This is a genomic window from Motilimonas pumila (genome assembly GCF_003596335.1).
GTDB lineage: Bacteria > Pseudomonadota > Gammaproteobacteria > Enterobacterales > CBDFNC01 > Motilimonas > Motilimonas pumila.
In genome coordinates this window covers 173,015-230,685 of sequence record NZ_QZCH01000002.1, presented here as the reverse complement: position 1 = coordinate 230,685, position 57,671 = coordinate 173,015, and the positions used below count along the sequence as shown (strand labels likewise).

At 44.1% G+C, this 57,671-nt stretch carries 55 protein-coding genes and 7 tRNA genes (1 of these 62 cut by a window edge); 29 read left to right on the top strand and 33 right to left on the bottom strand.

The genetic code is table 11. The features are described from left to right. Positions 1-282 carry the 5' end (the start) of a ribonuclease PH gene (gene rph, locus D1Z90_RS03740; protein WP_119909395.1) on the bottom strand. 435 nt of this gene lie to the left of the window's left edge, so 282 of the gene's 717 nt are visible here — the first part of the coding sequence; its start codon is at positions 280-282; the stop codon falls past the left edge of the window. 200 nt (positions 283-482) lie between these two features. On the opposite strand from rph, the gene D1Z90_RS03735 reads away from it, so the two are divergent. Beyond that, on the top strand, positions 483-1,346 hold the full coding sequence (locus D1Z90_RS03735; protein WP_119909394.1) for a YicC/YloC family endoribonuclease: 864 nt from the start codon (positions 483-485) through the stop codon (positions 1,344-1,346). Positions 1,347-1,547: 201 nt separating this feature from the next. Next, entirely contained in the window at positions 1,548-2,768 is a 1,221-nt protein-coding gene (locus tag D1Z90_RS03730) for a tyrosine-type recombinase/integrase (RefSeq protein WP_119909393.1), read from the top strand. On the opposite strand, the gene D1Z90_RS03725 is transcribed toward D1Z90_RS03730, so the two are convergent. From D1Z90_RS03725 to D1Z90_RS03685, 9 genes are all read right to left on the bottom strand, one after another. After that, positions 2,761-3,621 (bottom strand): HNH endonuclease, encoded by an 861-nt coding sequence (locus tag D1Z90_RS03725; RefSeq protein ID WP_119909392.1) that lies wholly within the window; start codon positions 3,619-3,621, stop codon positions 2,761-2,763. The two genes, D1Z90_RS03730 and D1Z90_RS03725, sit on opposite strands and share 8 nt — an antisense overlap. A 1-nt stretch (position 3,622) precedes the next feature. Continuing rightward, on the bottom strand, positions 3,623-5,167 hold the full coding sequence (locus tag D1Z90_RS03720) for an AAA family ATPase (protein ID WP_119909391.1): 1,545 nt from the start codon (positions 5,165-5,167) through the stop codon (positions 3,623-3,625). A gap of 10 nt (positions 5,168-5,177) precedes the next feature. Then, positions 5,178-8,393 (bottom strand): type I restriction endonuclease subunit R, encoded by a 3,216-nt coding sequence (locus D1Z90_RS03715; protein WP_119909390.1) that lies wholly within the window; start codon positions 8,391-8,393, stop codon positions 5,178-5,180. A gap of 94 nt (positions 8,394-8,487) precedes the next feature. Continuing rightward, on the bottom strand, positions 8,488-9,759 hold the full coding sequence (locus D1Z90_RS03710) for a restriction endonuclease subunit S (RefSeq protein ID WP_119909389.1): 1,272 nt from the start codon (positions 9,757-9,759) through the stop codon (positions 8,488-8,490). Then, positions 9,756-11,816: an HsdM family class I SAM-dependent methyltransferase gene (locus D1Z90_RS03705; protein WP_119909388.1), complete on the bottom strand. Its 2,061-nt coding sequence runs from the start codon at positions 11,814-11,816 to the stop codon at positions 9,756-9,758. The genes D1Z90_RS03710 and D1Z90_RS03705 overlap by 4 nt, the downstream gene beginning before the upstream one ends. Positions 11,817-11,859: 43 nt before the next feature. After that, positions 11,860-12,789 carry a restriction endonuclease gene (locus tag D1Z90_RS03700; RefSeq protein WP_119909387.1) on the bottom strand — a complete coding sequence of 310 codons (930 nt, stop codon included), beginning with the start codon at positions 12,787-12,789 and terminating at the stop codon, positions 11,860-11,862. Then, positions 12,786-13,280, bottom strand: a complete 495-nt coding sequence (locus D1Z90_RS03695; RefSeq protein WP_119909386.1) for a PIN domain-containing protein — start codon at positions 13,278-13,280, stop codon at positions 12,786-12,788. The genes D1Z90_RS03700 and D1Z90_RS03695 overlap by 4 nt, the downstream gene beginning before the upstream one ends. Beyond that, positions 13,261-14,334 carry a helix-turn-helix domain-containing protein gene (locus D1Z90_RS03690; protein WP_119909385.1) on the bottom strand — a complete coding sequence of 358 codons (1,074 nt, stop codon included), beginning with the start codon at positions 14,332-14,334 and terminating at the stop codon, positions 13,261-13,263. The genes D1Z90_RS03695 and D1Z90_RS03690 overlap by 20 nt, the downstream gene beginning before the upstream one ends. An 81-nt stretch (positions 14,335-14,415) precedes the next feature. Continuing rightward, complete coding sequence (locus D1Z90_RS03685) at positions 14,416-14,604, bottom strand: AlpA family phage regulatory protein (protein WP_119909384.1); 189 nt, start codon at positions 14,602-14,604, stop codon at positions 14,416-14,418. Positions 14,605-14,786: 182 nt separating this feature from the next. On the opposite strand from D1Z90_RS03685, the gene radC reads away from it, so the two are divergent. The 4 genes from radC (at position 14,787) to D1Z90_RS03665 (ending at position 17,243) form a co-directional block, all read left to right on the top strand. Continuing rightward, positions 14,787-15,278 carry a RadC family protein gene (radC, locus tag D1Z90_RS03680; protein ID WP_119909383.1) on the top strand — a complete coding sequence of 164 codons (492 nt, stop codon included), beginning with the start codon at positions 14,787-14,789 and terminating at the stop codon, positions 15,276-15,278. A gap of 38 nt (positions 15,279-15,316) precedes the next feature. Beyond that, on the top strand, positions 15,317-15,775 hold the full coding sequence (locus D1Z90_RS03675; protein WP_119909518.1) for a DUF2787 domain-containing protein: 459 nt from the start codon (positions 15,317-15,319) through the stop codon (positions 15,773-15,775). 188 nt (positions 15,776-15,963) lie between these two features. Next, positions 15,964-16,524, top strand: coding sequence for a tyrosine-type recombinase/integrase (locus tag D1Z90_RS03670; protein ID WP_119909382.1), 561 nt, complete (start codon positions 15,964-15,966; stop codon positions 16,522-16,524). Positions 16,525-16,541: 17 nt separating this feature from the next. Next, complete coding sequence (locus D1Z90_RS03665) at positions 16,542-17,243, top strand: lecithin retinol acyltransferase family protein (RefSeq protein ID WP_119909381.1); 702 nt, start codon at positions 16,542-16,544, stop codon at positions 17,241-17,243. 33 nt (positions 17,244-17,276) lie between these two features. On the opposite strand, the gene D1Z90_RS03660 is transcribed toward D1Z90_RS03665, so the two are convergent. Next, positions 17,277-17,933, bottom strand: coding sequence for an inovirus Gp2 family protein (locus D1Z90_RS03660; RefSeq protein ID WP_119909380.1), 657 nt, complete (start codon positions 17,931-17,933; stop codon positions 17,277-17,279). A gap of 462 nt (positions 17,934-18,395) precedes the next feature. Between D1Z90_RS03660 and D1Z90_RS03655 the strand changes: the two genes are divergently transcribed. Further along, complete coding sequence (locus tag D1Z90_RS03655; protein WP_119909379.1) at positions 18,396-19,421, top strand: hypothetical protein; 1,026 nt, start codon at positions 18,396-18,398, stop codon at positions 19,419-19,421. A 91-nt stretch (positions 19,422-19,512) separates the two neighbouring features. On the opposite strand, the gene D1Z90_RS03650 is transcribed toward D1Z90_RS03655, so the two are convergent. From D1Z90_RS03650 to D1Z90_RS03625, 6 genes are all read right to left on the bottom strand, one after another. Next, entirely contained in the window at positions 19,513-19,719 is a 207-nt protein-coding gene (locus D1Z90_RS03650) for a helix-turn-helix transcriptional regulator (RefSeq protein WP_232525193.1), read from the bottom strand. A 78-nt stretch (positions 19,720-19,797) separates the two neighbouring features. After that, complete coding sequence (locus tag D1Z90_RS03645) at positions 19,798-20,220, bottom strand: helix-turn-helix domain-containing protein (protein WP_119909377.1); 423 nt, start codon at positions 20,218-20,220, stop codon at positions 19,798-19,800. Positions 20,221-20,240: 20 nt separating this feature from the next. Next, positions 20,241-21,245 carry an SEC-C domain-containing protein gene (locus D1Z90_RS03640; protein ID WP_119909376.1) on the bottom strand — a complete coding sequence of 335 codons (1,005 nt, stop codon included), beginning with the start codon at positions 21,243-21,245 and terminating at the stop codon, positions 20,241-20,243. A 73-nt stretch (positions 21,246-21,318) separates the two neighbouring features. Further along, positions 21,319-22,650, bottom strand: coding sequence for a type II toxin-antitoxin system HipA family toxin (locus tag D1Z90_RS03635; protein WP_119909375.1), 1,332 nt, complete (start codon positions 22,648-22,650; stop codon positions 21,319-21,321). Then, on the bottom strand, positions 22,640-22,930 hold the full coding sequence (locus D1Z90_RS03630; protein ID WP_119909374.1) for a helix-turn-helix domain-containing protein: 291 nt from the start codon (positions 22,928-22,930) through the stop codon (positions 22,640-22,642). The genes D1Z90_RS03635 and D1Z90_RS03630 overlap by 11 nt, the downstream gene beginning before the upstream one ends. Positions 22,931-23,277: 347 nt before the next feature. Continuing rightward, entirely contained in the window at positions 23,278-24,570 is a 1,293-nt protein-coding gene (locus tag D1Z90_RS03625; protein WP_119909373.1) for a cation:proton antiporter, read from the bottom strand. A gap of 228 nt (positions 24,571-24,798) precedes the next feature. On the opposite strand from D1Z90_RS03625, the gene D1Z90_RS03620 reads away from it, so the two are divergent. From D1Z90_RS03620 to D1Z90_RS03610, 4 genes are all read left to right on the top strand, one after another. Beyond that, entirely contained in the window at positions 24,799-26,193 is a 1,395-nt protein-coding gene (locus D1Z90_RS03620; protein WP_119909372.1) for an MATE family efflux transporter, read from the top strand. Continuing rightward, positions 26,190-26,357: a hypothetical protein gene (locus D1Z90_RS21245; RefSeq protein WP_158587048.1), complete on the top strand. Its 168-nt coding sequence runs from the start codon at positions 26,190-26,192 to the stop codon at positions 26,355-26,357. Before D1Z90_RS03620 ends, D1Z90_RS21245 begins: the two co-directional genes overlap by 4 nt. Positions 26,358-26,505: 148 nt before the next feature. Next, the gene (locus tag D1Z90_RS03615; RefSeq protein ID WP_119909371.1) at positions 26,506-27,945 is read left to right on the top strand and encodes a M48 family metalloprotease; all 1,440 of its coding nucleotides are present in this window, start codon (positions 26,506-26,508) and stop codon (positions 27,943-27,945) included. A 231-nt stretch (positions 27,946-28,176) separates the two neighbouring features. Beyond that, on the top strand, positions 28,177-28,842 hold the full coding sequence (locus D1Z90_RS03610) for an RT0821/Lpp0805 family surface protein (protein WP_119909370.1): 666 nt from the start codon (positions 28,177-28,179) through the stop codon (positions 28,840-28,842). Here D1Z90_RS03610 and D1Z90_RS03605 read toward each other — a convergent pair. After that, positions 28,835-29,197 (bottom strand): diacylglycerol kinase, encoded by a 363-nt coding sequence (locus tag D1Z90_RS03605; protein WP_438941735.1) that lies wholly within the window; start codon positions 29,195-29,197, stop codon positions 28,835-28,837. The genes D1Z90_RS03610 and D1Z90_RS03605 overlap by 8 nt on opposite strands. 117 nt (positions 29,198-29,314) lie before the next feature. Between D1Z90_RS03605 and plsB the strand changes: the two genes are divergently transcribed. After that, positions 29,315-31,711: a glycerol-3-phosphate 1-O-acyltransferase PlsB gene (gene plsB, locus D1Z90_RS03600; protein WP_119909369.1), complete on the top strand. Its 2,397-nt coding sequence runs from the start codon at positions 29,315-29,317 to the stop codon at positions 31,709-31,711. Here the strand turns inward: plsB and ubiA are convergent. Continuing rightward, positions 31,687-32,553, bottom strand: coding sequence for a 4-hydroxybenzoate octaprenyltransferase (gene ubiA, locus D1Z90_RS03595; RefSeq protein WP_119909368.1), 867 nt, complete (start codon positions 32,551-32,553; stop codon positions 31,687-31,689). The genes plsB and ubiA overlap by 25 nt on opposite strands. Before the next feature lie 8 nt (positions 32,554-32,561). Next, entirely contained in the window at positions 32,562-33,152 is a 591-nt protein-coding gene (locus D1Z90_RS03590) for a chorismate--pyruvate lyase family protein (protein WP_158587047.1), read from the bottom strand. A gap of 189 nt (positions 33,153-33,341) precedes the next feature. On the opposite strand from D1Z90_RS03590, the gene D1Z90_RS03585 reads away from it, so the two are divergent. Further along, positions 33,342-33,743 (top strand): flagellar basal body-associated protein FliL, encoded by a 402-nt coding sequence (locus tag D1Z90_RS03585; RefSeq protein WP_119909366.1) that lies wholly within the window; start codon positions 33,342-33,344, stop codon positions 33,741-33,743. A gap of 85 nt (positions 33,744-33,828) precedes the next feature. On the opposite strand, the gene typA is transcribed toward D1Z90_RS03585, so the two are convergent. Continuing rightward, positions 33,829-35,646, bottom strand: coding sequence for a translational GTPase TypA (gene typA, locus D1Z90_RS03580; RefSeq protein ID WP_198419042.1), 1,818 nt, complete (start codon positions 35,644-35,646; stop codon positions 33,829-33,831). Between the two features lie 457 nt (positions 35,647-36,103). Here typA and glnA point away from each other — a divergent pair, with 457 nt between their 5' ends. The 4 genes from glnA to glnG all read left to right on the top strand — a co-directional run bounded on the left by glnA (position 36,104) and on the right by glnG (position 40,732). Then, positions 36,104-37,513 (top strand): glutamate--ammonia ligase, encoded by a 1,410-nt coding sequence (gene glnA, locus D1Z90_RS03575; protein WP_119909516.1) that lies wholly within the window; start codon positions 36,104-36,106, stop codon positions 37,511-37,513. A gap of 137 nt (positions 37,514-37,650) precedes the next feature. Beyond that, entirely contained in the window at positions 37,651-38,175 is a 525-nt protein-coding gene (locus D1Z90_RS03570) for a DUF4124 domain-containing protein (RefSeq protein WP_119909364.1), read from the top strand. Between the two features lie 92 nt (positions 38,176-38,267). Then, the gene (glnL, locus tag D1Z90_RS03565; RefSeq protein ID WP_119909363.1) at positions 38,268-39,320 is read left to right on the top strand and encodes a nitrogen regulation protein NR(II); all 1,053 of its coding nucleotides are present in this window, start codon (positions 38,268-38,270) and stop codon (positions 39,318-39,320) included. A gap of 5 nt (positions 39,321-39,325) precedes the next feature. After that, complete coding sequence (gene glnG / locus D1Z90_RS03560; RefSeq protein WP_119909362.1) at positions 39,326-40,732, top strand: nitrogen regulation protein NR(I); 1,407 nt, start codon at positions 39,326-39,328, stop codon at positions 40,730-40,732. A gap of 32 nt (positions 40,733-40,764) precedes the next feature. Here the strand turns inward: glnG and D1Z90_RS03555 are convergent, their stop codons facing one another. The 3 genes from D1Z90_RS03555 to D1Z90_RS03545 form a co-directional block, all read right to left on the bottom strand. After that, positions 40,765-41,637 (bottom strand): hypothetical protein, encoded by an 873-nt coding sequence (locus D1Z90_RS03555; protein ID WP_119909361.1) that lies wholly within the window; start codon positions 41,635-41,637, stop codon positions 40,765-40,767. 94 nt (positions 41,638-41,731) lie between these two features. Next, positions 41,732-42,754 carry a LacI family DNA-binding transcriptional regulator gene (locus D1Z90_RS03550; protein ID WP_119909360.1) on the bottom strand — a complete coding sequence of 341 codons (1,023 nt, stop codon included), beginning with the start codon at positions 42,752-42,754 and terminating at the stop codon, positions 41,732-41,734. 68 nt (positions 42,755-42,822) lie between these two features. Continuing rightward, positions 42,823-44,007: an HDOD domain-containing protein gene (locus tag D1Z90_RS03545; protein WP_119909359.1), complete on the bottom strand. Its 1,185-nt coding sequence runs from the start codon at positions 44,005-44,007 to the stop codon at positions 42,823-42,825. Between the two features lie 161 nt (positions 44,008-44,168). On the opposite strand from D1Z90_RS03545, the gene D1Z90_RS03540 reads away from it, so the two are divergent. The 11 genes from D1Z90_RS03540 to asd all read left to right on the top strand — a co-directional run bounded on the left by D1Z90_RS03540 (position 44,169) and on the right by asd (position 49,695). Continuing rightward, positions 44,169-46,142: an alpha/beta hydrolase family protein gene (locus D1Z90_RS03540; protein WP_119909358.1), complete on the top strand. Its 1,974-nt coding sequence runs from the start codon at positions 44,169-44,171 to the stop codon at positions 46,140-46,142. A gap of 332 nt (positions 46,143-46,474) precedes the next feature. After that, complete coding sequence (locus tag D1Z90_RS03535) at positions 46,475-46,822, top strand: hypothetical protein (RefSeq protein WP_119909357.1); 348 nt, start codon at positions 46,475-46,477, stop codon at positions 46,820-46,822. A gap of 169 nt (positions 46,823-46,991) precedes the next feature. Further along, the gene (locus D1Z90_RS03530; protein ID WP_119909356.1) at positions 46,992-47,345 is read left to right on the top strand and encodes a hypothetical protein; all 354 of its coding nucleotides are present in this window, start codon (positions 46,992-46,994) and stop codon (positions 47,343-47,345) included. 263 nt (positions 47,346-47,608) lie between these two features. After that, positions 47,609-47,685 (top strand) — tRNA-Pro (locus D1Z90_RS03525). A gap of 4 nt (positions 47,686-47,689) precedes the next feature. Further along, positions 47,690-47,765 (top strand) — tRNA-Asn (locus D1Z90_RS03520). 44 nt (positions 47,766-47,809) lie between these two features. Then, positions 47,810-47,894: transfer RNA gene (locus D1Z90_RS03515), tRNA-Leu, on the top strand. 19 nt (positions 47,895-47,913) lie between these two features. Continuing rightward, positions 47,914-48,004 (top strand) — tRNA-Ser (locus D1Z90_RS03510). A 61-nt stretch (positions 48,005-48,065) separates the two neighbouring features. Next, positions 48,066-48,140 (top strand) — tRNA-Gln (locus D1Z90_RS03505). 40 nt (positions 48,141-48,180) lie between these two features. Next, a tRNA-Tyr gene (locus tag D1Z90_RS03500) sits at positions 48,181-48,264 on the top strand. A 19-nt stretch (positions 48,265-48,283) separates the two neighbouring features. Beyond that, positions 48,284-48,376, top strand: a tRNA-Ser gene (locus D1Z90_RS03495). 206 nt (positions 48,377-48,582) lie between these two features. Continuing rightward, on the top strand, positions 48,583-49,695 hold the full coding sequence (asd, locus tag D1Z90_RS03490) for an aspartate-semialdehyde dehydrogenase (protein WP_119909355.1): 1,113 nt from the start codon (positions 48,583-48,585) through the stop codon (positions 49,693-49,695). A gap of 43 nt (positions 49,696-49,738) precedes the next feature. Here the strand turns inward: asd and D1Z90_RS03485 are convergent, their stop codons facing one another. Both D1Z90_RS03485 and D1Z90_RS03480 read right to left on the bottom strand, forming a co-directional pair. Then, the gene (locus D1Z90_RS03485) at positions 49,739-50,419 is read right to left on the bottom strand and encodes a hypothetical protein (protein ID WP_119909354.1); all 681 of its coding nucleotides are present in this window, start codon (positions 50,417-50,419) and stop codon (positions 49,739-49,741) included. A 127-nt stretch (positions 50,420-50,546) separates the two neighbouring features. Then, positions 50,547-51,803, bottom strand: a complete 1,257-nt coding sequence (locus tag D1Z90_RS03480) for a dicarboxylate/amino acid:cation symporter (RefSeq protein WP_119909515.1) — start codon at positions 51,801-51,803, stop codon at positions 50,547-50,549. A gap of 242 nt (positions 51,804-52,045) precedes the next feature. On the opposite strand from D1Z90_RS03480, the gene D1Z90_RS03475 reads away from it, so the two are divergent. Further along, the gene (locus D1Z90_RS03475; protein WP_232525192.1) at positions 52,046-52,558 is read left to right on the top strand and encodes a hypothetical protein; all 513 of its coding nucleotides are present in this window, start codon (positions 52,046-52,048) and stop codon (positions 52,556-52,558) included. A gap of 27 nt (positions 52,559-52,585) precedes the next feature. On the opposite strand, the gene D1Z90_RS03470 is transcribed toward D1Z90_RS03475, so the two are convergent. The 7 genes from D1Z90_RS03470 to pykF form a co-directional block, all read right to left on the bottom strand. Further along, positions 52,586-53,005 carry an HIT domain-containing protein gene (locus tag D1Z90_RS03470; protein WP_119909353.1) on the bottom strand — a complete coding sequence of 140 codons (420 nt, stop codon included), beginning with the start codon at positions 53,003-53,005 and terminating at the stop codon, positions 52,586-52,588. Between the two features lie 7 nt (positions 53,006-53,012). Further along, entirely contained in the window at positions 53,013-53,621 is a 609-nt protein-coding gene (locus D1Z90_RS03465; RefSeq protein WP_119909352.1) for a PilZ domain-containing protein, read from the bottom strand. Positions 53,622-53,768: 147 nt separating this feature from the next. After that, the gene (locus D1Z90_RS03460) at positions 53,769-54,005 is read right to left on the bottom strand and encodes a hypothetical protein (RefSeq protein WP_119909351.1); all 237 of its coding nucleotides are present in this window, start codon (positions 54,003-54,005) and stop codon (positions 53,769-53,771) included. After that, positions 54,002-54,391 (bottom strand): hypothetical protein, encoded by a 390-nt coding sequence (locus D1Z90_RS03455; RefSeq protein ID WP_232525191.1) that lies wholly within the window; start codon positions 54,389-54,391, stop codon positions 54,002-54,004. Before D1Z90_RS03455 ends, D1Z90_RS03460 begins: the two co-directional genes overlap by 4 nt. A 37-nt stretch (positions 54,392-54,428) precedes the next feature. Then, a complete protein-coding gene (locus D1Z90_RS03450) occupies positions 54,429-54,914 on the bottom strand; it encodes an ATP-dependent zinc protease family protein (RefSeq protein WP_158587046.1) in 486 nt (161 codons plus the stop codon). 126 nt (positions 54,915-55,040) lie between these two features. Beyond that, entirely contained in the window at positions 55,041-55,778 is a 738-nt protein-coding gene (locus D1Z90_RS03445) for a pyridoxine 5'-phosphate synthase (protein WP_119909349.1), read from the bottom strand. 125 nt (positions 55,779-55,903) lie between these two features. After that, positions 55,904-57,316, bottom strand: a complete 1,413-nt coding sequence (gene pykF / locus D1Z90_RS03440) for a pyruvate kinase PykF (RefSeq protein ID WP_119909348.1) — start codon at positions 57,314-57,316, stop codon at positions 55,904-55,906. Between the last annotated feature and the right edge of the window lie 355 nt (positions 57,317-57,671).

Here is a 57,671-nt window from a genome sequence, read left to right as displayed (position 1 = left end):
AATCAAACGTGAGATTTCCATAGTACGGCCACTTTGTTTACCACGGGCCGCTTCACGGTTGTTACGGGTGTGAGTTGCGCGCGGCAACATGCCGTATTCGGCGGTGATCCAACCTTTGCCTTGGCCTTTAAGGAAGCGAGGCACAGACTCGTCAACGCTCGCCGTACACAATACTTTAGTATTTCCAAACTCCACTAATACCGAGCCTTCAGCATGTAGGGTGTATTGACGAGTGATTTTAACGGGACGAACCTGTTGGGGCGTTCTGCCATTTGGACGCATAAATAGATACCTGATAGTGGAGTAAAAACTGCGTCATATTATAAGCACAAAGCCAGCGCGATCCAGCTTTAACCCTGTTTATCGCATTTTAAGGCAACAAGCCCATTTAATTTCATAGCGTTAGGAATATTGATCACAATGCTTTGCGTTAGTGGGGTTTACTTTTATAATTCTGCCACTGACATTAACAAGAGATGCTTATGATCCACAGTATGACAGCTTACGCCCGCAAACAATTTAAGGGCGACTGGGGCAGCGCGGTATGGGAAATCCGCTCGGTAAACCAAAGATACCTTGAAACTTACATTCGAGCCCCCGAGCAATTTCGTGGATTAGAGCCCGTCATTCGCGACAAACTACGTAAACGACTGCAACGCGGTAAGCTGGAAGTGAACTTGCGCTTTGAAGCGGGTCAAAACAACAACGCCGAGCTGCAAATTAACCAAGCCCTTGCCAAGCAACTGATTGACCACGCGCAATGGGTCATGGAAGAAGGCGGCCGCGGCCAACTTAACCCCGTTGACGTATTACGTTGGCCGGGTGTGATGGAAACCCCAGAGCAAGACGTTGACGCCATCTCAAAACAGTTGCTTGCCGGATTAGACGAAACCCTAACCGACTTTATTGACGCTCGCGCCAGCGAGGGCAGTAACTTGAAAGTATTTATTGAGCAGCGCCTTGATGGCATTTCAGAGCAAGCAGCATTTGTACGCAGTAAAATGCCTGAAGTGATGACCTGGCAGCGCGAGCGCTTAAACAACCGCTTAGAAGAAGCCAAAGTAGAGCTTGACCCGACTCGCCTTGAGCAAGAAATCGTAATGCTGGCACAAAAAGTGGACGTAGCTGAAGAGCTAGATCGCCTTGACTCGCACATTTCAGAAAGCCGTAACATTCTGAAAAAAGGCGGCGCAGTGGGCCGACGCCTCGACTTTATGATGCAAGAGTTTAACCGCGAAGCCAATACCCTTGCCTCTAAATCCATTAACGCAGAAATCACCAACGCCGCAGTGGAATGCAAGGTATTGATTGAGCAAATGCGCGAGCAGATCCAGAATATTGAATAGTAGTCACTATTGTATTTTATTGCATTCAAACAACTAAAATACAACAATTTACCTTGAATGTTTTTCCACCATCGTATTCTTTAATATACCATTAACCACCACCAAGTGGTGGTTAATGTGGTGGGTATGATAGACTTACCACAAAGATAAGTGGTGGGTAAAAAATTCTCACCGAGATCATGCACGAGTTAGAGGTGGGTTATGGGTAAGTTGAATACTAATAAAGTAAAAGCGCTCATTAAGGCTGGTGGCGATAAAACACAACGCCACGCTGATGGTGAGGGCTTGTACCTTGTGGTTCCCGCGTCCGGCACCGCTAGCTGGATGCTACGCTTTACCTCTAATAAGAAGCGCCGTGAAATGACACTGGGAAAGGTTAAAGACCTCTCTTTAGCTAACGCCCGTCTCGAAGCTGCCACTAAGATGAAGCAAGTCCGGGAAGGCTTTGATCCCCTCTTACAACGTAAACGCGCAGAACAAGAAAGCATCAAGACCGTTAACGACCTTTTTGAAGATTGGTACCCAACCTTAGTTAAGCGCCTTAAACACCCGAATATCCCCAAACGTGTTTACACCAAAGATATCGCCCCACATATCGGTGAAATACCACTCGATAAAATTACCGCTCGTGATATTCGCACCGCCATCACAGCGATCAATGATTCCGGCCGACCGACCATCGCCAATGACGCTCTAGGCCACTGTAAGCAGCTTTTTAATCACGGGATGAAGTTGGACCTTCTACAAGGCAACCCCGCCTCTGCGTTCACTGTTAGGGACGCTGGTGGCATAGAACAAAGCAAAGACCGTGCGTTAAGCGAGGAAGAGCTAACTGTATTTTTCCGTGTTGCCAGAGAGAATATCACCAGCTTTGGCCCTGATAACTATCTGGCCTGTGCATTATTGGTGTGTTTAGGCACACGCAAATCCGAGTTGTGTGAAGCGAAATGGGAAGAATTTAGTCTTGAGGAAGGCTTATGGCACTTGCCAAAGGAGCGTAGTAAAACCAATGTCGGCTTCACTATTCCATTAGCACCAGAAGTTTTAAAGTGGCTTGATGAGTTAAAATTAAGAGGCTTTGGTTCCGACTATGTATTCCCTAATCGACGAGCCAGTAAACGCCCTCATATGGGCCCTGATACACTCAACAGAGCAATTACAAAGCTATTTGGTCATGAAGCAGGTAAGAAGAAACAACCGCCTAATTTGATGGGCGACATGCCACCCTTCACCGTGCATGACCTACGCCGTACTTGCCGTACACTACTGGCAAAACAAGGCACTCCCGGCCATGTGGCCGAGAGATGCTTGAATCACAAGTTAAAGGGTGTAGAAGGGATATATGACCAGTATGATTATTTGGAAGAGCGGAGAGAGGCTTTAAATTTGCTAGCTATCAGTATTTTAAGATTAATTACTTAAATCCACCACTGCAATACCAAGCGCTAGCAGCTAATGCTTGATACATCGCTGTTTTCCAACTGTTTGTATGTTGTAGCGATGCACCTGCATATTTTTTCCGTAGAGCTTGCTCTACACCTGCTTGCTGACTTATTTGAAAATCTATATCTAACTCACCTCGTAAGTTAGATATTTCATCTCCTGCTTGAATACTAAAACGATTAGCGAGCTTAAAGTCATCAAAATGACTATTTACTCTAGCTTGATCGGAAGCATTCCAATGACCTGGTGCTTGAACAAAGTAGCTGATTGTTGCAGGACTTGAATGGATAACTTCAGCAAATAACCATTGGTCATTTATAAAGTGGCCTTGATCAAAATAAGGATGTAAGCACTGTTCATTCTTCGATGTTGCTATTCCTGCACTTTTACCTTTATTACAATCGGCACAACTAGGAACTAGATTTTTAGGAAGTATTGATAGTAGTGGAAACTTGGCTTTAGGCAAATAGTGATCTAGCGTTGTAACTTGTCCAAAACCGCAAAATGGACAAATTCGCAAGGGAGCCTGCATCATTATTTGATCATAATACTGCCTAGCTGGCTTTTTAGCGGGGACTAGGTGATATGTATAAAGCCCTTTAAGTTCTTTTTTTGTTACCTGACCGACAACATTATCTGTATCTGCTCCAAAAAAAGGTTGAATTTGAAAGAGGTCAGCAGTTACTGCTTTTGTATCAAAGTCCTGGGCTGCGTTGTTCAATTGCGTGGTGATAGCATTGATACGCTGCGTAAGAGTTGCACAGCTAATGCTATTAACACAAGTATTTAGTACATCAGCATAAGTACATTGTGGCGACACAAGTGCTCGCATATTAACCGGCCTCTCTATTTGCAATTAATGCTCTTAAAATTGCTTGACCTTCGTAACCTAACTGTCCGCCATAAAGATTCATAATCTCATCGAAGCTTTTGCCATCATTCACTAATTCGGCTAACAGGGCATGAAATCCAGATTTAGTTACCTCCAAGCCAAAAACTTCACGAGTTAGCACACCCACATTTTCACCAAAAGTTTCATTTTCCGGCCTGAAAGATACTCCTTCATTTCTTGTTCTCTCTAACTTCCATACGCAGCTTTTAGGTACTTCTTGTAATATTACTGGGGAGTGGGTGGCTATAATGGCAACAGCATTTCTATCTACAAGTAGGTTAGATAGCGCTCTTGTAAATGCTGAAAGTAATGGTGGGTGCAAGTGACTCTCGGGTTCATCAATCAACACAAGAGTTTTTTCTTCTATTGTTTCAATTAGTTTGGTTAAAGTAAGTAAAACAATAGTATGCCCTGAGCTCATCAGGCTAACCAATTTTAACGCTGATTTTTTTACTTCACTGGCTTTTTCTAAGCCACCTAACCGAGTGAGATCCATTTCAGCAAAATTAATGTCAGACTCTAGCGTTTTAATGGCTCGTAACCATCGTTGCTTCTTAGCTTTTAAAGAAAAACAAACAGCTAGACTGTTAACAAAGTCTGCTCTAATTGCTTCATCGCCTTTCAGCTCATTTGAATTGGGGTCACTATTTTTCTTTAACCCAATATAGAAGTAACAAGTTCCTAATGACCTGTCTGCTCTGTCTTTAGGAGGAATAAACGGGTCAAATGCACTGAAAGAAACCGAAGATATACTACTGAAATAATCTTTAGGGAGTTTTGTCTCTTGCCAAACATTTTGTTTGCAGAGCATCACGCCAACTTCTTCTTTAGCGGCTGAATCATCAATAACTGCTTTCACAATATTGTTTAGTAAAGTTGTCTTACCAACACCATTGCGACCAATCAACACGTGTATATTGCTAGAAGGCAAAGAACCAGGTGTTACTTTGAAACTTATGTCTATTTGGGCACTTTTATCTGTTTGAACTTTTTTATATGAAAAGTCGAATTCAGATAACGGTGCTTTCCCTTTAATAATTCTAGAGAATTGCCCATGAATAACAGTGGTACTTACTGAGCGCAGAAGTGACGTTTTAAAAACATCCTCGTCAACGGCAATATCAAAGCTGGCATTTAAATATGCTACATCTTTAAGCTTAACCAAGAGCTGGTTGCCCAACTCTTCGCTTAATAAGCTTCGTATTTTTTTGTAGTACTCTTCGTCCTGGCCTAACGTAAATGCACGGTCATTCAGGGCACTAAACGAATCAGGAAGCTTCTCAGAAGCCCATCCAGGCTCTAACCCTACGATACCGAGCTTTAAGTTACCGATTTCATGCCTAGCTCCATTTTCATCGAATACGATTAGTGAAAAGCTTGTTTTAAATGAGTAATCATCCCAATTATCTTCACACAGGAACGCTATCAATCTACCTGTTTGTGGAGGATACGCTTTGTGCTTAATTTTTTTAAATGTTAATTCCATTTATAAATCTCTAAAACTGACCATAAGTACTGTTACCAGCGCCTTGATAATTGGCATAAACGTGCTGATAAACGACAAGGTTTAGGTCTGCTAATTCATCATCAGGATAAGGCGTTTGTGGAAGCCACTCTAAGCTATCTTTGATCATGGTTTTTACTTGTGAACTAACCTGTGTGCTTTCACGCCAGCGTTCAACTTTAAGCTTCTCAGCCTTGAGCTTTTCAAGCGTCTCTTTTGCTACTTTTTTAACGTCTTTTTCTTCAGCTTTGGTTAGCGAAGGCTTTTTCAATAAATCGTAAATAGCCAATGTTTCTTCATCTAAGCCTTCACGCATAGCTCTTTCTTGCTCAGGGCTTAAGTCGTTTTGCATAAAGTCATTTAGGTCATCAAATGCTTTTTGCACTGTTTGAATGTCTTTGCCTGCGTTGTATTCATCAATAATACGTTTGTATTTTTCGTAAAATTCTAGGCGAATTGGATTTTCTCGCACCATCTTTTCAAGCTGTTTTTCAATGGCTTCTTGCAGGTCGAATACCACGGCATTTTTCTGTTCAGATTTGGCGAAGGCTTGTCTTAACTTATCAAAGTCTAAATTGCCTAGATCAACATAGTCGTCTTCTCTGACTTCATTTTTGATGGTGCTAACGCTCATGCTGACTTCTTGCTGAAGTTTACGCATGACAGATGAAATGTCAGCAGACTTAGTTTTTTGATTAAGTTGGCTGTATATCGCTTCGATTGCGTTGTAGCGAGGAATAAATTGTTTAACTATTTCTTCTGGGTATAGCGCTTTGTATTTGCGCATAACATCACGAGCTGCCACTTCAAATTGGGTACGTGTGGTTTCATTTAGGCTGACTGCATTAGCGGCTTTGCCAAGTGATGCTAAACGTTCCATTGCAGTTTTGGCATTTACTAAATCATCAAGGTTAAAGTCCACTTCGGATAGGAAGTTGGCAACGGCAAGAATCGCTGCATTTAGCTCTTCTGCCATTTCCTCTAACTTTTCTACTGGGTTGGTTGGCTTTTCTTCACCACCATTACCTTTACCGCCTGGCGAAGTTGGTTTGCCGCCTTCACCATAAACGGAATAGGCTTTTTCGAGCTGGGTATACACATTGCCATAATCAACAATTAAACCGTTTTCCTTTTCATCGTCATACACTCGGTTAGCACGAGCAATGGTTTGCATCAATGTATGACCTTGAATTGGCTTATCAAGGTAAACTGTTGATACGCACGGCGCATCAAAACCAGTGATCCACATGGCACAAACAATGGCTAAACGGAACGGGTTGTCTTCATCTTTAAATTCTGTTTCAAGATCTCGCTCCACCATCTTTTTACGGTGGGTTTCAATGTCTAAACCAAGCTCTTTAAATTTCTTAACTTCGTTTTGTTCGCCACTTACCACCACGCAAACTTCGGTTTCTTCAACACGGGCAAGGTGTTTTTTAAGCGCTAGTTCTTCTTGCTGATCGGTAGCGTCGTCAATGCGTTGCTTGACCTCTTCAATGTACTCAGGCCAATAATCCATCACCAAGTTATACATACGAAGAGCAGTTGGTTTATCAAGGGCAACAAACATCGCTTTACCTTGATATCCACGGTCATTGAAGTGCCACACCAAATCTTTAGCGATTTTATCTAGGCGATCATCCGAGGTGAGAATTGGGTAGTCTCTGGCAAATTCTCGTTTTAACTTAGCGATTTGATCGGTATCTAGATCTTCATTGTTGATAATCTCAGCCATACGCTCATCTAAATCAGGGTTTTCAATATCAAGCTTTTCACCACGGTTTAAATAACGTAGTGGCAGCGTTGCACCATCGTCCATCGCTTTTTTAAAGTCATAGACAGAAACATAACCACCGAAGATTTTCTTCGTCAGTTCAACTTCATCAGCAATCAGTGGTGTGCCAGTACATCCTAAGAAAGACGCATTTGGAATAGCTTTAAATCGCATGTTCTGAGCGTAAGTGCCACCTTGAGTTCGGTGAGCTTCATCGGAGATAACAATAATGTTATCTCGCTCAGTAATAAGCGGATATTCGGTTTCTTTCTTTTTGTCGATGGCGAATTTATGAATAAGCGTAAATACATAACGGTGGTTTTCGCTTAACAGTTCACGTAAATGGGCTCGGCTTTTTGCTCTAACGTTTTCTTCGGTAACTGCACCACAGCCAGTAAAGGTATCGTATAACTGGTTCTCTAATTCGGTACGGTCAACCACAATTAAGAAGGTATAGCTCTTACCAAATTTACGTAAGATTTTTTGGCAAATAAATACCATAGAATAAGATTTACCTGACCCTTGGGTATGCCAGAAAACACCGAGCTTACCTTTTAAGTCTTGAATGTTTTTCGCTTGCTCAACCACTTTATTTACACCAATAAATTGGTGGTTTTTCGCCATGATTTTTACGATGTCATCACCTTCGCCATCAAACAGCACGAAGTTTTCAAACAAATCTAATAAGCGATGCTTCTCACAGGTGCCTCGTAAAATAGTATCTAGGCTAACTTCGCCTTTATCGTCTTCTTCAATACGCTTCCATTCTAAAAAGAACTTATAAGGGCTAGTGACTGTACCGACTCGTGAATCTGTACCATTACTTAAAATGATAAAAGCATTGCTGTGCAGTACTTCTGGGATGGTGTCTTTGTAATCGGTTAGGTTATCTTCATAGGCGTTACGTAAATCGGTGTGATGCGCTTTAAGCTCAAAAAACACCAATGGAACACCATTAACAAAACCCACGATATCAGGTCGGCGGTTATAAAGCTTGCCGACGACTTCAAATTGCCTTACTGCCAAAAAGTGGTTATCGGTTGGTTCGTTAAAGTTGAATACTTTAAGGCGTTTCTTTTGCAGTTTTCCTTTGTCGTCTTGATAACTTACTTGCACGCCTTTGGTCAGTAATTCGTGCTTGGTTTTATTAATCGCCCCTAAGCTTTTGTCGGCCTCAACTTGGGTAATTTGGTCAATGGCGTTTTGATAAGCGGTGTCTGGTAAATCAGGGTTTAACTTAACCAGCGCCTGTTTTAAATAACGAACGAGTATGACTTCTGATTTATTGGCACGGCCAAGCAAACCGTCACAGCGGTCTTCCTGAATAGACAAGGTTTCATTGTGCCAAGCGGTCTCGACTTGCCATTGCAAGTCGAGCAACACCTCTTCACTGGCCGCTTCTACCAATCCATCTTCAGAATAGTCATAACTCATTTATTGATACTCCATTCAATCCGCCTAATTAGCTTATTTTTAAAGCACTTCTTTTAAAATGCAGGCGCTTGTTATTGTTCTTTCTTATTTCTACTTATACGGCTGTTGCCATTTTATCTTCTTGTTCTTCTAGCCGTTTCAACATGGCCTCAGGCAGTTCCACTTGCTCGATATCTATCATGCCTGTCATTAATCTTGGCAGGAGAATATCTCTAGCTTCTTTCAATAGATTTATTTGCTTTGCTAATACTGATATTTGCTTAGTTGAATTTTCGCTAATGACATAAAAATCATCTAAAAGCGAGTTGCTTGGAAAATTAACTTCTTGGAACTTTAAGAATGCTGTCCAGTTATAATTTACAATGTTACTTGCACTTCTAATCTCGAATACTTCAGAAGCTTTTATCTTCCGTAAGAATCGCAGAAAGTAGAAAAGATAATGTCCAACTTTCGTTGATTTCGGTCTTGCTAACTTACAAAAGCTTGCACACATTACATCTTCATCAAATAGCGACAAAAGTTCCTCTGTCATCAAAACTGTTTTAGCAACACCTTCATTTTGACTACCGCCAGACACTTCAAAGATGATATCTCCAGAAGCTAATTTTCTTGATGCTAGATTTGATTTCTTATGCCATCTTAACGGAACATTTTGCCTGTTTCCTGTAGATAAACCATTAAAGTCAGTGCCTCTAATGACATAGGCTGTTTCGGAAAACTCTTTTGAAGCTTCTTCTTCACCCCATCCTCCGCCAATTTCATGTTCTATATAGTGACCTAGATTTCGTGTTGACCAACCTTCTGGCAGGCCGGTTTTCTCATCAAAAGCAGCGATTTCGTGGCCGGGAAATTTCATTCGAACAAACCACTCTTCATAAGTGATCAGCGCCATTTCTTCTAACAACTTGATGCGTTTTAGGTTGTTTTCGATAAGGTCTTCGTATGAAGATACGAGGGCAACGATTCTGTCTTGTATAGTTCGAGATGTTGGAAACAGTAACTTTAATTTATGTAGATGATTCCTATTGATTCCAGGAACAGCTCCAGCAGCATTCATCTCTTTTAAGTTTAAACTTTCAAGAACGTAAGAAATAAACTTTGCATTGTTTCCTTTGAAATCCTTAACATAAAGTGCAGTGTTTAATGGCCAGTAAGGTTGGTCAATATAAAATACTTCTCCTATCGTGCCATATCGCCCTGTTACTACGCCCGGAGGGTTCGCTTTTGCTTCATTATGAAAATCAGTAATACCAGATGAAGAGACAATTGGTATCTCACCATGCTCCCGGCTATGCGATGGTAAATCATGGCCCCTTTGAAGCGTCATTACATCACCAAGTGCGACCTTTTCCCATTTCTCGCTCATAACTCGACCTCATTAATGCTGTCGATTAACTTAGTTGATTCAATATGTAACATTTGAAGTTCATTATTTATAGAGGTAATTCTTGCTTTGTAATCAAAATCTTTATCTATATGGATTTTGAAGCCTACATATCTTCCTGGTGTTAAGCTTTCGTCGTTTTCTTCTACTTCATCACGGCTAACGATTTTGCATAAGCCTTCAACGTCTTGATATTGGTCGTTAGGGAAATTTTCACGTAGCGATTGCCAATCTTTGATGCGTTGTTTGTAATCGGCTAATTCTTGCTTGAGTAGCGCTTTATGCGCATTCAGTGCAGCGGTTAATGACTTAAGCAATTTGCTGTTGGCATCGAGTTGCTTTTTAAGTTGTTTGTTTTCTTTGGTTGCCTTATCTTCCTTAGTTAGTGCTTTAAAGTCAGCTAAGGCTTTTTCTGAATCTGCTTGATATTGTTCAACTAAGGCAAATAACTTTTCAACCGGCTGGTTAAAACGTTCATTCCACGTGTGGCAAACATCAAAGTCACTGTCATCTGCAATACTTAATTTTTCATCTAACTCTGCGGTAATTGAGCTGAAATCAAGGTTTGGGCTCATACCTTTAGAAGCTGCACCTTTAACGTCTTCGGCATTTGGGGCAGCTAAGATGGTTTTACACTCTTTGCGCAGTTGATTGATTTCAAGCGCAATGTCTTTGGCAAGGCTGATTGCTTCTTGGTTATGAATGTTTTGTGCCGAGGAAATTGCAGTACTATCACCTCGGTACGACTCCATAATGGCGTTAAAGTTAGTTAACTGACCAGGTGAGTAATCGTTAATAGTATTGGTGACCACTCGGAAGGTATTACGAGCGTCGATCATTAAGATCTTGTCTTTGTTCGCTTCTCTTTTACCTTTGTCTAAAAACCACACATGACAAGGCAATGAACGGGTATAGAAGAAGTTATTACCTACCGCCACAATACAATCAACAGCCCCTGTTTCAATCAGCTTTTGACGAATAGTTTTCTCGGTATTGCCAGCGTCAGTCGCTGAACTTGGCATAACAAAACCTGCACGGCCTTGTTCGTTTAGGTAATGGTAAAAATACTGGATCCAAAGGTAATTGCCGTTATCGGCTTTTGGAATACCGAGGTCTTTGAAAAGGCGAACATCGGTTTTAACGTAGTCTTTTTTCTTATCGACTTTTTTCACGTTAAATGGTGGGTTAGCCATCACAAAATCACACTTGCCAACTAGCGCATGTGGGTCTGAGTAGAAGCTGTTGCTCTCAATGATTTTGCCTTCAATGCCGTGAATGGCTAAGTTCATTTTGGCTAAACGGGTATTGTTTGATTTTAACTCTGAACCGTAGCAGGTCACTTTTGTGTTTACTGATGCCTCTTGCTGTTCTTTTTCAGCCAGTTCTTCAATAAAGTGGCCCGTTTGTACGAACATGCCACCTGAACCACAGGCTGGGTCGTGAATGACACCGTGATCAGGCTTTATCATATTTACGATAAGCTGAACGAGTGATGGTGGAGTGAAGAACTCACCGCCTTCTTGAGCACCTGCACCGTCCATCGAAAATTTCATTAGGAAGAATTCGTAAATTCGCCCGAAAATATCGCCTTTGATTCTCTTAACCGAGTCTTTGTTAAATACTCGAATAAGCTCTCTTAGCAGGTCTGCATCGAATTCTTGATAGTTTTTAGGTAATACACCAGCTAAATCTGGATATGCCTCTTCAATGAGCTTCATGGCGTTATTGATGGCTTCGTCAAGTGACTCTGATTCTGGTAAATCTGCCAGATAATCGAATTGAGACTCTTGCGGTAACATCATTGCGCCAGCGGCTAAAAAGTCATCTTTGGTGGGTGCTCGTTTGCCACGAGGGCCATCAGGAATGCTTGCTTCGATTTGCTCTTTGGCTTGGTCGTAGCGGTTTTGTGCATAACGTAAAAGAATAAGACCAAGCACCGGATCTTTATATTCGGCTGCGGTTAGTTTAGAGTTAGCACGAAGCGAGTTGGCGCTATCCCATAACTCGGTTTCAAGTTGTTTAATTTCTTGTTGGTTCATAAATTTTAATACTTCTATATTGTATCGAGGTTAGTGTCACTCACTAACTCTCAAAAAATTCTTCGTCGATTCTCTTCAGGTGCAATACATCTTCATCTCGACTACCAATGTTGTAACGCAGCATCAGTTTTGCTAACTCTTTACCGTTGAGAAGAACGATACGCATACCTAGGTCTTTCGCTGTTTGAGTTGCTGATGCGGTAAATTCTGATGTGGTGATAAAAATGCCTTTTTGTGCTTTCTTCAGATTAAGTGCACCAAAGAAGTCTCGGATTTCACCCGCGCCAACATTATTGCCATCCGCATAACGCTTAGCTTGAATGTAAACCTGGTCAACACCTAGTGGATCTTGGTTAATCACGCCATCAACGCCGTTATCACCACTTTTGCCTAACGTATGGGCCATACCCTCATCGCTGCCGCCATAGCCCATCGCTAGTAGCAGGTCGATAAGCAGTTGTTCAAAGAAGGCAGGGGAAACTTTACGAGTACGCGACAAGATATCTGAAGCAAGGGCATCGTTGATTTGTTTGTAAGCGGCTCTTAGTACTTCATCTGGAGTGGTTTCATCCGCCAAATCTTCAGTTACGTCAGTAGAGACTGTTTGCGAGCTTGAAGAATCATTTTTCTGTCCTTTGAAAGCAACAAACTCATCAAACCGCTTTAAGTATTGATTATTGATGACTGCATCTTTGTCTTGCAGCGCTTGAATGCCCCTATCTGTAATAATGAAGTGTGCTCGCTTAGTGGCTTCCAGCAAACCTGCTTTTGTAAGATACGTTCTTGCCCAACCAATACGATTGTCGAGAATGGTTTGTTTACCGCTCGGCAATCGCTCTTCTCGCTCTTGTTCTGAAAGATTAAACCGTTCCGCCAGCTGATTAATAACATCCCGTAGTTTGATTTCTTTTCCATTTGCAGCTTTTGCAATTTCAAGGAACGGGCGCATAAACTCTTGGTAATTTGGGATCATCCAATATCCTTTTGATTTTCTAACTCTTGCTCTGCGATAGCCCACGGTAAACGCCTGCCATTTGCTTTCATCTGGTTATATGCATCTTTTGCTTGTGCGATATTAATCTTTTGATGAACTACCAGCTGAGTTACGAGCCAAATTGTGCCTTTGACGATAGCGGCTTCTTTTTCTGCTGCTTTTCTAAGCGCCATATCGCCAGTTAGCAAAGGACACAGCTCTTGCTTAGCTAACGCAAGGGCGAAACAATCGTTTCTGCTTGCCTGGGTATAAGTCCCTGTTAGCTGCATGGCATACATCATGAACTCGGAAGAGACCTCTTTTAACGCCAACCCTAAACCAGGCAAGTGAGCGTGCTCCTCTTCAAGCTCTTCAAAAAACAAGATATCTGGCGTTGCGAAATCAAAGGGTAACTGAAACATTGCTTCCAACAGGCCGCCTTCTTCCATGTCAATAAGGATGTTGGCATCACTAATTAGAAGCTGCTGCACTCAACACCTCCAACTTTCGTTCTTTATGAAAGCTAGAGAGAGACATGCCAAGTAACTCAGCAGCTTTTGATTCCCCTATGTACTCCTCACCTAAAGCACGATAGACCAATTGCTTGTGTAGGTAAGTCGACTCATGAGGGTAAGCTTTTCCAGGCTCTTGTGTACGCCAGCCATTTTTACTAAATAGCATAAATAGGTTTTTCTGAGTCGCTGGCGTAATTATTCCACATTGTCCAGCTCGAAACAGTGCTGCCAGCATGCTTATGCCATATTCGTGCTTAAGCATAAATAATTCACGCGGTTCAATATGGCGGCGCTTTTCACCCAGGTGCTCAATAAGCGTTTGGGCAGGCAAAAGAAATGCACCAGCAAATACATCACAGGCTTTCTCTTCATCAATACCTTCAACCAAGCGGCCATGTACGACTAAGTGACCTAGCTCATGTGCCAAGGTAAAGCGCTGGCGGTCTCCACTTTGAGCTGTAGATATGACCACTACTGGCGTGCTGCCAATCTTCCCAGCTAATCCATCGAACTTCTTATTGGTTTCCACATCAGTGGTAATGATCATCACCCCTTTTGCTTCAAGAGTATCGATCATATCGTGAATAGGATTCAGACCGAGATCCCAAGCATGACGCATTTGAATTGCTAAGCCTTCGGCTTGTTCCAGACTAGTGATTTGCTCTGGAAGTTCATCTGGTAGAGCAAATTCAGGGATCGGTTTTACCGAGTCTGGATAGAGCTCTAAAAGCTCTTGCCAACGTTCAGCCTGGTCTAAAACGTCACCATTGATTCGGTCCAGCACTTTCTTGGGTGTACTCGCATGCTTGCGGTACTCGACACCTTCCAGCTTGACCTTAGTAGGGCGAAAGAAGTACTCAGTGCGAACATCTAACGCTTTAGCTAGCTTCAGTAAGTTTGAAGATGAGGGCATTGTTGTGCCATGTTCGTACTTTTTAATGGCGTTAGCGGACAGGCCAACTTCGCTGGCTAATGCACTCATTGATAGCCCGGCAGCCTTACGGGCTCGTTCTAGGCGTTCTGCAAACATGGTACCCTCTCAAGCAACGGCTTGGTTTATAAAAATTGTTAAACTGAGAATAATATAAACCTTATCGCCGTAATTTGCTATTTAATTTACAGTTCTGCACTCTTCCATTTTGCTCATCAACCAATCATCAACCTCGCTTTCAAGCCAGGCTTTACGCTTGCCCATAACGGTATAGTTTTCAGGGAATTCACCTGCTTTAATCAGGATGTAGATGCTGCTGCGGCACAATGTTGTTTTGTCCATGACTTGCTGTAGTTTTAAAAATCTCATGTTGGGAATCCTTGTGTATTAGCTCGTTCATACCAAGGACTCGCCATTATTTTTTTACTTAGATTCAACCTGCCTTACCGCCCCCTCTCCCGCTAACTCGTATTCAAAATCCTTTCAGATATATTTCATCAATACGCATAGCCCAGTTGATAAAACTTAATTAACAGATATAGGAGGTCCCTATGCGTACATCTCGACCAACCATTCCAACGAGTAACCACTATCCAGCTCACCAAACCTCTAGCCTCAATGAGCTACTAGAGCAAGCCGCCGAAGCACTGGCTAAAAAGTACAAGCGTGAAGGGACGTTTACCAATCCAAACAACGTGAAAGAGTATCTACAGCTAAAGCTTGGTTCGTATGACCGTGAGGTGTTTGCACTGATGCTGCTGGATAACCAGCACCAGCTTATTCGTTTTGAAGAACTGTTCTTTGGCACTATTGATGCGGCGAGTGTTTATTCAAGAGAAGTGGTAAAGGCCGCCCTCAATGCTAATGCTGCTGCGGTTATCTTGGCCCATAACCACCCATCGGGGATCGCCGAGCCCTCTAGAGCGGACAAGCGCATTACTAGCAGGTTGGTTGATGCGTTGGGATTAATTGATGTGCGAGTACTCGACCACATTGTGGTTGGTGAGCATTGTGTCTCTTTTGCTGAAAGGAGCTGGATATGAATAACCATCAATCAGTCTGTAAGAGTAAGGAGCCGCTTATGCCAGCTAAATCACCACTCAACGACACATCAAACAGCTTGTCATTTAACAAAGCAGCGTTACCCATCTCCAATGCGTTATTGAAATGCTTGGCTGATGTGCTGAACAAGCAACCTGAAGTAGTCGGTGACAATTACATCGTGATTAACTTTAGAGACAAAGACTACAACGCTGAAAAAGGTGGCTTTCATCCAGTAGAGATTTCATTAAGCAAAGATGCCCACAATCGCTACACGATCTTGTATATCACTGACTTTAGTTACTGTGGTGGTCCTTACCCTGAACTTGAGCGAGATATCGACTTTGATTTTGGTAATTCAGCGGCTTTTACTCGATACGGTGGCTGGACGAGTATTTGTTCACCCTCAATTGTCGAGCTCTATCCATTGTGGGAAGACAACTTTGTCGCCTACCTAGACTCAGACGCTTACGACCAAATCGAAGTAAGAAGTCATTAGGCGTCAGTTCAACACAACTCAAACAGCACTTTCCAACAACATCCACCAGCACAGATAACGGCTGATACTGCTGCTTCCCATATTGTTAAAACGGGAAGCTTGGAACCCTTGCTACATAAGGGTTTGGCGGTATCGGTCTCTCTGTGCTTCCCAAAACACCCTTCTACAGACAAAAAAGGAAGCAGACTATGGCTGAGGTCCAAGCGATCAAAGACGACGACACCATTCGACTCATTGGCCACTTACTCGCTATTCGTTGTAATCCGCAAATGGCTGACGTTTGGCACATTGGGTTAAACCTGGCACTACGAATATCCGATTTACTCTCTATCCGCTTTGAAGATATTAATGATGATCGACTCATTATTCGTGAAAGCAAAACAGGCAAGATGGCAAACATCCAGTTAAACACCAAGGCAAGAGAACACATTACCAAAGTACGGGAGAAACACCCTGACCATGTTTACCTATTTCAGTCACATCGATGCCAGCAACTAAAACATAAACCGCCGCAGCCGTTCTCTCGGCGTGCGGTGTCTATGGCCTTTCAACAAGTAGGACAAGAACTCAAGCTTGCGCTGGGTACTCACTCCATGCGCAAAACACGAGGTTATTTCCTCTATCAATCCACAAAAGATATCGGTCGCGTGATGAAGATGCTACGCCACACCTCAGAGGGCGTGACGCTTCGTTATATCGGTATCACTCAAGATGAAGTCGACAAAGACTTTGTATCACTCGAACTGTAACTAAGAGAGGTTCTATCATGGAACACTTACAACCTGGCGATCACCTGGTGGTGAACGTTGATGTACTGGGGATTACTGAGCATCACGGTTTATACATCGGTAATGATGACGTCATCCATCTTTGCGCTCACGCTAAGCAAGTCATACTCAGTTGCTTAGCTACGTTTTCTGATGAGAAAGAAATCAGAGTGAAACGACGTGCCCCCTATCCACAAGAAGCCATTGATTACGCAAAGCATCAGTTAGGCATACGTGGTTATGATGTAGGTACGAACAATTGTGAACACTTCGTAAATCGCTGCATTGAACAGCGACATACGTCTAACCAAGTGAGTAACAGCGGTCATGTAATCGTTCATGTTGCAGCTAGGCAAGGTCTACTCGGTCAATCAGCTAAACAGTTTGCTAAAGGTCCACTAGGCACCATCGCTATCGCCTCTACAGGGGCCAAGTACGTGGGTGAATACATTGGCTTGCCTGATAGTGTAAACACCGTTGTTGGGGCTCCTGGAGATCTTGTCGCCAAGCCGATTGAAGCCGCCTACAAGGGTACCGTTGATACACTGAGTAATACTTACGATAAACTGAGTGATGGTGAAATCATCGGTGCTACTGGCGAACTTATATCAGGCACTGTAGAGACTGCGGTTGATGTCGTCTTTGCACCCATTGAAGTAGTGGGTAACACCTGGAATGCCATTACATCATGGTTTGATTAACATACTGGAGGGCTAAACACCCTCCGTCCATCACTACCGATAGCTGGTACCAAAATTACGGCGTCCCTCACCATAATGTTTAGTATCTTTTTTTGCCAGATAACTTAAACGGTAAAATAGCTCCTCATACTGACGAGAAAACTCGGAGGTACCTTGATGTAAATAATACCCTCCATTTTTGGTAAAATGCACCAACCCAATCGCGTTGTGATAATCCATGCCTAGCGCACTAGCCCAAGCATCATGAATCATCCCTGCTAAACTATCTCTTCTTTCCCACTCACCTAGCTTATGGAATTTCTCTTTATTAAAAAGCAAAACCATGTGGTAATGATCATTTACTGATGTATCTCGCTCTCTGCCCCAAATAAACCGAACACTTGAAGAACGTACTCTTCGATTCGCTTTTTCGTACCTGCGGTCCATTGCTTTAATTTTTGCCTTAATCGATTCGGTGAACCGTGAGATGACCCTATCTCTAAATCGACATTGGTTGACGATCTCATCTCGACTTAAGCAATCAAGCACTTGAGGAGCTTGTGGCATCTTAAGATCAATCCGTACTGCATAGACGCGTTTGTTCTCATCACATGCGTGATTCAATGTATCTATTGTTTTGTCTAAGTATCTTTCGTTGTAGTCATTTAGGTTGCCTTGAATGGGCAACCCTTTGAAGTAGTTGTTGTTCATTTTTACTTACCTATGGTTGGTTATCATAAGTAAGATCTGTTGTATTTATTTACTGGATTATCAGGTGACCATACTAAGGTATGTTCACTAAGAGAGAGGCAGGTATATAACTATACCGACAGCACTTAGGTGATCCCGTCACTCAATTCCCTCTTCTATAGCAACAGCAAAAAACCACCTCAACAGTCGCTTGTTTTACTCTGACGTTATCTCATGAATTCATCGAGAGCTTTTTATCTGATTAACTTTGTTTTACTCATCGTATTAGCAATACCTAGATAACCGTTAACGGCCGTAAATCGGAAGAAATTGCTAATATGCACCGACAAATGGGCCACCACTCCAGTAACCACGGATAGAAATCAAAAAACCAATGACGGGATAATTACGGCGTAATTATCTTTTAATCATCTAACTATCACTCTATTATTACCTTAATAGCATTTGCATTGTGAGGTTAAAATGAATGATTCTTTAGTATCAAGAAGCTGGAGGGAAGCTGTTTTCTATGCCTATCAGCTTAAAGATATGTTTGATATTGATTCAAAATATTTGATCGATAGGGCCGACTCATTAGAAAAGGCAGATGACTTTTTACTTCAAGATATCACTTCCTTTAGCACAGAAAGCATACAAAAAGCCTTAGCAAGTATGGGGCAAAAGACAACTGGAAATGACCTTAAAGCAGAGCTCATTTCTTTCCTTCAGAAGACCTTTAATGAAAAAGAACAGCTTAATAATGATGATTTCAAGTGGATAAAGGATGATCCCAGAATCTGTGCTTTTTGCTATTACTTTCTAAAAAGGCACACATTACACTCCCCCAGAGAAGAGGATATCGAAAACTTAAAACGGGATCGTTATGCATTAAAAACTAAAGCGGAAAGGAAGGATTTAAGAGCAATTTTAAAACGCAAAAATTCCCTTAAGCTCTTCGAAATACATACGAGGATAACGATGCCTCACAGCCATAAGGATAGATTCAAAATCATTCAGTCCGCTTTTCTTTGTGGTGAAATTGAGCTTAGTGGACAGCAATACATCATGAATCTTCTTAAAGAAGCTTGGACAAAAAGCCTACAAGAAGAAACCAACAAAAAATTCTCCAAGTGGCTCAATGGTAAAGACAATAATAAAGTGGAATGGTTATGTGATTATGCGAAAAAACAAGACCGTATGTTTTACTTGCTTTGGGATCCGATCAATGACGAAGAGCATTACTTAGCTTTAAAAGCGGAATTTGATTACGCATTTTTACAACAACCTGAAAAATATGAATCTTTATTCATTAAGGCTCGCTTGGCCTGGAATCAAATGACAGCCAGAAATAAGAAAGATGGCCCTAAGTCTCGTGGTATATCAATGAGTAAGCTTACGAGCAAACGTTTAGACTGGCTCGTAGCCCATAAAAACGAAAAAATTACGACGGTAATAAAAGAGCTTATTGATAAAGAATTTGAACAACTCAAGGGGCCTAAAGATCTCTAGTCGATACTCATTTTATAATAATTTTGCCTAAAGCCTTGATAAGAGACCATCGCTAACCTGCTATAGATTCGCGATGGTCTCTAGTCTTACACTAATAAGAAGCACTGACTCTTGCCAGCAGCCAAGCTTGCACTTCACTTTCAAGCCAGGCTTTGCGCTTCCCCATAATGGCGTAGTTACTAGGAAACTCGCCAGCTTTAATCAAAATGTAGATACTGCTTCGGCAAAGTGTAGTAACTTCCATCACATCGCGTAGTCGAAGAAAGCGATCACTACGGTTTTGAATAATGTCCATCATGTTCTCCTGGTTATCGGTTTATCCAGGAAGATGAAATATATCTGTATCCCCTTTGTTTACAGGCTGCCCAAACGACCACTAGCCGATAAACAATGAGGCTGGCACACCAAAACGCGCCGATAGTGCCTTTATGTGGTTGAGCGTTAAAGAGCGCTTCCCGCTTAAGATCATCGATACCGTCGATTTGGCACCTATCTCTTCTTTGAAGTCACTTAACGTCAACTGATGCTGGTCGATGATAACTCTTAGCATGTCGATGCCTGGCTCAAGATTATCAATAGCTTGATTAAATTCACTAAACTGCTCCGCTTCTTCTTCATACCTTTCAATCACCGGAAACATCAAGTCAATCACTGGCTGATGAGCATCATAATCTTCGATAAGTACTTCCATCGTGACGATCAGCTCTTGATATTGCTCAGGCGAAGAGATACCAGTAATCCAAGGCATAACATCTTGAGCTTTACTCACTGCCTTATCTAACGCTGAAATATCTAACATGCTCTACCCTCACCTCTTTATTAGACTTCAATCCTGAATTCAAAAGCTTGCTTCATCAATGGCTGCACTTCTACTTTATTTGGCGTCCGAAAATCATCAATATGCCTCATTGGTGCAACCGTCACAAAGCCCCAAAACGCCAAGAAACGTTTAATAAAGCGCGATTCAATCATTGTGCCTAGTAACTGGCTCGAAGATGAATAGCCATCTTCAGGGCACCTCAACAGTAAATCAGGGAATGCAGTAACCACCTCTTCAATCAACCGCTCCGTATTACCATGATTTTGCAAACGCCACAGCATAAACAACCAGAAGGTCCTTAAATCAACATCGTGCTCCCATCCATCTAGGTAGCCCCAATTGTACTGAGAGATTACTGCTTCGAGCATAGGGAGAAAGAACGCTTGAATGCCGTGTGCTAAGTACTGCTTTTGAGCTGCTTTTTTAACATGATAACGGCCACTGCGGCGATAGATGATACCCGCTATCTCTGCTAGCACTCGGCTGTAATGCAATGCATTAAACTTATCCTCGTTACTGCCTGCATATTCACTGATACTGATGTGTCGTTCAAATTGAGAGACTGCAAATTCTGGTAATAGCTCACTAGCCTGCTTAACGATTTTGGTCGGCAAGTTACCTTTGCTGGTGGCTTTAAACGAGCCACCGCCTTGCATGGCTTCATCTAATATCAATGCTAAGTAACGCATCACTGGGCTGGTTTTTAGATTATCTGGTGTATGTATTGTTACCCCTTCCAACTCACTGAAAGATGCATATAACCAATTACTCATTTGTGTTGGCGAAAGGCCACAGAAATCAGGATGAGGCCGATCATTAGCCGCCTTCATTTTTTGCTGTGCAACGATATTGAGTTCTTCTATAGACAAGTTAGGGTTCATGGCGGCAACTTGCTCAATGTCATCCAGCATAGATGCGTGTTGCTTAGAAACAGTGTTCATGCAGCAACGTTTGTACTTTTTACCACTGCCACAAGGGCAAGGTTCATTTCGACCTAGTTTCATGTTTTATCTACTCGCCTTATTTTTCTTAATGCTACGTCACCTTAAAAAAACGTCATCTCAAACCAACATCATCTCAAGCTAAAAGTGCCGCATTTTCTTGCTTACGATCTGCAAGTGTTTTTTCTATCGATGACTCAGTGGTCTTACTCACCCCGTGTTGCTTAGCAAGCTGCCTAAACTGACTAATAGCATCCACTACCTCTTGAATGCATTGCTGTGCTTCCTTCCAATTAGCAAAGCCAGCACTAGCAGCCAGCTTCTGCATCACTTTGAGTGGTGGCGCTTTTCCGTATCCGGCGAAGGCAGTCGCATGCTCGTTAAAAGGGTGAGGGCTAAAGGTTACATCGTAAAATGGTGCGAGTTGCCAACTGCCATCATCGGCCTGTAAAAAGCCCCAATTTTTACTGTGATCGTCTTGGTTCGCGGCAAACAAGTTAAACATTGCTCGACGAAATTGAAGTTGCCCAGCAGCGGGTGACCTACAGAGTTGACGGCTGGCCTTAATCAGATCGCTGTAATCTAAGCTCGGGCTTCGAAAATCAGCATCCAACAAGCCGCAAGCACTGTGCATATGTAAGCGCCCTGCCTTCTCCTGCGCGGGTAAATAATCGAAGCGTTTTAACGCAAGCCATGCTTTAGCGCCGCTACTTGCAGGCGCTTCAATTAACTGCCAAATCGGTGGCTGACATTTTGCCAACTCAGCCATTTCTAAATAGACCGCTTCACACAAACCTTCTTCATGGCCGAGCGCGAGATTTTTAGAAGTAAATTTAACCAGCCATGCTTCATCACCAGGCTTTGCAAAGGTTCGGCATTGCTTAGTTTCTCCAGCAGGCATATAAATCTGTGCCTTTGGCCTTGCACCACCCGAACTACCACCCGCGACCAATGCGGCCAACACCTGTTGCGTATGCCCATCTAACTCATCGTGATTATCATCCATATAATCTGACATCGAAGCATCGAACAACGTTTGTGCTTCTAAGCCCAAGGTTGCTAAATCAATATCCGCATGCATGGTGGCTGAAAACTCAGACACCGGAGAAAAAGACAGTGCTCCCATGCCTTTATCACCGACAAAGGCCAATCTATCCATCGCCGTTAATTGATTAGGCAGGATGCCCTTTTGCCGGAAAATACGATCTTGCAACAGCATGCCCCAACCATCGGGCAAACAATCGCCAAATACACCATGTACACCTTGGTGCGGCGCTTTAGGTGCGGCTTGGACTTGCGTATTCGCTTGCAAGGTAAACGGTGATAAATTGCCAAACTGCTGCAAATAGTCGTCAGCATACTGAAAAAAAACGCCTTGCCGATTCTGCGCCAAGACTCCAACAGATATCTGTTCACCTGAGCTTAGCGTACGAGTAACATTAAGCTTCTGAATCGGTTTAAAACTCATCTTTTAACACCTCATCAATACTCGTGGGTATAGCAGCGCGTTCTTTGCAAGGTTGCGTGAGCTGATAAAGCCTATCCAATGAATCGAGGGTCTGCCAAAGCAACAACAATTGGCGAAATGAAATTTGCCCAGTTAGCTCAAATTTCTTAATGGTGGCCGCAGGTACGCAGCTTCGCTCAGCAAGCGCCGCTCGTGATAGCTTTGCCTGCTTGCGTAACTCACGTAAATAAGCCGCATAAGCTTGGCTTACATCGGTATCATCTAAAAGTGAAAAGTTCATACGCAGTCTTAATGGCTACAATAATGTCCATTATAGCGCGATTATACAGTTTATGGTCACTATATTATCCATAAAGATATGGATAACTATCACGTAACTGAAGAGGGATGCTCAAAGCTGATACTTTGCGTCAAGCATGGGGTTGAGTTAAGGTAATTCATAGCCTAATAGGGTCGTATCTAGGAAGTAAACCACTGGCGGTTAAATTGGTGGTCAATAATTAAAAACAAAGACAATATTAACTGTATCCATCTGATTATTAATGCATTTAATATTTTAATCCACATTAAGATCCTAAACATCTAATAACAAGCCGCCCTCATAAATAAGCCCCCTCGTGGGCTTATTTATGTTTGATGTTCTGCTTCTTCAGGCTCCACCAGCTTGGCTTTTTCTATCATGGGAGTGATGGTGGAGCCTTGTACCAAAATGGAAAACAGCACAACGGCGTAGGTCATTACCAAGATGATCTCTTTTACGTCTATCATTTTGTCTTCAATGACCCATACGCCAGAAGGTATCGACAACGCCATCGCCAAGGCCAAGCCTCCTCGCAACCCACCCCAAGTCAGAATTTTAACCGCATGAGGGTTGTATCGCCGAAATCGCGCAAACCCGAGGTAAGACAACCACACGCTTAAGTAGCGGGCAAACAGAACCAGCGGAATGGCAAACGCCATTAATATCCAATCTTCTTGGTGAAACTCGAACAACAACAGGGTCATGCCAATCAGCAAAAACAGTAACCCGTTTAAAAACTCGTCCACCAGCTCCCAGAAGTGGTCTAAGTGGTCTTCACTTTCTTTAGAAAAGCCCACATAACGCGTCCAGTTACCTATCATAATGCCAGACACCACCATGGCCAGCGGCCCAGACACATGCAGAAAGTCGGCTATCACATAACCGGCGGTAGGAATGGTAATGGTCAGCAGTAGCTCCATAGAATGGTCATTGGTGGCACTGATTAAATAATGGAAAAACAACCCTAAAATAGCGCCATACACAATGCCGCCAAAAGCTTCTTGTATGAAGAATAAACTGATACTCGCCGCCGTGGGTGCTTCGTTGCCAAAAGCGATGGAGAACAAGGTGACAAAAATGACTAAGCCAAAGCCGTCGTTAAATAATGATTCGCCTTCAATTTGGGTAGAAATACGCTTGGGCGCATCGAGCTTTTTTACGATAGCAAGCACGGCGATGGGGTCGGTTGGCGAAATAAGCGCGCCAAACAGCAGACAATAAATTAAACCAAAGTTCACTCCCACTATTTGGCAAAAACCATACAGCACAAAACCAATAAACAAGGTCGAGAATAAGGTGGCGGCTAACGCTAAAGTGGTGATCTCCCATTTCTGATCTTTTAACTGTGGCAACTTAATGCCCAAGCCACCGGCAAACAACAAAAAGCCTAAAATGCCTTTTAATAAAAAGTGTTCAAAATCAATGCTGGCAATGGTCTTAGTAGCAATATGGGTCAAGTCAAACCAGCCGTTGTGGCCGGCCACCACTATCAGCAGCGACAGCATCATAGAGCCAGCGGTAATAGCAATGGTAGTTTGCATTTTGCCGAGTTTGCTATTGATAAAAGCAATCAGCATGGCCGCGGCAGACAATAAGCATAAGGTGTAATAAACAGACATCAGACTCTCCCTATAAACCTGCTGCGCAGCAGGCATACTTAATAACAGAACATATTGGGCAGATTGCAAAAATAAAACGCCATGGCGTATCTGCTTGAGTTAACAAAAGGCCGTAATGACACTTTTTTAAGTTCGCTTGCTTCGCTAAACTCATACTCAATTTCAGGTATTTATAGATTTAATTCCCTTTTCGGCGAGCGGATTGCCTTCATTAATACATGAGCCGTTATGCCTACTTTTTTGCGTCATGTTTTACGCCACACTGATCGCGCGTTTATTAGCAAACTGTTTACCCTCGCCCTACCTATCACCCTGCAAAGCATTTTATTTTCCAGTAAGGGCATGGTCGATGTCTTTATGATTGGTCAGCTCAGCGAAGCAGACGTTGCTGCGATGGGGGTTGCCAGCCGAGCCTTATTTGTAATGACCATTTTGCTTGCCGGTATCAGCACGGGCGGTGCCATGTTAGTGGCGCAGTACTTGGGAGCAGAAAATCGTTCCGGCATACGGCAAAGCATGGCGTTAACCACCCTGTGCTCGCTAGTCTTTGCCTTGCTCACTTGCTTTAGCTTTGTATTTTTTGCCCCTTGGGTAATGCAACTGGCTAGTCATGATCCTGCCGTGATTGCCCTTGGCAGCGAATACTTACGCCTTACTGGTGCAAGCTTGTTATTTGTCGCTCTTATAGGAGCAATGGGCGCAGGCCTGCGTTCCATTCAATTACCCGCTGTCAGCACTTGGTTTAGCGCTTTAGGCATTGCCTTGAACATATGGTTAAACTGGCTGCTGATTTTTGGCCATTGGGGATTACCACAATGGGGCTTAAAAGGCGCAGCCATCGCCACATTACTCAGCTGTATAATTGAAGCCGTTGCGCTTTATCTTTATGTATATGCCCGTCGCTTAGGCATTGGCTTTTATTGGCAAGATTGCTTGCAAAGCCTCAGCTGGAACAAAATCAAACGCTTTTTATTACTGGCCTTGCCTACCACGTTTAATTTTTTCACTTGGGCGGCAGGATTATTTACTTATACCGCCATCATGGGCCAAGCCAGCCAAGCAGGTCTGGTTGCATTAGCTGTGATGACCCCTATTGAAGCTATTGCCTTAAGTTTATTAGTGGGTATTGCGAATGCTGCGGGTGCTTTAACGGGCCATGAGTTGGGAGCAAAGCGTTATCAACAGGCGTATTATCAAAGCATTGCGTTTGTGGCTATTGGCGTTTTAGTCACTATTATCATTGCCTTGTGTATGTATCCACTGCGCCAGCCCATCTTAGCCCTCTTTGGCGCCTTGTCTGACACGTCGGCACAACTGGCAGAGACCTTTTTTATTATTTTAAGCGTGGGCATAGTGCTGCGCTCATTACCCACTATTTTTGTCGTTGGCGTGCTGCGGGCCGGTGGCGACGTTAAATTTTGCCTATACCAAGATATGCTAACGCAATGGGCGTTTGGCATTCCTATTACCGCATTGGCCGCTTGGTATTTTGGCGCCGTGGCCCCCGTGATATATGGCCTATTTTTTATTGAGGCCATCTTTAAATGGTTTGCCTGTATTTATCGCTTTAAAAGTAAACGCTGGATGAACCACCTAGTCGAAGAGGAACATCACTCGCCATGAAACGATTAACTGGAAATTGGCGCATTCGCGTCAACAACTTTGCCGTCAGCATTGAAGTAGAAGAGCGCGACGGTGACCACCATTATTGGCGCGATGCCAATGGTAATGATTTATGGGCACGAGTGCGCAACGAACACAAGCTGACATGGCGCTGTGTAAAGTAATGCTCGCAGCGGCGTTGAGCCTAAAACCCTCGCCCACTCAGTGTTTTATTGATTGAACGCAAAGCCGCTTCAGGCTGATCTGTCCAAGTTCAATGAAACACGCTAGAGTTAATATCATTGTTGATTTCATCTACTTATAAGAGTTTACATGTCCATTCAATTTTCTCGTATTCATTGGCGCTCTGCCGGCTTAAGCGCAGCGCTTATCGTATTGATTGGCTGCGCCGTTAGCCCGCAACAAGAACAACAAATAGGCGCTGAAAACGCCAAAATGGTCGAGACACAAATCGGAGTAGAACGCAGCCATCCCCTCGCCGATTACGTGTCTCAAGTTGGTCAACGCTTGGTCGCACAACTCGACCAACCAGAGTTCACCTACCACTTCGCAATATTAGACGACCCCACGCCAAATGCTTTTGCACTGCCCGGAGGTTACATTTTTATCTCACGCGGTTTACTGGCCATCATGAACTCCGAAGATGAGCTGGCCGGCGTACTGGCCCATGAAATAATTCACGTCAGCGAACATCATTCGATAAAACAAATGCGTTCAAGCATCTTGCCAAGCTTGGTGGAATTGCCCGGAAACATCGTCGGTGGTGTTGTCAGCGAAGACTTAGGAGCATTAATCAACACGCCAATCTCGGCGGGCAACAGCCTGATAAGCGCCAAATACAGCCGCACTCATGAATCAGAGTCAGACAGCTTAGGCATTGCCCTCGCCGCCAAAGCGGGTTATCAGCCAAGCGCCATGGCCGATATTTTAAAACGCATGAATGACGTGGTAGAGCTGGAATTAGAGCAAGAAATAGAGAAAAGCTACTTCGACAGTCATCCGTACACGCCAGAGCGTGTGGCCGCTATTCAAAAGCAGGTCCCTGAGATATCGGTTACCTCCAGCGCCCCCGTACAACCGTCTATGCTTAACCAATTAGACGGTTTGTTGTACGGGCCAAATCCGGCCAAAGGCGTATTTAAACAGCAAGTGTTTTTACACCCCGACCTCGACTTTACCATCGACTTTCCAGCCCAGTGGCACACCATGAACCAACCGCAAGTAGTGGCCGCCGCTAACAAGCAACAAACGGCACTCATTGGTATGACCATGGCAGATCCTCAGTTCACCGCAGCTGATCACGCAGCTAAGTTTCAAGGCATGTTGCAACAGCGCTATGGCTATGACGCACAAATTGATACACACAAATATGCTTGGGGCGGGCAAAGCTACAGTGTCAGCTTACCCACAGAGGTAAAAGGCGTAGCGAGCACGATTCAGCAACAATGGCTCAGTTATGGCGAACACGTTTATCAGATGTTTGGTTATGCTCCCAATACTCAACTGGATCTGGTTGATAGCACCATGAAAAGCTTTGCGCCTCTAACGGACAAAGCGCGCAGTAGCATTACTTCACTGCACATTAAAACCGTATCACCCAATGGCTCAGCAGCCGCTCTGATGAAGCAAAGTAGTCCGGCGGTTAAACCTGAAATGCTATTGATACTGAATGGCGTGACAAACCAAGAGGCGCTTAGCCAATTACCACAAGTGAAAATCCTTGAGGAAAAAGTGTGGCAAAAGCCGCAATAACCCGCACAGACTAAAAGTAAACGATGAGCCTCGCGCACGCCGGGCTCATCCTTACAGCAGTTTGTTTTCTGCGTCTCAACTTCGTAAATGCGCTATGCTTTGGCCGCATATTAAAGATGAAGTAAAGTCATTAGAGAATGTCATATATCTAGACTAAGCTATATGCATCAACTAATTAGACAACAATCTAGGTAATAGCCCAAGCTATTACCCTTAGTCGTTGAGGCGCCCATGCGAACAAGAACAGCGTTAACTTTAGGCTTTACCCTGATGCTCAGTGTGCCCGCTCTCGCGTTGGATCGCGGTGATGTTCGCCGTGAGCACAGAGAAAACAAAGTAGAGCGACGAGTTGAACACCGAGATCTCGACCGCGATAATATTCAGCACCGCAGCCGTGACATTCACCATAACCAAGTGATCGATAAACATGAGGTGCGTCGAGCCATGCGCCACCCTCACAACAATGTGGGGAATAATGTCAATATCGGCAACAAGGTCATTGTTGCGCCGCGCCGGCGTACGGTTAACAACATAGTGGTGGGCCGCCCTTACGGCCATTCCTATTATGGTTATGGCCATTACCATGACGATAACGACGCGTGGAAATGGTTATCTTTCACCGCCATTACGCTCAAAATTCTCGACAACATCAACGAATCAGCGCAGCGAGAGCACGAAGAAGCGCAGATAAAAGCCACCACAGCTCCGGTAGGCGAGCAAATCACCTGGAACGAGGGCGACTCGTCCGGTTACGTTGTTGCCACCAAAGAAGGTAACGACTCTGGCGGCAATACTTGTCGCGAGTTCCAACAATCCATCACTGTGGGTGGCAAAGAGGAACAAGCATACGGCACAGCGTGTTTACAGTCTGACGGTTCTTGGAAAATCGTTAACTGAGCAAGACCTCCAGCCAAACATAAATGGCTAAACCTAAAGCAACAAACACCGCCGCAGAGCCAAGATCTTTGGCTCTGCCTGCGAGCTCATGCAACTCGAATCCAATGCGGTCAACGACAGCTTCAACAGCAGAGTTAAGCAATTCAACGATGATAACAAGCACTATTGAGCTGATCATTAAGATACGCTCAACGGTACTAGTATCTAAATAACATGCTAAAGGTATGAATATACAGGCTAAAAGTAGCTCTTGACGAAAAGCGGCTTCATACTTAAATGCATGGTGCATTCCTTTTAGTGAGTAATAACCAGCCTTAATAATGCGCGTTAATCCAGTATTTTTCTCCACTGTAATTTCCTTATCGTCATAAATGAAATAACCTAATCATTATGTTATCTGTGGTAAGCAAGCTAACGCTTAGAGATGACAAAGGTATAACAAAAATTAATTATATATTAGGCGAATAATAAGATGATGGCTCTGACCCGTTTTTTTTTGCAGCTCTTAATTCGTAGTAAAATCACAACGGACGAAGCCTTTAATGGCCCTGAAGCGGCGGTAGACAAACCGATAATTTACGTTTTGAAAACCGAATCGCCGAGTGATGTTTTTGCTTTACAGCAGGCTTGCCAAAAGCTCTCGTTGCCAGATCCTTGCACCAATTTGGACACAGAAAGCGGCTTTCGTTGTGACCGTATGGTGTACCTGGATAAACCTCAAGGTCTGTTTAAACATCGAAGTAAAACCGCCTATCATGACCAGTTTGCCTTATTATTGGCCGCCCATAAAAAAAATCCTAAGTTGGATATTCAGCTCATCCCCGTGACCTTATTTTGGGGCAGAGCGCCGGGTTATGAAGGTCAAAAACCATGGTTTTCAATCCTGACCGCTTCGTCTCCCAATTGGCTTAAAAAAACCGTAACTCTTATCTTAAGAGGCAGAGACAACCTGATACGATTCAGTGCGCCTATTTCTTTACGGCAACTTCATCAAAACAAAGGAGCCGACCCACAACTGGCCTTAAAGCTAGAAAAAATCGCGCGTGTTCATTTTTCAAGGCAGCAACTTGCAGCTACCGGGCCCAAACTGCCAAAGAGGAACAACATGCAAGCTGAGTTAATGCGCTCGCGGGAAATAAGAGAAGCAATACGCTTACACGCAGAGAAAAATGGACAAACAACCAGAAAATCAGAGACCCAAGCCCAACAGTACCTTGATGAAGTAGCATCTGATTTCTCTTATCCCCTCATCAGAGTTGGTGATACGGTATTAAATTGGATCTGGAATAAGCTTTATAAAGGTATTAACGTCAATAACATAGAGCGCGTTAGACAGCTTGCCATCCAAGGCCATGAAATCATCTACATGCCATGCCATCGCAGCCATATGGACTACCTGCTCTTGTCATCCATATTGTACCAACAAGGCATGACTCCTCCCCATATCGCGGCAGGCGTTAACCTAAATTTTTTCCCCGCGGGCCCTATATTTCGACGCGGAGGAGCTTTTTTCATACGCAGAACATTTAAAGGGAACCCACTCTACGCCAGTATATTCAAGTCTTACCTTTCATGCCTAATCGAAAAACGCTACGCCATTGAGTTTTTCACGGAAGGTGGCAGAAGCCGTTCTGGTCGCCTGCTTCCGCCTAAGACAGGAATGCTATCAATGACAATAGAAGCCATGTGCACCCTGCCTTCACGCCCTGTGACCATTGTGCCTATTTGTTTAGGTTATGATCACGTAATGGAAGTCAAAACCTACGTCAAAGAAATGCAGGGGGCAACCAAGCAAAAGGAATCTTTTTGGCAAGTATTGAGCATCACCAAGAAACTGCAAAATTTTGGCCATGGATTTGTTAACTTTGGCCAGCCGGTCACCCTAAATGACTACTTAGACCAAGCGGAGCCAAACTGGAGAACCCTGTTTAAGCAAGAAACAAGCAAAGAGATTAATGTCCTGGTCAAAGATCTCAGCAACCTCGTCATGACAAGAGTGAACCAAGCCGCAGCGGTTAATCCTTTGCCTATGTGCGCGTTAATTTTATTACACGCACCGGACCAGAGTTTAACGTCAGCACAATGCTGCTCTCAGTTAACCTTGTATACTTCTCTGTTGCAGAAAGCACCCTATAGCAGCGAAGTCAGCTTCGTGGAATTACCGGTCAACGAGCAGGTGCAACATGCTGCGGCGATGAATAAATTCTCTATTGATAAGAACGAGCAATTAACCTCTTTTTACCTTACTCAAGAGCAAGCGACCGAGCTGAGTTTCTACCGCAATAATGTGATTCATTTACTGGCCTTACCAAGCCTACTCGTAAGAATGATTGCATTTGAGCAGGAAGGAATAACGCAGGCATGTTTGTTACAAAAAGTGAAGTTGATATACCCGCTACTTCAAGCTGAGCTCTTTTTGCCTTGGGCATCATCGGTAGAGGTTGAAGAGTACAGCCAACAAGTCTTGCTTTCCTTAGAGCAACTCGGTCAAATTGAACAAATCTCAGAAGTAATATTGCTTAAGCAAGAAGCGGTAGCAAGCATGAAAATGCTCGCAGACATTATCAGCCCCATATTACAGCGATTATACGCAGTCAGGTATACCACATCTGCAACAGACGATAAGGATACGGTTGATATAAAAGCACTATCGCTTTTTATTGCTCATCTTGGACGTCTTCAAAAAGTTGTGGCGCCCGAGTACTCAGATCCCATAGTGATTAAACAAGCAAGCATAAGCTGGCAACGCTTACCACAGCAAACTTTGCCAGCCACAGAAGAGATACTCAGGCAGCTGGTTGGTGAAACGTTTATCAAATTGCTAGACAAGCAAAGCCTCAATGCTCAAAACCAACGCGCGGCAAGTTGATCAAACGCTATGCCTGCAAAAATAGCTAGCCCTACATAATTATTATTCAAAAAGGCACTAAAGCAGTTGGGAGCATGCCGCTCACTAATTAATAATTGCTGGTAAATGAACAAGCAAAAGGCAACCAATATTCCCCAGTAAAAAACCTTGCCCATTGACATGACCTCACCAAAGGCAAGTAATGCTGCTAAGCAAACGACTTGTAAACAACCAATGATTAACTTGTCTTTACTGGCAAACAAAATGGCCGTTGATTTAATTCCAACTTTTAAGTCATCATCCCTATCCACCATTGCATAAATCGTATCGTAAGCGACAGTCCAACTAAGGTTAGCCAAAAATAATAACCATAATTCAGGTCTAAGATCTCCCGTCTGAGCCATATAAGCCATCGGAATTGACCACCCAAACGCCACCCCGAGAACAAACTGTGGCAAATGCGTATATCGCTTCATAAACGGGTAAGAAAAAGCTAACAACAAAGCCACAAAAGAGAGAGCAACCGTATACCAGTCCAGCGTTAAAACGAGCGCAAATGCTAGAATGCAGAGTAAACCAAACAGCGTTAATGCTTCTTTTTCTGAGATTAACCCTTGCGGGAGCGGACGATTTTTTGTTCGTTCGACAAAACCATCGACTTTTCTATCGGCAAAATCATTAATAACACAGCCCGCTGATCGCATCAGCACGACACCGACTGTAAAGACAAACAATACCCATAAATTTGGTATGCCTTCTGCTGCTGACCATAACGCCCAATATGTTGGCCAAAGTAATAACAGACTGCCTATTGGCCGATCAAACCGGGTCAGCTGAATATAAGCGTTAAACTTTTGATGCATTTTTATCCTTATCGGTATGCCTGCGCTGCAGGCAAGAAGACTTCTTGAACTAAAAGCGCGTTGTTTGAGATCTTAAAAACCGATCGTCGCCCCCATATATTGGCGATAGGCAGTGGAGAGATTGCTTGCGCAAAAGAGAAAAGAGCAGAGCCCGGTTGAAATTCCGCAACCTCAATGACGCCTCTGGTCATCCCTTCGGTATTAAACAAAAAAGCGCCAAGGGGTCTGTCGCCCAAATGTTCTATTTCTTGACCTAAATTGGTGATCGTTGTTTTAGGGATCACTGTACGTGCATATACCCAAGGCTGGTCATCACACCAAAGCAGTACTTCACGAATGATAAAGCCATTATTATCATTACCCAATACCTGTATTTCGTGCTTGTCTGCTGGCACCTCTTCTTGGCCAATAACTTGCACCACAAAGCGCTTGCAATGTTGCTGTAGTCTCGCAGTTAAGGAGCCCGTTTCACTGAGCCAAGAAGTGAGGCCATCGGAGAGTATCTGAACTTGAGGAACAGGATGCCAGTCAGACCGACAACCTAAGGGGAAACGTAGCTTTTTGATTTCTTCGTTTACATGGGTGATATCATACAACAACGCGAACACCCTCTTCTAACCGGCTTATAAACAAAAAATAGACATACATATAATCAAACAAAGCCAATAATAAAATAAAATATGGGCCTTAGATATAAATCTTCGAGTATTAGACTTAACACAGACTCAAGTTTCACCTAGAATTTGTCTCTTATATTAAACGTGTTTGCTATCCAGATGGAACCCGTAATGAAAAAAGGCATTTTACCACTCATTCTTCTTTTCTTCTTTTCTTCTTTTAGTTTTGCTGAAGAAGAAGGTAAAACTGCAGGGTATGCATATTATGCCTTAGAGCCAGATATCATTACCAACTATATCAAACCAGGAAAGCGGATTGGTTACGTCAGAATGGCCGTCGAGTTGCAATTGGAAAACTCCAGTGATTTAACGATCCTACAGCACCATGACCCACTTTTGAGAGATGCGATTATAGAGATTCTTGGTCAAAAAAGTGAACAGCAAATAAAATCCCTTTCTGGCCGAGATGAAATCCGCAATGAGTGCCTGGAGGCAATCAATAAGCTGCTAGTACAAGAAGAAGGCAATAAAGCCGTTGCTGAAGTGATTTTCACTAAGTATCTATATCAATAGCGATTCAGCGCCTGTAGTTGATACTAGATATAAATAAAAAAGCCCAATAATAAAATTATTGGGCTTTTTTTAGTGCTACTGGATACTATTTAGCAGCGCGAGAAGCACGCTTACGGTCAGATTCAGTCAGGTGTCTCTTGCGCACACGAATGCTCTCTGGCGTAACTTCTACTAGCTCGTCATCATCGATGAATTCCATTGCTTGCTCAAGGGTCATCTTGATAGCAGGAGTCAGTACTTGCGCTTCATCAGTACCTGAAGCTCGTACGTTAGTTAGCTGCTTACCTTTTAGGGCGTTGACAGTCAGATCGTTATCACGACTGTGAATACCAATAACCATACCTTCATAAACTTCGGTACCGTGTTCAACCATCATACGGCCACGCTCTTGCAGGTTAAACAAGGCGTTAGTCAATGCTTTACCGGTAGCGTTTGCAATCAATACGCCGTTTTTACGTTGACCAATGATGCCACCTTTGTGTGGACCGTAGTGATCAAACGTGTGGTACAACAAACCCGAGCCTGACGTTAATGTCATAAACTCAGTTTGGAAACCAATCAAGCCACGGCTTGGAATCATAAAGTCCATACGGATACGGCCTTTACCATCTGGAGACATGTCTGTCATCTCGCCTTTGCGAAGACCTAGCTGCTCCATGATAGAACCTTGGTGCTCTTCTTCCACGTCCACGGTTACGCTTTCGTAAGGCTCAAGCTTCTCACCATTTTCTTCTTTGATGATTACTTCAGGGCGAGATACCGCTAGTTCAAAACCTTCACGGCGCATGTTCTCGATAAGAATGCCTAAGTGAAGTTCACCACGACCTGATACACGGAACTTGTCAGGATCATCGGTTTCTTCGACGCGCAATGCCACGTTGTGAACCAGTTCTTTTTCTAGGCGCTCAAGAATGTTACGAGAAGTAACGTACTTACCTTCTTTACCAGCAAACGGCGAGTTGTTTACTTGGAAAGTCACGGTTACGGTTGGCTCATCAACCGACAGCGGAGGCAGCGCTTCTACGTTGTTCTGATCACAAATGGTGTCAGAGATTTTTAGTTCACCTAAACCTGAAACAGCAATGATGTCGCCGGCTTGCGCTTCAGCAACGTCATGACGCTCTAGTCCTAAGTAACCCAGTACCTGGCCAACTTTACCGTTGCGCGTTTTGCCATCAGCACCAACCACGGTTACTTGCTGATTCACTTTAACTTTACCGCGAGACACACGACCCACACCGATAACACCTACGTAAGAGTTGTAATCTAGCTGTGAGATTTGCATTTGAAAATCGCCTTCTGGATCTGCGTCTGGAGCAGAAACGTTGTCAACGATAGCTTGGAACAAAGGTTCCATGTTTTCTGAAGGCTCTTCAGGGTCTAAGGTCGCAAAACCGTTAAGCGCAGAAGCGTAAACCACTTGGAAGTCCAGTTGATCGTCGGTAGCACCTAAGTTATCGAACAGATCAAAGACTTGGTCCATTACCCAATCAGGACGTGCGCTTGGCTTATCAACCTTGTTGATTACCACGATTGGCTTGAGGCCTTGAGCAAACGCTTTTTGTGTTACAAAGCGCGTTTGTGGCATTGGGCCATCAGCAGCATCTACTAACAGTAGTACCGAATCTACCATCGATAAGATACGCTCTACTTCACCACCAAAATCGGCGTGTCCAGGAGTATCTACGATATTGATGTGGTAGTCGTTCCATTCAATTGCTGTGTTTTTTGCAAGGATGGTAATGCCACGCTCTTTTTCAAGATCGTTAGAGTCCATCACTCGCTCTTCAGCGTCGCCACGTGTTACTAACGTGCCAGACTGTTGTAACAGTTTATCAACTAGGGTTGTTTTACCGTGGTCAACGTGCGCAATGATTGCGATATTTCTCAATTTTTCTAACACAGCTTGGATGCCTCAAATTTCGTGTTTGGGTAAAAATTGGGCGTATTGTATAGATCAATGATGAAATAAAATAGTTTTAATGCGATCACATTTCATCAGCTGCCTAAAATTGCCGCTTTTCTCAGCCTATAGAATAGCGAATAAACACAAAGAAATGATTTTTTCATAAAAAACTATCACGGGTCATTGAATGCAATTGCCGAAAACGCCCCTGTCTGCTATTAATAACGCGCAACTTACTCTGCTGTGCACCAAGGTGTTGCACCAGAAAGATCCATGGACGCACCAAATAAGTGCAAAGGATCGAGTTAGCTCGGCGGTAATTTACTGCCAGGCCTTATTTTTCAAGGGTTAACAATCTGGCATGGTTTTAGCATACAGCTGTACCAGCAACATTTAAGATTGTTTATTTAAATCAGCCATCAAATTGTTTGATGACACCGGAGGTTATAAAAGCATGTCCGCAGAAAGCGTTTTAGCTCTAATCAAAGAGCAGGAAGTTAAATTCGTAGACTTACGTTTCACTGATACTAAGGGTAAAGAGCAACACATCTCTATCCCACATCACCAAGTTGATGAAGATTTCTTCAGTGAAGGTAAAATGTTCGACGGCTCTTCAATATCTGGTTGGAAAGGCATCGACAAATCTGACATGGTAATGATGCCAGATCCTGCAACTGCAGTACTTGACCCATTCACAGATGAAACAACGCTGAACATCCGTTGTGACATCCTAGAACCTGACACAATGCAAGGTTACGACCGTGACCCACGTTCTGTTGCTAAACGCGCTGAAGATTACATGCGTGCTACTGGCATCGCAGATACAGTACTAATCGGTCCTGAGCCAGAATTCTTCTTATTCGATGACGTACGTTACGGCAACGAAATGGGTAACTCTTACTACAGCGTTGACGACAAAGAAGCTTGTTGGAACACTGGTAAAGAGTACGAAGACGGTAACACTGGTCACCGTCCAGGCGTTAAAGGCGGTTACTTCCCAGTAGCACCTGTTGACTCTTCACAAGACATCCGTAGCGCTATGTGTCTAGTAATGGAAGACATGGGCCTAGTTGTTGAAGCTCATCACCACGAAGTAGCTACTGCGGGTCAAAACGAAATCGCTTGTCGTTTCAACACGCTAGTTAGCAAAGCTGATGAAATCCAAATCTACAAGTACGTTGTTCATAACGTTGCTCACGCATACGGTAAAACAGCGACTTTCATGCCTAAACCTCTTGTTGGCGATAACGGTAGCGGCATGCACGTTCACCAATCTCTTGCTAAAGACGGCGTGAACCTTTTCTCTGGTGACGTATACGGTGGCATGTCTGAGACTGCACTTTACTACATCGGCGGTATCATCAAGCACGCTAAAGCAATCAACGCATTCGCTAACGCTTCAACTAACTCGTACAAGCGTCTTGTACCTGGTTTCGAAGCACCTGTAATGCTAGCTTACTCTGCGCGTAACCGTAGTGCATCTATCCGTATCCCAGTAGTACCATCGCCAAAAGCACGTCGTATCGAAGTGCGTTTCGCGGATCCAACAGCTAACCCATACCTAGCATTCTCTGCAATGCTAATGGCTGGCCTTGACGGTATCAAAAACAAGATCCACCCTGGCGATGCAATGGATAAAGATCTATACGATCTTCCAGCTGAAGAAGCTGCAGCAATCCCACAAGTTGCTTACTCTCTAAAAGAAGCGCTAGAGTGTCTAGACGCGGACCGTGAGTTCCTAACTTCTGGCGGCGTATTCTCTGATGACTTCATCGATTCTTACATCGAGCTTAAGTCTCAAGACGTTGAAGCTGTAAACATGGCTACTCACCCACTTGAGTACCAACTTTACTACTCTGTATAAGAGCCAGTAAAAAAAGCCTATTTAAAAACCCGCTTTTTAGCGGGTTTTTTTGTGGCAACGCACGCAACCTACTCTCGCGACTTGCCTTCTTTTCTGAGTTCATACAAACTGTCTCAGTATTAACTAGGAATGTCACAATGAAATACATCATCTTGTCTTTGTTATTAGTCAGTTGGCACGGCTTTGCAAGCCAAGATAAAGTCTATCGCTGGGTTGATGATAATGGCGTTGTCCATTATTCAGACAAAGCCGTAGCAGGCGCAAAAAAAGTCCATATTAAAATCTCGCCCAGCCATAAAGTGCCGATGAAAGCGAGCAATCAAACCCCAGCAGCTAAAGCCGAACAAGCTGCAGCCAAAGAAAAAACCGTTAACTACCAAGCGCGTATTATTAGCCCAGAAAATGATGGCACCATTCGCGACAACTCTGGCAATATTTTTGTTAATGTTGAGGTTACGCCTGAGTTTGACGGCGATCATTCGCTGCAACTGCTGATTGATGGTAAGCCATTGGGCGGTAAGATAAAAAGCACCTCTCTCAAAGCGACAAATATCGACCGTGGCACCCACACGCTACAAGTGCAATTAATTGATAAAGGCGGCAAGATAATTGCATCTACATCCTCTATAACTGTGCACCTTCACAGAGCGGGTTTGAGATAACAAAAAACCGGCTTTTTTAAGCTAATTTGGTGCATGCAAGTTACACTTAACTTACACCGCACCAAAATGGTGCGCAGGATGAGGGCGTACCTTTGCAGACGGATCCAAAAACGTGCTGTGCAATTTTAGATAACTTGGTTTCAGCCGTCTTTATGCTCGACCAAGCCATGAAGATTTCTTACAGCAATCCTGCAGCCGAACAATTGCTAGCGCAAAGCAGTAAACGACTGCAAGGCTATCACTTTGACCAACTTCTTGAGCACACAAGTTTAGACTTTCGCCATATTCGCAACACCTTAAAATCGGGCAACAGTTTCACCGATAGTGAAGTCACGCTGGTGATTGATAGTCAAGCCACCACGGTGGAGTTTACGGCTAGCCCGTTTTATCAAGACGAACAAGTTTACGCCTTGATTGAAATGCGCCAAGTAGCCCATCAAAAACGCATCAGCCAAGAAATTTACCAGCATACGCAGCAACAAGCAGCGAAAGAATTAGTTCGAGGCTTAGCCCACGAAATCAAAAACCCATTGGGTGGTCTTAGGGGAGCCGCGCAGTTGCTCGAAAAACAATTACCCTCTAAAGACTTACAAGAATTCACAGGCATTATCATTGAGCAAGCTGACAGGCTGCGTAACCTTGTCGACCGCTTATTAGGCCCACAAAAACCCGGTCAGCAAGAAATTCATAATGTTCACAGCGTACTGGAAAAGGTCAGGCAACTGGTCAATTTGTCGAAAAGCGATAACATCAGCCTAAAAATTGATTATGACCCCAGTATTCCCGACTTTGAAATGCAGCAAGATCAGATGCAACAAGCGTTTCTCAACATAGTGCAAAATGCCGTACAAGCGCTGCCAAGTGGTGGTGAGATCACGCTGAAAACCCGCACCGCGCATCAGGTAACGATTCATGGTCAAAGGTATCGCTTAGCGGCTGAGATCAGTATTTTAGATAATGGCCCAGGCATTCCCGCGGAATTAAAAGACACGCTTTTCTACCCTATGGTCACCGGGCGTGATGGTGGCACCGGCCTAGGCTTATCGATTGCTCAAAACCTCGTTAACCAGCACAAAGGTAAAATCGAGTGCAATAGCTGGCCCGGCCATACCGAATTCGTCATTCAATTACCCTTAAGGAAATAACACACATGACAGAGAACGTCTGGATCGTCGATGACGACAGCTCAATCCGATGGGTATTAGAAAAAGCGCTTGCCCCTGCCGGCATTAGCGCGCAAAGCTTTGCCGACGGCGATTTGCTGTGGCAGCAATTAAGCATAGAGCAACCCGAAGTTATCATTTCCGATATCCGTATGCCAGGCATTGACGGCATAGACTTGTTAGGCCGTATTCAACAAGAATACCCCGACTTGCCGGTGATCATTATGACGGCTCACTCAGATTTAGACAGCGCAGTAAATGCTTACCAAGCAGGGGCCTTTGAGTACTTACCTAAGCCTTTTGATATCGATGAAGCTGTTGCATTAGTTGAACGCGCCTTGGCGCATGCCAGGGAAAACAGCACCCAAAAACGTGCCGCTGAGCCCACCTCTCCCGCACCAGAGATCATTGGCGAAGCGCCCGCGATGCAAGAAGTCTTTCGTGCCATTGGCCGCCTGTCTCGTTCCAGTATCAGCGTGTTAATTAATGGCCAATCTGGCACAGGCAAAGAGTTGGTTGCCCATGCATTGCATAAACACAGCCCACGTAAACAAAACCCATTTATCGCTTTAAACATGGCCGCAATCCCGAAAGATTTAATTGAGTCGGAGTTGTTTGGCCATGAAAAAGGCGCCTTTACAGGGGCTAACTCGGTACGCCAAGGCCGCTTTGAGCAAGCCAACGGCGGCACCTTATTTCTGGACGAGATAGGTGACATGCCGCTGGACATTCAAACTCGGTTACTGCGAGTGTTAGCAGACGGCCAATTTTACCGTGTGGGTGGCCACTCGGCTGTGAAAGTAGACGTTAGAATTATCGCAGCTACTCACCAAGATTTGGAGCAAAAGGTGGCAGAGGGTGATTTCAGGGAAGACTTATTTCACCGCCTCAACGTTATTCGCATTCACATCCCTGCATTACACGAACGCCGAGAAGATATCGTTAAACTGGCACAACACTTTCTTGCGAGCGCAGCCAAAGAACTCAGCGTTGAAGTCAAAAGCTTGCACCCAGACGTGCAAGATTACCTCTCTGACCTAAGCTGGCCTGGTAACGTGAGGCAACTTGAAAATGTGTGCCGCTGGTTAACCGTTATGGCAAGCGGCCAAGAAGTCTTACTGTCTGATTTGCCGCCTGAATTAACACAGTTACCGGCCGCCGATCACAGTGCAAGTGGTGAATCGATAGAATCTTGGCAAACCTTGCTCAAACGCTGGGCAGAGCAAGAATTGCACCAAGGTAAAGCAGAAATATTGAATCAGGCCGTACCTGAATTTGAACGCATTTTATTAGACGCGGCACTCACTTATACCCATGGCCATAAGCAAGAAGCAGCGCGATTGCTTGGCTGGGGGCGTAATACCCTTACCCGTAAACTAAAAGAGCTGGCATAACCGCCAGCTCTTCGTCGTTCATTGCTCATTCTCTAGGGTGTTGCAGGCTCTGACGGCGCCGCTGCTGGCGTTGGTTCAGAGATCGTATTAGGGCTGTTATCTGTCGTTACAGTATCAGCGCTCGACTGCGCACCTTCTACTTCAGGAGTAGGGCTAGCAGCCTCAATCGCTACAGGGCTTGCAGTGACCGTTTCACTGTCATCGCTCGTGTCTGCTTGTGCCTCGATACTTGGCGCTACAGTGGTAAGTATGGGTGGAGGCGTACTTTCTGTATCACCACTTGAGGCCGCAGTGGCTTCCTCATTATTCGCCTCATTTTCGAGCGCTATGGGCGCCGGACTGCTCGCATCAGTTGCAGGATCCGCCGTTTCAATCACGAAACCTTCACCTTGTTGATTAGCCAAGGTCAACTTGGCCACCTCTAGCGCTTGCTGCGCTTCATCAAGCTGCTGCTTTAAGGCTTCGTTCTCTTTACTTAAAATGTCCAACTGTTGCTGTTGATCGGCTGCTGCCGGCGATGCTTGCGCCAGGTTAATCTGCTCGTTTAATTCAGTGATGCTTTGTTTGGCTTGTACTAATGCTTGTTCACTGGCCGTTAACGCTTGCTGTAACTGCTGCGCCTTTTGCTCACTTTGCTGCTGAGCAGATTGTCCGACGTCGAGGTGAGCTTGTAACCCTTCGAGTTGCTTCACGGCAGTATTACGCTGCTGCTTTAACTCGCTGAGCTGATCACTTGCTTGACGTTGGTAGATGTTGGCTTGTTTCACTTGTTGCTGACTGTGTTTGACTTGGCTGCTGACGTTAACGTAAGCGTAACCGGACCAAGCGGCCAAAATAATAGCAATAGCCGCCACCGACCAAGCAACGGTGCTTGATACCGCGGATGACGCTGCAGATGAACTCATAAACGAACCCTCAGGAGATAGTCTTAATATACATAGTAAGCCATCGGCTTGATTTAGGGATCGTTAAAGCATAATTTTTAGAACTGTGATCTCATCAGGTGCTGGCGCGTGTTTTTATTCGAAATTCCAACGCTTGCACCATAGGGCTATATTCGTCACCGGCGAGGGCAGCTAATAATGCCTCAGCAGCTCGCTCACCAATTTCTTTGTAGGGAATTTCCACTGTGGTCAGGCTCGGCTTTAGCGCGGTACATAAATTAGGATCTTCAAAAGTAGCAATGGCTAATTGCCCGGGCACGTCAATACCGGTCTGACCAGCTTGCAAAATTAACCCTGCGGCCAATTCACTGTGGCTGCATATTACCGCGTCTAGTTCTGGCCACTTTTGCTTTAACACAGCCAAGCTGTCGGCACCGGCAGTAATATTGGCATCTTCAAAATCCAGTAAAATACGATGGCTTGGCATATTATGGTCGAGCATGGCTTTCTGCCAACCTGCGAGTCGCATGGCAAACCGACCAAAATCCGTATGGGCCCCCACAAAAGCAATATTGCGATAGCCTTTCATATACATGAACTTGGTAAGTTGATACGCCGACGCATGATGATCCACGCCCACATTAATATGAATGGGTGTATGAGTTAGCGCAGATAACTCAACCACAGGTAGCTGATTACTTTTAAGGTATTTTAGAGTTTGTCCTGTGTGCGGTGTGCCTGGCAATAACATGGCTGCTGGCGCATGTTGCAGCAAGGCTTTCACTAAGCTTTCTTCTTCTTGCACATCAAAATTCGATGCTGTAAAAAGCAGTTGGTAACCCGCCGGCTCAAGCTTTCGTTGCAATGCTTTAGTGATTTCGTTGGTGGAGAAGTCGGCCAACGATGGCATGATCACAGCAATAATGTTGGAGCTGGATGACGCCAAAGCGCCCGCTGCGAAATTGGGAATATAGCCCAGCTCTGCCACTGAGTTGAGCACTTTTTCACGCAAAACATCGGAGACTTTATCGGGAGTACGCAACGCCCGCGAGACGGTCATCGACCCCACTCCGGCATGTTTAGCAACGTCGGCAATCGTGACTCTGCCGCTCCCTTTGCGTTTTTTTCCTTGGCTCATCTTAGCTCTCCTTTGCGAGCACTAATACTAGCATTAAGGCGCTAAGATAAAAGCCAAAAACAACAGGATTATTTGAATTGTGCGTAGTTTATTCGTGACATATCTTGTTGATGCATCGACTTAAAGTCAGCCATTTCTAAGTGGCAATATTGACGCCACGGGCTGACGTCTTCTTGCTGTAATAATTTGGCCACACGTAATTGCTCAAACATTGAAAAGCGAATACCACTATAAAGGGCTTTGCCCAACACGCCCCGTTGCTCAAACCGGGTGTCGGATAGTTCTTCCCGGATTGCTTGAACCAATTGCGGGGCTTGCTCAGAAAAGGCGGTTTTGGCAAGGTCTAAGCTAAACTCAAGGGCTTGCTCAGACAGTAGTTTTTCTAAAATTTTAGCGTCTGCTTCCACGTCAAACAGCAAATCATGAAAACGCTTATCCCCTTTTTGACGAGCTTCGTTTAAACATTCCACCATGGTTTCATCAAACGAGCGTTGAAACTGCTGCAAGCAAGCCATATGCCCTAAGAACTTAAGCCCAGCTAGAATCAAACCTTCCGCTGGCCGTTTATAGCCAGATTGCTGTAATAAAAAAGAGGTGCTTAAACCTGAGGTTAAAAGATGACGCCAGAGTTTCTTACCAAACCCTGGAGAAACGCTGTTATAGAGGCGAATGCGGTATTTAAAAATCATCGCCGGGACCATTTGCTTAAGTAGCTCGACGCCCAACAAGCCCACAGCCGCCTGAGTGTCTTTTACCACACGCGGCTTACGACCAAGCAAATTCATAAAATCGTGGCTACTGACTAAAAAGAATAACCGCCGTTTAATTTCCGGGGTCTGCTCTATCAACGTCGCAAGGCTCGACAGTCGAGGGTACGGCAAAGACAAAGCTAACAATAAATCCACGGTGTTTTGAGGTAACCGCAATAAATGCGTTAACACACCTTGAGAGTCGGAAAGTTGTAACAAAATGTCTTTCACCAAACGCTGATTAAAGTAGTTCGCCACCACTTGTTGTTGTTTCTGACGTTTTGCTTTAGCAGCTAACTCTTTTTCAACTCGCTGCTTTTCAACATCTAGCAATACCCGCTGCGTCCACCCTGTCTTTGGTTGCTCGGCAGCTTCTTCTTTCTCTAACAGCTCAAGCTCTAGGCCATCATTTAAAAATGCATCGCCAAGGATATAGTTTTTTCCTATTAGGTAGTGCTCAAATTGTTTGTGGATCTTTTCGACTGTGGCGTTTGGACTTGGCAAAGCGTGTTCTCTTTGGCTAGCGAATGGGGTTTCACTCCGTGATAGTTAGAGTATTAAGGATCTCACGCTGAAATAGAATCAAAAAAAAATTATTTTTTAACCCTTTTTGTTAGCATACACCTTCATATAAAAAAAACATCAAGAACCAAAAAGGAATCACTTTGAAGTATTGGCCTTTATTTAGCATAATTTTTTTGGCGGCCTGTAACAGTACGTCTAAACCGGCCCCATCTCCTGAAGTTGCCTTAGTTACCATGGATGAAGTAGACAGCAGCTATCAGGTGCAACATCCTGAAGTCGACCTGTTTTTTAAAAAACCGCAACTGGCCGACTTTAAACTGTCCCCTTCAGGCCAAGCGCTCAGCTTCTTAAAACGCAGTGAAACAGGCCAACTTGAGTTGTTTGTTCGAATTCAGGGCAAAGACAAACAACTCACCTTCAACAGTGTTCGTGATATTCGCAGCCAACTTTGGCTGGACGACAATCACCTTGGCTTTCGGCAAGATGATCAAGGCAATGAAGTTTTCATACTGCACAAACTCAACATTCATACCGGTGAGCAAACTCAATTAACCGGCTTTTCTGGTGAATCAAATGTCTACACTCAGCGCATCAAGAATCAACCGGGCAAACTTATCGTCTATTTAAACAAAATAGACCGCAGATACTTCCATGCTTATTCCTTGGACATAGAAACGGGTTCATTGATAGCGTTATTTGATTTTAACCGTGGCATATTCAACCCATTACTTGATAACGATGGCAATACCCGCATCGTGTCCAAATGGAACGCAAATGACGATGGCAAGTATGAAAAGTTAGACATGCTTTATAAAGGCGCGGATGAAATTGCTTTCACTCGATTTGAAACGTTAGACCTAAAGCAGGAGGTCCTGCAAATTATTGGCTTCAATGACAATAAACAAGAGTTTTACGCCCTTTCCAATATCGACAGCAATACCACTGAATTAGTCAAATATGACTATCAAACACTCACCAAGCAGAGTGTGTTTAGCCATCCAGATAACGACGTCGCGCAAACATGGCAATTGCCTGGCGATGAAGATATTTCAATGGTGCAATACAATGAAGGTAAAGGCACACTCAAACCACTAACCGCACAAGGTAACCAGTTAGATCAATTGATTCGAGCACACACCGACTTGAATTACTATATTAGCTCTTGGTCTGACGATGGCGCTTTGCTAACCATTCACGCCTATTCAGATATTCAACCAGGTCAGTTCTTCATCGTGAATCAAAGCCAAGCAACCGTTCGAGAGTTAGGCCAGTCGGCCCCCTGGCTCAATCAACAACCCCTGGCCAACATGACACCAATTAGCTTTAAAAACAGAAATAACGCCTTGGTAAATGGCTTTTTAACTCGGCCTATCAATGCCAAAGATACACCCGCTCCCATGGTTGTGTTACCTCATGGAGGCCCCTTTGGCATTTACGACACTTGGGGTTTTAATCCAGAAGTTCAGCTGCTTGCAAGTCAAGGTTATGCCGTATTGCAAGTCAATTATCATGGCTCTGGCAGCTATGGTAGAGATTACTTACTCAGCAGTGAGTTACAGATGGGTAAAGGCGTGATGCAACACGACCTCACCGACGGAGTTAAGTGGGCCATCGAGCAAGGTATTGCCGACCCGCGCCAAGTCAGAATTTATGGCGCGTCTTATGGTGGTTACGCAACATTGGCAGGATTAACGTTTACGCCAGATCTTTACGCGTGTGGGATTAGCTATGTAGGCATTTCTAATTTATTGACCTTTCTAACCAATATGGAGCCTTCATGGGGGATAGGCAGAGATTTTTGGATGAAAATGGTAGGCAACCCTTACACCGCAAGAAAAGATCTCGAGGCCATTTCACCTTACCATCATGCCGATAAAATCAAAGTGCCGCTGTTTATAGCCCACGGCGCAAACGATCCTAGAGTGAAACAGCAGGAGTCAGATCAGATGGTCAGCGCATTACGCCAACGCGGGGTCACGGTTAACTATATGCTCAAACAAGATGAGGGCCACGGTTTTGTGTTGGAACATAACCAACAACATTTCTATGATGAAATGCTTAACTTCTTCGCTCAATGCCCAGCAAATCCTAATCTTACCGTAGGCGCTAACTAGGCCTACGCCGCGCCAAAGACGAAGCAACCTTTCTCTTTGGCGCCACGCTGAGTGTACTCACCCAAGCATCTAGCCTGTTATACTTTCAAGTCCTCATTGCTCTGCAATCTTGCGCAAGCTTCATACCAACTATGCCTCTACAAGCAAATTCAATCAGCATTATTGATCTTGATTAATATTTACCGAAGAAGTGGAAGGTCAAGGGTAAAAATTGAGGTCATTTTGACCATTTTATTTGGGTTTATATATATAATGTTCAGACGTTGATAAATCAGCTACTCATTTGTAGGTATTTCCAACGTTTCACTCTAATTTGATCACGGAGCATCACCATGGCCAGTGTCTTATATAAAGTGGATGCCTTTCCTTCGCAAAGTGACTTGCAAAGTATAACGGCTCAAATACTCAATATTGAGCTACTCGAAGATGCGCAAGAAGAGATTATTGCAGTAGGTAAAAATCTCCCGCATTTTCAAGATGATGAGATTTCAACTTGGTTAAATGACCAAGCGATTGACTATTACCATAACCCAAAGCTATTACAAAATGCGCCACTGGGAACCTTATGTGGCTTAGTAACTGCACTTTCTGTCGTAATGAGGCGCCCCTTATTACGCAACCAAATTCACCCTGAATTTAAGAATGCTTTACTCAAACGATTTCGTGCCTTTATGCATTGAAGCAACTTTAAAATAGCTTTTGTAAGCGTAGGCAGCACAGAGAACACGCTGCCTACACTTACTATTTGATTAAAATATAAACAAACCTTGATACATTCGACTAGTTAATTATTCGATAATACCCCTGCTCACACACTCTCACTCATACCAACATAAAAGGTGTTTTTTTATGGCCCAGTTTTTGTACCAAATTGATGTATTACCTTGCCAAAACTCATTAAAAGATATTTACCGCACCCTAGAAACCAAGCCTGTAGAAACACTGCCTGCTCCAGAGTTAGCGAAAAAAGTGTCAGAGATGAAGCACAGCTTGAAACATTTTAACGATCACGCGGTAAAAAGTTGGTTTACCACAACTGGTACCGATTACCTCTACAACCCTAAATTGCTTGCAAATGCGCCACTGACAGAGCTTTGCGCATTATTAGCGCACCTTTTAAATACTTTAGACAGCGCCAAGAAGCGTATCAACGCGCAATTTAAAGCCGCATTTTTAAATCGCCTCAAGTTTTTTATAGCTTAAGCCGTTGTATCGCACAATTTTCATCCGAAAATTGTGCTTTTTTCTAGCAATCAAACGATTAAATGTAACTTTTTTAGCTTATTTTTCCACCAAATAACGTAAAGCACTGATTTAATTGAAAAACTTTTTTTTGCAATAGTGTTGACAAAGACAGGGGAAATCCTAATAATGTGCGCCATTCGGAGACGCAGCGTCGCTTACAACGCTTTCTAGGTAACTTCCGAATCGGGCAACCGAAACAGATAAAACACGTAAGCAACAGTCGGTGATTAGCGCAGCCTGGTAGCGCATCTGGTTTGGGACCAGAGGGTCGGGAGTTCGAATCTCTCATCACCGACCACTATTCCTCCTTAGCTCAGCTGGTAGAGCGACGGACTGTTAATCCGCAGGTCGCTGGTTCAATCCCAGCAGGAGGAGCCAAATTAAAAGCAAATGACTCGGGTCGTTTGTAAAATTGATTTGATGCGGAAGTGGTGAAATTGGTAGACACGCTAGATTTAGGTTCTAGTGCCGCAAGGTGTGAGAGTTCAAGTCTCTCCTTCCGCACCATTACAATTTGAAAGTTCCCGGAGGGGTGGCAGAGTGGCCGAATGCACTGGTCTTGAAAACCAGCGTGGGTTAATAGCTCACCGAGAGTTCAAATCTCTCCTCCTCCGCCATATTAGAGTTAGCTCTCTATAAAAAGCCAACTTAATCACGGTCATGATTAAGTTGAACAACTGGGATATCGCCAAGCGGTAAGGCACCGGGTTTTGATCTCGGCATTCTGAGGTTCAAATCCTCATATCCCAGCCACATTCTTTGTTATGTTTCATAACATAGCAGTTCAAAATTTGGGGGGGTTCCCGAGTGGCCAAAGGGAGCAGATTGTAAATCTGCCGCGAAAGCTTCGATGGTTCGAATCCGTCCCCCCCCACCATATTGCAATACCCTATACCGGTGAGGTGGCCGAGTGGCCGAAGGCGCTCCCCTGCTAAGGGAGTATGGGGTTTGTAGCCCCATCGAGGGTTCAAATCCCTCCTTCACCGCCATATTTCTCTACTGTTTCAATATTATCATCAAGCCCCATTCTCTTTACCAAAGCTTTTCTCGTGCTGAAATCAATTTCATCTTTTATTAGCTAAAAAAACTATAGCCTTTTAGACGTCTAAAATGATAGATTTGAACCTCGTCACTAAATCTCGGCAGTATACGAGGTTCTAGTTCAGTTTCGTTTATTTAAGGAAGTAGAAACGCCATGAAAAAAGTAGGTCTTGTTGGTTGGCGTGGCATGGTTGGCTCCGTCCTCATGCAGCGTATGTCTGAAGAAAAAGATTTTGATTTGATTGATCCGGTCTTTTTCACCACCTCACAAGTTGGTTTACCTTCTCCAGATATTGGCAAAACCACCTCTACCCTTAAAGACGCGTTTGCCGTAGAAGAGTTAGCGGCAATGGATGTGGTCATTACCTGTCAAGGTGGCGACTACACGAAAGAAGTTTACCCTAAACTGCGTGAAGCAGGTTGGAACGGCTACTGGATTGACGCAGCTTCTGCGCTACGCATGGCTGATGACAGTATCATAGTGCTTGATCCAGTGAATAGCGACGTGATCCAGCAAGGTCTTAAAGACGGCGTAAAAACGTACGTGGGTGGTAACTGTACTGTGTCATTAATGCTAATGGCGTTAGGCGGTTTGTTTGAAAAAGGCCTGGTTGAGTGGGCGACGCCACACACTTATCAGGCTGCATCTGGTGCAGGTGCGCGTAATATGCGCGAACTGATTAACCAAATGGGCGTGATCGAAGACAGCGTTAAAGCCGAGCTTGCCGATCCCGCTTCTGCAATTCTTGATATCGATAAAAAAGTGGCAGACACCATCCGCAGTGAAGACTTCCCTAGCGATCAATTCGGCGTGCCACTAGCCGGTAGTTTGATTCCTTGGATTGATGTGCCGTTGCCATCAGGCCAAAGTAAAGAAGAGTGGAAGGCGCAAGTTGAAGCCAATAAAATCCTTGGCCGCAGCGATGACCAAATCCCAGTAGATGGCTTATGTGTGCGAATTGGTGCGATGCGTTGTCACTCACAAGCGATTACTTTAAAGCTGACCCAAGATTTAGCTGTTGAAGAAATTGAAAAAATTCTGGCTGAACATAACGACTGGGTGAAAGTGATTCCAAACGACCGTGATATTACGGCGCAAGAATTAACTCCGGCCAAGGTCACAGGTACTTTAAGCGTGCCTGTAGGCCGTATCCGCAAATTAACGATGGGCCCTGAGTACATCAGCGCATTTACCGTTGGCGACCAATTATTATGGGGTGCGGCAGAGCCACTACGCCGTATGCTACGCATTTTGCTTGCGGCTTAATCGCCAAATCGCAGGGTAAAAACAACAAAGGGCTTAACTCAGGTTAAGCCCTTTTTATTCTGACGCGTTTGCGTTTCTTTTTCTTTTTAGGAAGTGCATTTCCCGGGTGAGCTTGTTGTTGGCGCCAACTTTGCCAGCGCCGTTTCGTTATCACCCCTGCCACAAGCATCACCACTAATAACACAATGTTACTGGGCTGCTGCAAACTCTTTTTCGTCTGAGTAAATAGTTGCACTAAAGAGCCATCGTTTGCTATCTCAGTGTCTCGCCCTTGCAGTGGTATAACATTATCCTGTGCATCTACAATCGAATTTGATTCCGGCGTCATGGTAGCAATATCGACATAACTTTGATTTAACTGCACCCACTGCTGCATGGCCTGCTTAACCGCTGTATATTCGTTTTTCACTCTTTGCACATCATCGCCTAAGAACTGCTTCAACAAAAGCACGTCTTGATACCCAGCTTGTGCTGCCAACCCCTGAGATAAGTCCACTTTATTGGCTCGCCACTCAAATTGCGTCATTGCGCTTTGCTCAAAGCTATCAAAGTGCGGTTGAGATAAGCCGCTAAAAGAGGCTGATTGCTTGGTTTCGTTGTGAAAATCAAACAACCTCTCAGGAGCCGGCTCTAACATCATTCCTGCATAACCAAGGTGGCAATACAAAAGCCCTAGTAAGCTTAAAAAGTAGATCATACTATGTTCGTAACCGACTACTTTCATTAAGCTTTCCCTTATTTTTCAAGGCTACCTTGATGTTGTTAGCTTAGTTGTAAAGCCTCACAAAAACAAAAAGCTGAACAAAAAAAGGCCAACACTCGGTTGGCCTTATTGGGTATATTTTTATGTTCTACGCTTGTTGTTGCTCAGAGCTCACGCTGACTGACTCTTGTGATTCCGCAACTGTGTCGCGTTGTGGGTTGTATTTCTCCACAATCACAGCACAAGCTGCGTCGCCAGTAATATTGAGCGCTGTACGAATCATGTCAAAGATACGGTCCAAGGCAAATAATAAAGGCAAGCCTTCAATTGGAATGCCCGCCGCTAGTAACACAGCAACAACCAGGAATGATGGCCCAGGGACCCCCGCTTGGCCTATCGCACCCACCGTAGCCGTGAAGATAATGGCAATATACGCCGCCAAACTTAAATCAACGTTAAACACTTGCGCAAAAAAGACTGCGACCAAGCCGTAATAGATGGCATTACCACTCATATTAATGGTGGCCCCTAACGGTAGTACAAATGATGCTGTCGACTTCGACACATTCAGCTCTTGCTGCGCAGTGTCCATAGTGACGGGCAATGTGGCCATTGAAGAAGCCGTTGAGAGTGCAACAGCTTGAGGGCGTTTCATTGACGATAAAAATTTCTTAACGGGTACGTTTGAGAAAGCTTTAATGAGCAGTGGGTAAAAGCCAAAACCAAACAACAAAATGGCAATCACGTACACCACAAACAGCTTCATCACTACGGCTAAGACGTCAAAACCAAACGTTCCCACCGCTTCAGCCATTAAACCAAACACGCCGATTGGCGCTAGGTACATCACCACATTGATCATCCAAACGAATGCGTCAACAAGGCCATTACATAAGTTTAAGATAGGTTCAGAACGTTCCTTTTTAACCTTTGAAATAGCAATGCCTAAGAACAGACAAAATACCAATATTTGTAAAATATTGGCATCGGTTAGAGAGGTAAATACGTTGGTCGGGATCATGCCAACCACAGTTTCAAAGAACCCTGGTACTGCACCTTTATCGGCGTATTCATTAGAGAACATGCTTTGCATGGCAGACAAATCAACACCAACACCTGGGCCCATTAGTTCACCTAGCAATAACGCTAAGGCAACTGCGGCGGCGGACGTTCCCATAAAAAATCCAAACGTAGTAATCCCGATTTTACCCGCAGCAGGGCTATTGCCTAGGTTCGCTGCGCCAGTAATGATAGCGACAGCGACCAGTGGGATTACTAACATCTTAATCAGGTGGATAAAGATGGTTCCGAGTGGCGCAAACATTGCTGCAGACTCACCCATCATGGCACCCACCGCAGCACCTATGATCATGGCGATGACCACTTGTAATCCTATGTTAGACATTAAGCCTTTTTTCTTTGTATCCACTTATACACCCCTCGCGAGAAACTTTCCAATTAACTACTTAATCATCAGTTTTTAGATACATTCGCTATATATAAAAACCAATACAAAATTTCATGTGCAATTTACGTGCATTATGAGATTTATTCAGTGATCGGCATCAAGGCGTTTCAAATAATCTGCCTAAATTTAATTCAACACCCAGAGTAAAGTGCTTTACAAAGCTATATTGGAAAGACAATATGAGGGTTTTAGCCGGAGATAGCGTGTTTATCTTTCATTGCCAAAATGATGCTGGAGCCAAGGCTGTCATCAAAGTATCAGCGGTCCACGCTACCCAAGTGGGTGAAGTGTCGTTCAGTTGTGACGATGATGCGTTTGCGCTGACTTTATTAACTCAGTGTCGCAGTGATAGTGGGGGCTACTTTAACCTACTCGCCGGCTGTAAACCTTTGTACGTTGAACAATGGTTGGAATACTTGCAGGAAAATGGGCAGCTAAAAAGCCTTAAAGTGACAACCTTAGCACCTCTGCAAGAAGGCTATGAGCAAGCGATAGATATAGATGATGAAGCCCGCCAAACCTTGCTAAATCACTTATACAAGGTCGGTGGCTTTAACAAGTTACAAGTGGCTCGATATATGAAGCAGCGAAATAACCTTGCCTATTTGTCGACCAAATACAGCAAAGACGATCTTCAGCGATATTTGCAGCTAGGTGAAGCGATTCGCTTTGTGAGGCAATTAAAACCTTAATATGATGTGTCTTGTTAGCGCAGGGTACTAAAACTGCCACCAGCTGGATAATGCTCCCTCACATGCCAGCCTAATGGTATCTACTTGCGCCTTTTGATAACTCTGCTGCTGACACTGCCCCCATACCACACCAGGCCAACAGTCATCTGTTTTAAAACGAGCAATATGATGAATGTGTAACTGGCTAACGACATTACCTATGGCCGCGACATTCAATTTGTCGGGTTTAAACTGCTTATCAATAAACTGGCTTAAGCCATTCATTTGAGCCAAGAGCTGCTGCTGTACTGCGATATCAAGTTGGTAGATCTCAGTGTGCTGCGTTTTTGGCACAATTAAAAACCAAGGGTATAAGGCGTTATCTAGCAGTAATAGCAAGCTAATGTCAGACTCTGCCAACACGTGACAATCTTGTTGCAGTTGCGGTGCTAGTTCAAAACTCGGCATAGGTTTCCTACTTCATTAAATGAGGGTGCAGGCTGCGGTGCAATTGAAATAAGTAATCTTTCAATTCACTGCTATCCAACGAGCTTAACTCTAGCTCATACGCAACCAAGTTTGGCTCAATGTAGCGGCTGATATGACCCGATAAGTCCAATATTTGACCGTTTGGCAAACGTAAGCATAGGTCATTTAGCGTGTCAGGTACTGGCTCTGTAAGATCTTCTAGTTCAATACACAGGCCTGATACTGAGATATCTTGAATGCAGTAAGACAAGGCCTCACCGTCTGCGGTAAGCAAGGTCAATTGCTCATCCTCAGCGCGCCAGAACCGGCTCTGTTCACCGTCTTCATAAATGTCGGGCGTATTGAAATATAAGTGTGGCATACCCAAGTCATTGACTTCGATGCTAAGGGGGAATACAAATCTGTGATGGCCATATCGAGCCACCACTTTAAGGGTATCTGACAGGCCTAGCTGCTGAAGAAAACCGTGGTTATCGGTATTTACTTCAAACTTCAAGCCACCTTGAGCGGGCTTACCAGCCTGCTCAGTCAATAGTGCCGAAAGGTATTCCATTTCCTCGGCATTCAGTACCCCATCCTTGGTGTTCTGATGCATAATACTGCCTACTTCTTTGCTGACGAATGCGAACTACGTTAATACCGTTCAAATTTTAAACAAAAAGATATTAACTGCAACTCAATATTACCTGAAGAATACGGCTAACCAGCTAATAAAGAACACATTTTAACAAAAATTAATCTTTTATAAAGCCGCCGCAAGCCACACAGAGAACACCGGCAACAGCACAAACATGAGACCAGATATCAACAACCACCACATTTGTTTGTTGATTAAGCTGACTACCAGCGCAATCACTGCAGCGACAACGCTAATGGCAACCGTTAGTAACGAACCACTGCCGTCTTCTGAAGCGGTGTAAAAAAAGGGTGAGATAACTAAACCTAAAACCAGTAATAGCGCAGGCATATAAGCTTTCATTGCATGTTTCCTATGAGGGTACCTTGTTGCAAAAGCATGGCATCAATTTGTTGTTGTTCTTGCGCAGATAAGGCTTTAAATCCACGCAGGAATGGCCAGCCGTATCCCCAGCGAAAGTCACTCGGCCAATACGGTAACCCACCGACTTTCACTCCCAACAACATCACCCAACCTATTGCTGGATAACCTTGCTGAGCTAAGCATTGTTGCAACTGCGCATCCGCATGGTCTCGCTCATCAGCGGTGCCTCCTCGCCAGTACGATAGGTCATGAGCCACACAACATGATTTCCAAACGTCTTGTTGTTGCCAAGTACCATCAGGAAAACGACTGCAACCGTCACTGCTAAAAGGCTGTAGCGTACCTGCGCTCGCGTATGCGCTCAAGCTAAACAATAACCATAGCCCGCTCCATTGTACCCAGTTAACTTTCAGGAGGCTGCTCAACGTCTACCAAGTAATCACCGGCTAACCAATTACGACCAATCAGTAATTTATAATCCATACGTTGGCGATTACGTAAATTAACCAACACCTTTTTCTCTTGGCCTTGCCATGTCAACGTCAGCTCTACTTCATATCTTTGCTCTTTGCCTTGAGAGTTTCTGATAGTTTGCACGCCAACAATAGTGGCACGACTCGTATGAAACTGCTGTTTTTCGTTCATGGTTTTAAAGGTAATGGTCTTGCCAATATTGGCTTGCATGCGACCGGCATCATCATCAACACGAAGATCAAACGCATGCAACGACGTTTTAGCAGCGCCAGTATCAATGCGCGTCAAAAAAGGCATGTTGTCTGCCTCTTCAATTTGCACGTACTCTACCGAGCCTATGGTGCGCTTTTGCGCACTCGCATTAAAACCAACAACAACAGAGAAAAGACCGATAACAAGGGCAAGGTATTTCAAATGGCACATCCAAAGTAATACAACAATTTATAAACAAAATAATGTAAACCAAGAGCCGCAAGGCGGCAATGGCTCTTCAGCAGAATGAAGAATAATTTATTTTAAAAACCGGTTTATGGCGTTAGATCAAGCGCTTTGACGACAAATGTCCACATATTGTTTCAAGGTTGGCTCATACCCTTGTAACAATGACTCCACCACTAAAGCATGACCAATCGACACTTCTTTAATGTCTTTAATGGTCAAAAAGTCGGTTAAGTTCTCCAGTGTTAGGTCGTGACCTGCGTTCACTTCCAAGCCAATATCTTGCGCGGCCTTGGCGGCTTCTGCAAACTGCGCCAATACGCTCTCTTGCTGTTCAGTGCCAAAAGCTTGCGCATAAGATTCTGTGTATAATTCAATCCGGTCTGCACCAGTATCTTTCGCAAGCTGCATATCACTCGCCACAGGGTCCATGAAAATGCTGCTACGAATACCTGCCGCTTTTAGTTGCGAGACAATGCGTTTTACAAGGTCGAAATCTTGATGCAAGTTCCAGCCATGATCTGAAGTGATTTGTGCAGGGTCGTCGGGTACTAAGGTACATTGATGAGGCTTAGCGTCTAGCACCACCTTCATAAACTCCTCACACGGGTAACCTTCAATATTCACCTCTGCTTGAGGGTAACGCTGGCTCAGTGTTAATAAGTCGTACACGTCGCTATAACGAGCATGGCGTTGGTCTGGTCTTGGGTGCAAAGTTAAACCGTTAATGCCCACTTTCAAGCCCATTTCAGCAAACTCCACCACGCTAGGGTAATCTCTACCACGAGAGTTACGCAGCAATGCAATTTTATTAAAGTTAACGCTGAAAAATGTGCTCATAATGAAGCGGCCTTTTAGTCATGGAAGAAAGCAAGAAGATACCACAGTCTGCCTTGCACAGCAGGCAATTTTAGCAATAAAAAAACCCAGCCGAAGCTGGGTTTTTAGGCAGCTGTTACGCAGTCTTATTTGATTACGTGTACAGAAGAAGTGTTTGTTGTACCAGATTCAACAAGTGCACCCGATACCATCACTACAACGTCACCAGACTTAGCAAGACCAAGCTCAACCGCTTTGTCCATGCCCAGTTGGTAGAAGCAATCAGTGTCAGCTTGCTGTTCAACCAATACGCTAGTTACACCTTTAGACAGACATAGTTGCTGTGCTGTCTTAGCCGTTGATGTGATTGCTAAGATAGGCGCTTTAGGGAAGAATTTACGTACAGAACGTGCAGACTTACCGCCTTCAGTTGCAACGATGATTAGAGAAGACTCTAACTGCTCAGAAGTTTTAACCGCACCGCGACATACCGCTTGTGTGATGCTAGTTGAATCTTCAACTTTGATGTCTGGACGAGGTGCAATTGAAGCGTCAGTACTGTCACAGATAGTAGACATGATAGTCACGGCTTCTGCTGGGTATTTACCTTTCGCACTTTCACCAGAAAGCATTACTGCATCAGTACCGTCGATGATAGCGTTTGCTACGTCACCCGCTTCAGCGCGAGTTGGACGTGGGTTTTTGATCATTGAGTCAAGCATTTGCGTAGCAGTGATAACTGGCTTACGTGCTGCGTTACATTTCTCAATCATCATTTTTTGAGCGAAGATTACTTGGTCAACCGGGATTTCAACACCTAGGTCACCACGTGCAACCATGATGCCGTCAGAGGCTTCTAAGATAGCATCGAAGTTATCAACACCTTCTTGGTTCTCAATTTTAGAGATGATTTGGATGTTGTCGCCACCGTTTGCAGCAAGTAGCTCACGGATTTCTTGAACGTCTTCCACTTTACGGATGAAAGAAGCAGCAATGAAGTCAACGCCTTGCTCACAACCGAAAACTAAGTCAGCTTTGTCTTTTTCAGAAAGTGCTGGTAGTTGAACGCTTACGCCAGGTAGGTTAACACCTTTGTTTTCGCCTAGCTCACCGTTGTTTTGTACTTCACAGATAACGTCGTTACCTTTGATTTCTTTAACGATTAGCTCTAGTAGGCCATCGTCTAGTAGTACAGTGTTACCTACGCTCAGGTCAGTTGTTAGACCAGGGTAAGTTACCGCAACTTTTGTGTTGTCACCAACAACAGAAGCGTCTGTTGTTAGAGTGAATGCTTGACCCGCAGTCAAAAGTACGTCGTCGCCACCAGCAAGTTTGATGGTACGAATTTCAGGGCCTTTAGTGTCTAGCAGCACTGCCGCTTTTTGACCTGTTTCAGAACATACTTCTCTCAAGCGAGTGATACGACCACCGTGCTCGTCAAAATCACCGTGTGAGAAGTTAAGTCTCATCACGTTCATGCCACAATCAAGCAGTTTAGCTAGCATTTCTTTCGATTCAGATTTAGGACCGATAGTACAAACAATCTTAGTTTTTCTCACTTTCTTTCTCCGAGAGACGCATGGTGCGTCATTATCAAAAACAAATTCTGGGTATATATCTACAGGGGATATACGTGATAAATTTTAAGAGCGCGAATTGTACTCGAAATTCGTTACCAAATTACAACTTCAGGTCAAGAAAATTGCTGAAATTGTCGAAATTGACGTAATTTCTATGATAAATAGTCGTTTTACTGGCCTGACACCTTACGCCGCATCATTAAATCGGCTGACTGTAGCTAAAATCACGACAAACATCATTACATGGCAATGTGTAGCCTCATGGAAGGTTAGCTCAAATTTTCATCAAACCCAACTCTGGGCCGCACTTTGACGTAAAACAGCACCACTTACT

Coding starts and splice junctions, on each gene's coding strand:
- D1Z90_RS03735 (WP_119909394.1), top strand. CDS start 483: ATGATCCACAGTATGACAGCTTACGCCCGCAAACAATTTAAGGGCGAC.
- D1Z90_RS03730 (WP_119909393.1), top strand. CDS start 1,548: ATGGGTAAGTTGAATACTAATAAAGTAAAAGCGCTCATTAAGGCTGGT.
- D1Z90_RS03725 (WP_119909392.1), bottom strand. CDS start 3,621: ATGCGAGCACTTGTGTCGCCACAATGTACTTATGCTGATGTACTAAAT.
- D1Z90_RS03720 (WP_119909391.1), bottom strand. CDS start 5,167: ATGGAATTAACATTTAAAAAAATTAAGCACAAAGCGTATCCTCCACAA.
- D1Z90_RS03715 (WP_119909390.1), bottom strand. CDS start 8,393: ATGAGTTATGACTATTCTGAAGATGGATTGGTAGAAGCGGCCAGTGAA.
- D1Z90_RS03710 (WP_119909389.1), bottom strand. CDS start 9,759: ATGAGCGAGAAATGGGAAAAGGTCGCACTTGGTGATGTAATGACGCTT.
- D1Z90_RS03705 (WP_119909388.1), bottom strand. CDS start 11,816: ATGAACCAACAAGAAATTAAACAACTTGAAACCGAGTTATGGGATAGC.
- D1Z90_RS03700 (WP_119909387.1), bottom strand. CDS start 12,789: ATGATCCCAAATTACCAAGAGTTTATGCGCCCGTTCCTTGAAATTGCA.
- D1Z90_RS03690 (WP_119909385.1), bottom strand. CDS start 14,334: ATGTTTGCAGAACGCCTAGAACGAGCCCGTAAGGCTGCCGGGCTATCA.
- D1Z90_RS03685 (WP_119909384.1), bottom strand. CDS start 14,604: ATGAGATTTTTAAAACTACAGCAAGTCATGGACAAAACAACATTGTGC.
- radC (WP_119909383.1), top strand. CDS start 14,787: ATGCGTACATCTCGACCAACCATTCCAACGAGTAACCACTATCCAGCT.
- D1Z90_RS03675 (WP_119909518.1), top strand. CDS start 15,317: ATGCCAGCTAAATCACCACTCAACGACACATCAAACAGCTTGTCATTT.
- D1Z90_RS03670 (WP_119909382.1), top strand. CDS start 15,964: ATGGCTGAGGTCCAAGCGATCAAAGACGACGACACCATTCGACTCATT.
- D1Z90_RS03665 (WP_119909381.1), top strand. CDS start 16,542: ATGGAACACTTACAACCTGGCGATCACCTGGTGGTGAACGTTGATGTA.
- D1Z90_RS03660 (WP_119909380.1), bottom strand. CDS start 17,933: ATGAACAACAACTACTTCAAAGGGTTGCCCATTCAAGGCAACCTAAAT.
- D1Z90_RS03655 (WP_119909379.1), top strand. CDS start 18,396: ATGAATGATTCTTTAGTATCAAGAAGCTGGAGGGAAGCTGTTTTCTAT.
- D1Z90_RS03650 (WP_232525193.1), bottom strand. CDS start 19,719: ATGATGGACATTATTCAAAACCGTAGTGATCGCTTTCTTCGACTACGC.
- D1Z90_RS03645 (WP_119909377.1), bottom strand. CDS start 20,220: ATGTTAGATATTTCAGCGTTAGATAAGGCAGTGAGTAAAGCTCAAGAT.
- D1Z90_RS03640 (WP_119909376.1), bottom strand. CDS start 21,245: ATGAAACTAGGTCGAAATGAACCTTGCCCTTGTGGCAGTGGTAAAAAG.
- D1Z90_RS03635 (WP_119909375.1), bottom strand. CDS start 22,650: ATGAGTTTTAAACCGATTCAGAAGCTTAATGTTACTCGTACGCTAAGC.
- D1Z90_RS03630 (WP_119909374.1), bottom strand. CDS start 22,930: ATGAACTTTTCACTTTTAGATGATACCGATGTAAGCCAAGCTTATGCG.
- D1Z90_RS03625 (WP_119909373.1), bottom strand. CDS start 24,570: ATGTCTGTTTATTACACCTTATGCTTATTGTCTGCCGCGGCCATGCTG.
- D1Z90_RS03620 (WP_119909372.1), top strand. CDS start 24,799: ATGCCTACTTTTTTGCGTCATGTTTTACGCCACACTGATCGCGCGTTT.
- D1Z90_RS21245 (WP_158587048.1), top strand. CDS start 26,190: ATGAAACGATTAACTGGAAATTGGCGCATTCGCGTCAACAACTTTGCC.
- D1Z90_RS03615 (WP_119909371.1), top strand. CDS start 26,506: ATGTCCATTCAATTTTCTCGTATTCATTGGCGCTCTGCCGGCTTAAGC.
- D1Z90_RS03610 (WP_119909370.1), top strand. CDS start 28,177: ATGCGAACAAGAACAGCGTTAACTTTAGGCTTTACCCTGATGCTCAGT.
- plsB (WP_119909369.1), top strand. CDS start 29,315: ATGATGGCTCTGACCCGTTTTTTTTTGCAGCTCTTAATTCGTAGTAAA.
- ubiA (WP_119909368.1), bottom strand. CDS start 32,553: ATGCATCAAAAGTTTAACGCTTATATTCAGCTGACCCGGTTTGATCGG.
- D1Z90_RS03585 (WP_119909366.1), top strand. CDS start 33,342: ATGAAAAAAGGCATTTTACCACTCATTCTTCTTTTCTTCTTTTCTTCT.
- glnA (WP_119909516.1), top strand. CDS start 36,104: ATGTCCGCAGAAAGCGTTTTAGCTCTAATCAAAGAGCAGGAAGTTAAA.
- D1Z90_RS03570 (WP_119909364.1), top strand. CDS start 37,651: ATGAAATACATCATCTTGTCTTTGTTATTAGTCAGTTGGCACGGCTTT.
- glnG (WP_119909362.1), top strand. CDS start 39,326: ATGACAGAGAACGTCTGGATCGTCGATGACGACAGCTCAATCCGATGG.
- D1Z90_RS03555 (WP_119909361.1), bottom strand. CDS start 41,637: ATGAGTTCATCTGCAGCGTCATCCGCGGTATCAAGCACCGTTGCTTGG.
- D1Z90_RS03550 (WP_119909360.1), bottom strand. CDS start 42,754: ATGAGCCAAGGAAAAAAACGCAAAGGGAGCGGCAGAGTCACGATTGCC.
- D1Z90_RS03535 (WP_119909357.1), top strand. CDS start 46,475: ATGGCCAGTGTCTTATATAAAGTGGATGCCTTTCCTTCGCAAAGTGAC.
- D1Z90_RS03530 (WP_119909356.1), top strand. CDS start 46,992: ATGGCCCAGTTTTTGTACCAAATTGATGTATTACCTTGCCAAAACTCA.
- asd (WP_119909355.1), top strand. CDS start 48,583: ATGAAAAAAGTAGGTCTTGTTGGTTGGCGTGGCATGGTTGGCTCCGTC.
- D1Z90_RS03485 (WP_119909354.1), bottom strand. CDS start 50,419: ATGAAAGTAGTCGGTTACGAACATAGTATGATCTACTTTTTAAGCTTA.
- D1Z90_RS03480 (WP_119909515.1), bottom strand. CDS start 51,803: ATGTCTAACATAGGATTACAAGTGGTCATCGCCATGATCATAGGTGCT.
- D1Z90_RS03475 (WP_232525192.1), top strand. CDS start 52,046: ATGAGGGTTTTAGCCGGAGATAGCGTGTTTATCTTTCATTGCCAAAAT.
- D1Z90_RS03470 (WP_119909353.1), bottom strand. CDS start 53,005: ATGCCGAGTTTTGAACTAGCACCGCAACTGCAACAAGATTGTCACGTG.
- D1Z90_RS03465 (WP_119909352.1), bottom strand. CDS start 53,621: ATGCATCAGAACACCAAGGATGGGGTACTGAATGCCGAGGAAATGGAA.
- D1Z90_RS03460 (WP_119909351.1), bottom strand. CDS start 54,005: ATGAAAGCTTATATGCCTGCGCTATTACTGGTTTTAGGTTTAGTTATC.
- D1Z90_RS03445 (WP_119909349.1), bottom strand. CDS start 55,778: ATGAGCACATTTTTCAGCGTTAACTTTAATAAAATTGCATTGCTGCGT.